The sequence below is a fragment of the Actinomadura formosensis NBRC 14204 genome (assembly GCF_001552155.1).
Taxonomy (GTDB): Bacteria; Actinomycetota; Actinomycetes; order Streptosporangiales; family Streptosporangiaceae; genus Spirillospora; species Spirillospora formosensis.
In genome coordinates this window covers 1-56511 of the sequence record NZ_BCQQ01000029.1, presented here as the reverse complement: position 1 = coordinate 56511, position 56511 = coordinate 1, and the positions used below count along the sequence as shown (strand labels likewise).

The window sequence follows — 56511 nt, the reverse complement described above, 5'->3', positions numbered from 1 at the left end:
CAACAAGCGCGGCACCCCCACGATGGGCGGGACGGTCTTCATCGTCGGCTCGCTCGTCGGCTACGGCGTGGCGCACCTGGTCACCGGGGACGAGCCGACGATCTCCGGCCTGCTGGTGCTGTTCCTGATGACCGGCCTCGGCCTCGTCGGGTTCGTCGACGACTACATCAAGGTGTTCAAGCAGCGCAGCCTCGGCCTGCGCAGCGGCGCGAAGATGATCGGGATCATCCTGGTCGGCGTCGTGTTCGCGGTCGCGTCGCTGAACTTCCCGAACGGCTACGACGTCACCCCCGCCGACCCCCACCTGTCCTTCCTGCGCGACTTCGGCCCCTCGATCGGCCCGTACCTGTTCGTGGTGTGGGCGCTGCTGCTCATCGCGGCCATGTCCAACGGCGTCAACCTCACCGACGGGCTGGACGGTCTCGCCGCGGGCCCGGCCGGCATGGTGCTGGCCGCCTACGTGATCATCGGGAACTGGCAGCTGCGCAACAGCTGCGCCGCCGCCCTCGTCCCCAACTGCTACAGCGTCCGCGACCCCCTCGACCTCGCGGTGGTCGCCGCGGCCGTGCTCGGCGGCGTGTTCGGCTTCCTGTGGTGGAACGCCCCGCCCGCGAAGATCTTCATGGGCGACACCGGCTCGCTGGCCCTCGGCGGCGTGCTGGTCGGCCTGGCGATCCTCACCCGCACCCAGTTCCTGCTCGCCATCCTGTGCGGGCTGATCGTGATGATCACCCTGTCGGTGATGATCCAGGTCGGCGGGTTCAAGCTGACCGGCAAACGCGTGTTCAAGATGGCCCCGCTGCAGCACCACTTCGAGCTGTCCGGCTGGGCCGAGACCACGATCGTCGTGCGCTTCTGGCTGATGTCCGCGCTGTTCACCGCGATCGGCATCGGCCTGTTCTACCTGGAATGGATGCCGAAGAAGTGAGCGAACCCTGGGACGGCCTGGCGGTGTGCGTGGCGGGGCTCGGCGTGTCCGGCCGCGCCGCCGCCCGCGTGCTGGCCGCCCGCGGCGCCCGCGTCACCGTGGTGGACGCCCGCGACGGAGCGGAGCAGCGCGAGCACGCCGCCGAGCTGGAGGCCCGCGGGGTCACGGTCCGGCTCGGGGACGGCGAGAGCCTCCCGGAGGCCACCGGCCTCGTCGTGACGTCGCCCGGCTGGCGGCCGGACGTGCCGCTGCTCGCCGCGGCGGCGGCCGCGGGCATCGAGATCATCGGCGAGGTCGAGCTCGCCTGGCGGCTCCGCGGGCCGGACGCGGCGCCGTGGCTGGCCATCACCGGGACGGACGGCAAGACGACCGTCGTCCGGATGCTGGCGTGCATGCTCACCGCCGCCGGCCACAAGGCCCTCGCGGTCGGGAACGTCGGGACGCCGATCGTCGAGGCCGTCACCGAGCCGTACGACGTGCTGGCGGTGGAACTGTCGAGCTACCAGCTGCACTGGTCCAGCTCGCTCGCCCCGCGGGCGGCGGTCGTGCTGAACGTCGCCCCCGACCATCTCGACTGGCACGGCTCCATGGACGCCTACGTCGGCGCCAAGGGCAAGATCTACGCGCCGGGCACCGTCGCGGTCTACAACGCCGACGACGACACGTCCACGGCGCTCGCCGAACGCGCCGAAGGCGTGGACCGGCGCGTCGGGTTCACCCTGCGGGTGCCGCGGCCGGGCGAGCTCGGCGTCGTCGAGGACCTCCTGGTCGACCGGGCGTTCACCGGCGACCCGGCGCGGCACGCCGCCGAACTGGCCGAGCTCCGCGACGTCCGCCCGTACGCGCCGCACAACGTCGCGAACGCGCTGGCCGCCGCCGCGCTGGCCCGCGCGTTCGGGGTGCCGCCCGAGGCCGTCCGGGAGGGCCTGCGCTCGTTCGTCCCCGACCCGCACCGCATCCAGCACGTCGCGGACATCGCGGGCGTCGCCTACGTCAACGACTCCAAGGCGACCCAGCCGCACGCCGCCGCCGCGTCCCTGGCCGCCTACGAGTCCGTCGTGTGGATCGCCGGCGGCCTTCTCAAGGGCCTGGACGTCGACGACCTGGTGCGCTCGTGCGCCGGACGGCTGCGCGGCGTCGTGCTGATGGGACGCGACCGGCACCGGATCGCGGAGGCACTCGCGCGACACGCCTCGAATGTCCCGGTCGTGGACGTCTCCGACACCGACACTGGGGCGATGGAACGCTGCGTCAACGAAGCCTCCGGCCTCGCCCGTCCGGGAGACACCGTGCTCCTCGCGCCCGTCGGGGCGTCCTTCGACATGTTCGCCGGCTACCCGGCCCGCGGTGACGCCTTCATCGCGGCGGTCGAACGCCTCGCGGGGGCGTCCGGCTCCGGGGACGACCGGTAGCCGTGACCGCCGCGGCGGAGGAGGAGGGCGGCGGACGCCCGGGACCGCGCGAGCAGGTGGTCGCCGCCGTCGGGCTGCTCGACCGGCCTCTGACCTCCTATTACCTGGTGCTGGGCTGCTCGGTGATGCTGCTCGCGCTCGGCCTGACGATGGTGCTGTCGGCGTCCAGCGTCAAGCAGCTCCAGGCGACGGGCTCGGCGTACACGCTGTTCCAGAAGCAGGCCGTGTGGATGGCGATCGGGCTGCCCTGCATGTGGCTGGCGTCCCGGCTGCCGGTGAAGACGTTCCGCGCGCTCGCCTACCCGCTGCTGCTGCTGTCGGTCGTCGCGCTGGCGATGGTGCTGGTCCCCGGGCTCGGGCGCAGCGCGGGCGGCGCCACCCGCTGGGTCGATCTCGGGCCGGTGCAGATCCAGCCGTCCGAGCTCGCCAAGCTCGCGCTCGTGCTGTGGGGCGCCGACCTGCTGGCCCGCAAGGACAGGCTCGGCCAGCTCACCGAGTGGCGGCCGCTGCTCGTCCCGCTGATGCCCGGCGCCGGGATCCTCGTCCTGCTGGTCATGCTGGGCAGCGACCTCGGCACCACGCTGGTCCTGCTCACCGTCTTCCTCGCGCTGCTGTGGGTGGTCGGCGCGCCCGGGCGGCTGTTCGTCGGCATCGCGGGGCTCGTCGGCCTGCTGGTGTCGATCCTCATCCTGGTCGAGCCGTACCGGATGCAGCGCCTCACCGGGTTCCTCGACCCGTCCGGGAACCAGCTCACCACCAACTACCAGGGCACCCAGGGGCTGTTCGCGGTCGCGTCCGGTGGTCTCTTCGGGACGGGCCTCGGCGAGGGATGGGCCAAGTGGGACTACCTGCCGCACGCCGAGACCGACTTCATCTTCGCGATCGTGGGGGAGGAGTTCGGGCTCGCCGGCACCCTCGTCGTCCTCGGCCTGTTCGGGATGCTCTCCTACGCCGGCCTGCGGATCGCCCGCCGGGTGAAGGACCCGTTCACCCGGCTCGCCGCCGCGGGCGCCACCGCCTGGATCATCGTGCAGGCCATCGTGAACATCGGCGCCGTCATCGCCGTCCTGCCCATCACCGGGATCCCCCTTCCGCTGGTGTCGTACGGCGGTTCGGCGCTCGTTCCGACCCTTTTCGCGCTCGGGATGCTGCTCGCCTTCGCCAAACGTGAGCCCGGCGCGCGGCAGGCACTCTCCGCACGTGGCCCCGGACCGGTCGTGAGGGCTCTAAGCTGGCTGGGTCTGGCACGGCGGTGAAATCCCCCTTTCGAACACGCTGAGGAGTTGTCAACGAGCATGAGGGTTGTCCTGGCCGGCGGGGGCACCGCCGGACACATCGAGCCCGCCCTGGCCCTCGCCGACGCGCTGCGCCGCAACGACCCGAACACCGGGATCGTCTGCCTCGGGACGGAGCGAGGGCTGGAGACCCGTCTCGTCCCGCAGCGAGGGTACGAACTCGCGCTGATCCCGCCGGTGCCGCTGCCGCGCACGCTGACCCCGCAGCTGCTGTCGGTGCCCGGCCGGCTGCGCGGCGCGATCAACGCGGCGGCGGCCGTCCTCGACCAGGCCCGGGCCGACATCCTGGTCGGCTTCGGCGGCTACGTCGCCACCCCCGGCTACCTCGCGGCCCGTAAACGCAAGGTGCCGATCATCGTGCACGAGGCCAACCCGAAGCCGGGTCTCGCCAACAAGCTCGGCGCCCGGTTCACCGAGCACGTGGCGGTGTCGCACGCCGACTCGCCGCTGCCGAACGCCACGTTCGTCGGCATCCCGCTGCGCCGCGAGATCGCGACGCTCGACCGGCTCGCGATGGGCGACAAGGCCCGCTCCTACTTCGGGCTGCTGCCCGACCTGCCCACGCTGCTGATCTTCGGCGGCTCGCAGGGCGCCCGCTCGCTGAACCAGGCCGCGGTGGCCGCCGCGCCGTACTTCCGGCAGGCCGGCATCCAGGTGCTGCACATCGTCGGGCCGAAGAACACCGAGGAGCCCGAGCCCTCGTCCGGCGGCCCGCAGTACGTCACGATCCCGTACTGCGACCGGATGGACCTCGCCTACGCCGCCGCCGACATGGCCATGTGCCGCGCGGGCGCGATGACGTGCGCGGAGCTGGCCGCCGTGGCGCTGCCCGCGGTGTACGTCCCGCTCCCGATCGGCAACGGCGAGCAGCGGCTGAACGCCGAGCCGATCGTGGCGGCGGGCGGCGGCATGCTGGTCGACAACGCCGAGCTGTCGCCCGACTGGATCGCCCGGCATCTGCTGCCGGTGCTGGCCGACCCGGGCCGGGTCGCGCACATGTCCGAGGCGGCCGGCCGGATGGGGCGCCGGGACGCCGACGTCGCGCTCGCCCGCATGGTGTACGACGTGGTCCGCTCGGCGGGCGCCGCGCGATGAGCCTGATCGACCCCGGTGAGGTGGTCCCCGCCGGCGAACTCGGCAGGGTCCACTTCATCGCGATCGGGGGCGCCGGGATGTCCGGCATCGCCCGCATCATGCTGCGGCGCGGCATGGCCGTGTCCGGCAGCGACGCCCGCGACTCCGAGCTGCTCGCCCAGCTCGGCGGCCTCGGCGCGAAGGTGTTCGTCGGGCACGACGCCGCCCATGTGGGCGATGCCGACACGGTGGTGGTCTCCACGGCGATCCGGGAGGGCAATCCCGAGCTGGTCGCCGCCCGTGCGCGGGGCCTGCGCGTCCTGCACCGGTCCGCGGCGCTCGCCTCCCTGATGATCGGGCGGCGCGCGGTGGCGGTCGCGGGCACGCACGGCAAGACCACCACGACGTCGATGCTGACGGTCGCACTCCAGCACGCGGGCGCCGACCCGTCCTACTGCATCGGCGGGCAGCTCGTCACCACGGGGCTCGGGGCGGACGAGGGAAGCGGCGACGTCTTCGTCGCGGAGGCCGACGAGAGCGACGGCTCGTTCCTCATGTACACCCCGCACATCGCGGTCATCACGAACGTCGAGGCCGACCACCTCGACAACTACGGCGGCTTCGAGCGGGTGAAGGAGAACTTCGCGCGCTTCGTCGAGCGCGTCGAACCGGGCGGGACGCTCGTCGCCGGCGCCGACGACCCGGTGGCGATGGAGCTCGCGGAGCACGCGCGGGCGCGGGGGCTGACCGTCCGCACCTACGGGGAGGCCGAGCACGCCGACCTGCGGGTGACGGGATTCACTCCGCGCGGTCTCGGCTCCCGGTTCGAGATCGAGGGCGCCGGCGAGGTCCTGCTCGCCGTCCCCGGACGGCACAACGCGCTCAACGCCGCCGCCGTCATCGCGGTCGCGCGGTCGCTCGGGGTGGACGACGCGGCCGTGCGGGCGGGCCTCGCCGCGTTCGGCGGCGCGATGCGGCGGCTGGAGCGCAAGGGCGAGGCGGGCGGCGTCGAGGTGTTCGACAGCTACGCCCACCACCCGACGGAGCTGACCGCCGACCTGGAGGCCACCCGCGACTACCTGGGGGAGAAGGGCGGCGGCCGGATCATCGCGGTCTTCCAGCCGCACCTGTACAGCCGCACCCGGTTCTTCGCCGCCGAGTTCGGCGCGGCGCTCGGGCTCGCCGACGTCGCGGTCGTGCTGGACGTCTACGGCGCCCGCGAGGATCCCGAGCCCGGCGTGACGGGGGCGCTCGTCGCGGACGCGGTCCCGGCCGGCACCGAGACCGTGTACGCGCCCGTCCGGGATGAGGTGCCCGGCATCGCGGCGTCGCTCGCCCGGCCCGGTGATGTCGTCATCACGCTGGGTGCCGGGGATGTGACGCAGCTCGGCCCGCCGGTTCTCGATCGGCTCGCGGGGTGACACGCCGCCGCCCGCCCGGTGGGCGGCGCAGGAGGGGAAGACTGTCAGGCTTGGGTGATGACCGAGGCGCAGACGGACCGGCGCGCGGCCCGGCGGGAGGAGCCCGCGGGCGATGGGCGCGGCCGGCCGAACCGGTGGAAGGCGATCTTCGTCACGCTGCTGGTCGCCGGCGTGCTCGGGCTGGTGGCGTGGGTGCTGCTCGGCTCCCGGCTGCTGGTGGTGCGGCACGTCGAGGTGACCGGCGCCGATCTGGCGCCCCGCGACCGGATCGCCGCGGCCGCCGAGATCCCCGTCGGCACCCCGATGGCGCGGCTGCGCACCGGCGCGATCCGGGAACGCGTCGAGCGGCTCCGCGAGGTGGAGTCGGCGGAGATCGAGCGGCACTGGCCGGGGACGGTCCGTATCGTTGTCCGGGAGCGGGTCCCGGTGGCGGTGTTCGCACGCGGCGGGCGCTACCACCTCCTTGACCGGTACGGGGTCACGGTGGCCGACCGAGGGTCCCGCCCGCCCGGGCTGCCCGTGCTGACGGTCGCCTCGCCGGGGCCGTCCGACACGGCGACTCGCGCGGCGCTCACCGTGCTGTCCGAGCTGCCGGAACGGCTGAGCGGGGGGCTGGCCGAGGTCGAGGCCACCGGCCCCGAGGCGGTCACCTTGTACATGAAGGACGGGCAGACGGTGGTGTGGGGGGCCGCCGAGCGGGCAGGAGAGAAGATCCGGCTGCTGGACGCCGTTCGGCGTACGGTGGCCGGCCGTGCCCTACGCACCGTGGACATCAGTTCACCCGAGGTCCTCAAGACGAAATGAGGGGATATTCGGGTCCGGTGCGACACGCCGGGGGAGTTAGGGGGAGGTTAGTTGACCCTGGCCGTAAGGCCGCCCTACTGTCCGTATCAGTCCTCAGGTTGACATAACTGTAAGCCTCAAGTTGAGGGTGAGGGTTTACCCCACCCCAGCGCACAGGTCGGAAACACCGCGGCGGCACGGTCGGCAGACCGGTCAGGGCGGTCGGAGAGAGCGGAAAGGCCCCTCGTCGTGGCAGCACCGCAGAATTACCTCGCGGTCATCAAGGTCGTCGGTATCGGCGGCGGCGGCGTCAACGCCGTCAACCGGATGATCGAAGAGGGCCTCAAGGGCGTCGAGTTCATCGCGATCAACACGGACGCCCAGGCGCTGCTGATGAGTGACGCCGATGTGAAACTGGACGTGGGCCGTGAGCTCACCCGCGGCCTCGGCGCCGGCGCCAACCCCGATGTCGGGCGCAAGGCCGCCGAGGACCACCGCGAGGAGATCGAGGAGGTCCTCAAGGGCGCCGACATGGTGTTCGTCACCGCCGGGGAGGGCGGCGGCACCGGCACCGGCGGCGCACCCGTGGTCGCCAACATCGCCCGCTCGCTCGGCGCCCTGACGATCGGCGTCGTCACCCGCCCCTTCAGCTTCGAGGGCAAGCGCCGCGCCATGCAGGCCGAGGCCGGCATAGAGACGCTGCGCGACGAGGTCGACACCCTCATCGTCATCCCCAACGACCGGCTGCTGTCGATCTCCGACCGGCAGGTCAGCGTGCTCGACGCCTTCAAGGCCGCCGACCAGGTGCTCCTCTCCGGTGTCCAGGGCATCACCGACCTGATCACCACCCCCGGCCTGATCAACCTGGACTTCGCCGACGTCAAGTCCGTCATGTCCGGCGCCGGCTCGGCGCTGATGGGCATCGGCTCCGCGCGCGGCGACGACCGCAGCGTCGCCGCCGCCGAGATGGCGATCTCCAGCCCGCTGCTGGAGGCCAGCATCGACGGCGCGCACGGCGTGCTGCTGTCCATCTCCGGCGGCTCCGACCTCGGGCTGTTCGAGATCAACGAGGCCGCGCAGCTGGTGTCCAACGCGGCGGCCTCGGACGCCAACATCATCTTCGGCGCGGTCATCGACGATGCGCTCGGCGACGAGGTGCGGGTCACCGTGATCGCCGCGGGGTTCGATGAGGGCAGCCCTAGCAAGCCGGCCCCTGAGCCGGAGGCCAAGAGACTTCCGCCGCCGCCCCGCCCGGTGCCGCCGCCGCCGGTGTCCGCGCCGCCCGCCGCCCCGGCCAACCCGATCCCCAGCCGGATCGGGCGGTCCGAGCCGGCGGGCACGCACCAGGCCCAGCAGGGCTCGCAGTCGTCGGTGGCGCAGGCCGCCGCCGCGCCGCCGGCCCCGGTCCTGCCGCAGCGGGCCGAGAGCGATCGCCCGCAGCCGTCCGCGCAGGGCCACGACGACCGGACGGCGGGACGCGACGAGCCCGCCCGGCCGGGGAGCACCTCCCCGGGGCCCTCGGGCGACCGGGACGCCGGCGAGGCCGCCGGGTCGCGCGCCCCCGCGCCGCGCCAGCCCTCCGAGCAGACCTCCTCTTCCCGCGTGCACGCGGGCGAAAGCGACGGCGGCTCCGCCTCCTCCGGGCAGCGCCGCCGTCCCGTGGTGTTCGACGAGGATGACGACCTCGACGTCCCCGACTTCCTGAAGTGATCACCACCGTCGCCCTGGGCGACGGCGTCGGCGCCGCCTTCACCGGCCGCGCCGGCGGCGTGAGCGGGCCCCCCTACGACTCCCTGAACCTCGGCGGCGCTGTCGGCGACGACTCCGCCGCCGTGCTCGGCAACCGGCGGCGCGCCGCGTCGGCGCTCGGCGTCGACGCGGGCCGCACCGTCTTCATGCGGCAGGTCCACGGCGCGGACGTCGCGTTCGTCACCTCCCCCGAGACCCCCGGCCCCGTCGACGCCGTCGTCACGACCGTCCCGGGCCTCGCCCTCGCCGTCCTCGTCGCCGACTGCGCGCCCGTCCTGCTGGCCGACCCCGCCGCCGGGGTCGTCGGCGCCGCGCACTCCGGCCGTCCGGGGACGGCCGCCGGGGTCGTCCCGGCCCTGGTGAAGGCGATGTGCGAGCGGGGTGCCGACCCCGCCCGGATGACCGCCGCGATCGGGCCGGCCGCGTGCGGCCGCTGCTACGAGGTTCCCGCCGAGATGCGGGACGAGGTCGCCGCCGTCGTGCCCGCCGCGTACTCCACCACGTCCGAGGGCACACCCGGCCTGGACATCCGCGCCGGCATCGCCGAGCAGCTCGCGTCCGCCGGGGTGGCCGGAACGCGCATCGACGCCCGCTGCACGATCGAGGACCCGGGGCTCTTCTCCTACCGCCGCGAGGGGCGAACCGGGCGCTTCGCCGGATATGTCTGGCTCAAGGACGACGCGTGACCCACCAGGAACACCTCACCCCAGAGCAGCGCCGGGCGGAGCTGGCCGAGGGCCTCGCCGCGGTCCGCGCCCGCGTCGCCGCCGCCTGCGCCGCCGCCGGCCGCGACGAGGCCGAGATCACGCTCATCGCGGTGACCAAGACGTTCCCCGCCTCCGATGTGCGGCTGCTCGCCGGGCTCGGCCTCACCGATGTCGGCGAGAACCGCGACCAGGAGGCCCGCCCGAAGGCCGCCGAATGCGCCGACCTCCCGCTGACCTGGCACTTTGTCGGCCGGCTGCAGAGCAACAAGGCTCGCGCGGTCGCCGGCTACGCCGACGTCGTGCACTCGGTCGACCGGTCCCGGCTGGTGTCCGCCCTGTCGGAGGCCGCCGTCCGCGCCGGCCGCACGCTGCGCTGCCTCGTCCAGGTCTCGCTGGACGAGGAGGAGGCCGCGCAAGGCCGGGGCGGAGCGGCCCCGGACGCGGTGCCGGGGCTGGCCGACGAGATCGCCGGGGCCGCCGGACTCGAACTCGGCGGCGTGATGGCCGTCGCGCCGCTCGGGGCCGACCCGCTGCCCGCCTTCACCCGGCTCGCCGGGGTCGCCGGGGAGGTGCGCCGGAACCATCCGGGCGCCCGGATCGTCTCTGCGGGTATGAGCGGCGATCTGGAACAGGCGATCGCGTGCGGCGCGACACACCTGCGGGTCGGTACGGCGTTGCTCGGCGGTCGGCGGGCAATCGTCAGGTAATGTCCCCCCAGTGGCGCCTGCCCGTACGTACGCAGGTCGCCACGGCGGATCAGTCCAACGACGGCACCGGACGCTCCCGGAGCCGCGGCCACAGGACACGGAGGGGCGTATGGCCAGCGCGATGCGCAAGATGGCGGTCTACCTCGGCCTTGTGGAGGACGACCGCTACGACGACAAGTACGGCGACTACGACGAGTACGAGGTCTACGACGACGAGACCGACACCGGGCAGGGCCGCCGTCGCGAGGACGAATCCGGCGGTCAGCTTACCCGAGCGGAGGAGACCGCGGACCGGGATCGTGACCATCACTCTCCGTCGACCATCGAGCGGCGGTCCGTGGCTCTCTACGAGACCGGTACCACCGACCTTGCTCGTATCACTACCCTGCATCCAAGGACCTACAACGAGGCAAGGACCATCGGAGAGCACTTTCGGGAGGGCACGCCGGTGATCATGAATCTGACCGAGATGGTGGACAGCGACGCCAAGCGTCTGGTCGACTTCGCGGCAGGTCTCGTGTTCGGCCTGCACGGGAGCATCGAGCGTGTTACCAACAAGGTGTTCCTCCTGTCGCCCGCCAACGTGGAGGTGACGGCGGAGGACAAGGCCCGGATGGCCGAACGTGGGTTCTTCAACCAGAGCTGAGATTTACATGCGAGAGTGTCCGTGAGCATCGTTGGATCCATAGTGCAGGGCGTCCTGTACCTCTTCCTGCTCTTCCTGATCGGGAGGCTGGTGCTGGAGGTCGTGCAGTCCTTCGCCCGGCAGTGGAAGCCGAGCGGGGTGGTTCTCGTGATCGCCGAGGTGACGTACACGGTGACCGATCCGCCGCTGAAACTGCTCAGGCGTTTCATCCCGCCGGTCCGGCTGGGTAACGTTGCGTTGGACCTCAGCTTCACCGTCCTCATCCTTGTGGTCTGGGTCTTGATCATCTTCGTCCGCTCGATATTCGGCGGAGGGTAGGTCGATCGGATACGGTCCTCCGGGGACAGACTCCAAGCGCGCCAAGGAGACGAGAGCATGCCGCTGACACCCGCTGACGTGCGGAACAAGCAGTTCAGTACCACCAGGCTGAGGCCGGGGTATGACGAGGAGGAGGTGGACGCCTTCCTCGACGAGGTCGAGGCGGAGCTCGACCGCCTCATCCAGGAGAACGAAGAGCTGCGCGCCAAGCTGGCCGAGTGCCTGCGCGGCAAGGTCCCCGCCATGGCCGCCCCCATCGTGGAGCCCAAGCCGGACGTCCAGAAGATCCCCGAGCCTCCCCGTCCCGAGCCGCAGCCGCAGCCCGAGCCGGAGCCCGTCCTCGGCCTCGGCATGTCCCCCGCCCCCACCGGCGAGGACAACATGGACACCGCGGCCCGCGTGCTCGCGCTGGCGCAGCAGACCGCCGACCAGGCGATCGCCGACGCCCGCCGGGAGGCCGACGAGACGCTCGGCCGCGCCCGCCGCGAGGCCGAGGAGATCCTCGGCAAGGCCCGCCGGCAGGCCGACCAGATCGTCAGCGAGGCCCGGTCCCGCGCCGAGGCCCTCGACCGCGACGCCCAGGAGCGGCACCGCCAGGTCATGGGCTCGCTGGTGCAGCAGCGCGAGGAACTGGAGCGCGAGGTCGACAACCTGCGCGCCTTCGAGCGCGAGTACCGCAGCCGCCTGAAGGTCTACCTGGAGGGGCAACTGCGCGACCTGGAGGCGGGCAGCACCGAGACCGGCGCGTTCGCCGCCGTCCCGGGCGCGGTCCCGGCCCCGTCCCCGCAGGCCCCGCCCCAGACCGGTCCGCAGACGGGCCCGCAGAGCACCCTGTCGCACGGCGAGAACCGCAACGGCGTCCCCGGCGCACCGTCTCCCGCGCCGGGCACGTTCCCGCCGCCCGCCGAGCACGCCCAGCAGGTCCAGCACTCGGCGACCGGCGCGTTCCACGCGGGCGGTGACAACCCGCCGCACGACAGGCGCTGACGCGGCCGCCGCAGGCGATAGGGTCGTCCCCATCTCCGGGCCGGGCGTGGCGATGGCGCCATCCCGGCGGTGCCGGACGGTCGTGCGGGACGGCCACCGGTTCCGTCCGCGGTCCGGAGCCGAGCGGCCCGAACGAGTGGGAGAGACCCTGTGATCATCCTGAGTGGCGTTCTCGTGGTGGTGGCGATCGCCCTGCTGGTAGCGGGAATCGTCGCCGGCAACGGAGACAGCGCCCAGGTCTTCGGCCTGGATGCGCTGGTGGTGATCTACATCTCGATCGCCGTCAGCATCGTCTCCGCGCTGTGCCTGGCCATCGGGGTGTTCCTGCGCCGCAAGGAGCTCTGGGGTCCCGGGGCCACGACGGCGCCGGCCCGTCCGGCCGCCAAGAAGGCCAAGAAGGACAAGCGCGGGAAGGCCGCGCCGCCGGTACCGGCCAAGGGCGCCACGAGCCTCCCGGCGGCCGCGATCCCGGCCGCCGACCCGGCCGACGACGCGTTGGAGATCCCGGCCCCGTCCGTCGACGTCCCCGACGACGCCATCGTGTACGTCGTCCGCGGGCGCAAGCGCTACCACCTCGACACGTGCCGGCAGCTCGCCGGGCGTGACGCCGAGGAACTCACCTACGCCGAGGCCATGGAGGAGGGGTTCAGCCCCTGCACCGCCTGTATGCCCGACACCGCACTGGCGGCGCGCGCCGCGGCGTCGGCCCCCGCGTCCCCGGACGCGGGTAAGGCGGCAGAGGCCGGCTCCCCGGGCCGTGAGCCCGGTGCGGAGCGCTCCAGGGGCGGCCTGGCGGGGCTCGCCGGGCCGGCGTCCTCACCTCACGCCGCGCCGGCGTCGTTCACCAGGCCCGGTTCGTTCGAGGAACCCGCGTCCTCCGGCAGGCCGGGCGCGTTCGACAGGACGGCCGAGATCCCGCGGGCGGACGAGCCCGCCGCGCCGGAGCGTCCGGCCGCGAGTCCGACCGGCCCGACGCTGACCGACGTGCCCGTCGCGGGGCTGTTCACGTCCGGTGCGGCGGCCGGAGAGCCCGCCACGGCGCCGGAGACATCCGAGGAGCCCGAACCGGCGGCGAAGGCCCCGGAGGGCCGCTCCGGCGGCGACGAGGCCGCCGAGACCGAATCCGCGTCGCCTGACGCCACCGCCGATGTCACCGCCGACCTGAGCGCCGCGGCCCCCGGGCCGCGCCATGCCGCCGACACGGCCGATGACGAGTCCGCCGAGTCCGCCGAGACCGGGGTCGCGGACGGCGATGAGGACGCTCTCGCCCCGGAACCGGCCGCCGAGCCCGAGCCGGAACCGTCCGGCGCGGCCGCGGCGGACCAGGAGCCGGCGGACGAGCCGGCGGACGACGGACCGGAGGTCCGCATCCTCAGCGGCACCAAGCGCTACCACCGCGTCGACTGCGCCCTCATCGAGGACATCGGAGACGAGGCCGAGGACCTGGAGTCGCTGTCGCGCGCGGAGGCCAAGTCGCGGGGCTGCACGCCCTGCCTGGTCTGCCAGCCCGACCGCGAGCACGCCCGCGACTGAACCCGCCGGCCGCCGCTCAGCGGCGGCCGCGCCGCTCGTCGCGCAGTTCCCGCAGCCGGTCCCGGCGCTCGTCACGCACCCGCCGCCGTTCCTCGTGCCGCTCCCGCTGCAGCTCGCGGACCTCCTCGCGGTGCAGCCGGTGGACGTCGCGGTGCCGGTCGCCGCGCCCCTTCTCGCCGACCGCGCGGCGGCTGACGGAGATGCCGCCGAACAGCAGCATCCCGGTGATCCGGATGACGGGCGCGTCCGGGTCCACGGTGTCGTCCTCCGGCAGATCGTTCCCGCCGAAGATCGCGACATTGGACCCGACGACCCGGACGCCCGGCGGGACGACCATGTTCACGCCGCCGAAGACGCACGTGACGTTGACGGTCACCTCGCCCTGGCTGAGGACCGCCTGCCGGAAGTCCAGCTCGGCGCCGCCGAACACGCAGGAGACGTTCGTGGTGGGCTCGACGAGCCAGCGGCCCTTCCGCTCCACCCCGGAGAAGATCGCCACGAGGTTGGCCGACTGCGGCGCAGGCGGTGCGAGCGCGGGTTCCTTGCGCAGGTCCACCCGCGGCCGCGGGGCCTGCTCCGCGGCCGGCAGGTCGCTGAGAACGGGCTCCAGGTCGGCGTACGTCTTGGCCCTGTAGACGGCATCGATGCGCTCGGCGTGCTCCTCCGCCGTGATGCGCCCCTCCGCCAGTGCCTCGCGCAGGCGGTCGGCCACCTCGTCGCGGTCGGCGTCGGATGCGCGCATGCTCGCGGGCGACGGTCGTGCCGGAAGCCCGGAGTCGGCGGGCTGCTCGGGAAGATTCACAACCCAATCATTGCAAACGCGATGTGTCGCGAAGAACCCCCGGCGAAAAGTTCTCCGCCGCGTCCGGACGCGTCCGGACGCGGCGGAGAGGGTCACGCCTTGCGGAGGTAGTAGGTGAGGCCCAGGTCCTCGTCCCTGGTGGCGGGGACGCCCTCGGGCCGGCCCTCGGTCACCGTGGTCGCGAGGACCTCGCCGGCCACCTCCGCGGTGTGGGCGCGCAGCGCCTCCGCGAGGTCCGTGCCGGTCGCCTCCCACCACAGCTCGATGCGGTCGGTGACCTCCAGCCCGGCGGCCTTGCGGCCCTCCTGGACCAGCCGGACGGCCTCCCGCACCAGGCCCGCGCGCCGCAGTTCGGGGGTGACGGTGAGGTCGAGCGCGACGGTCTCGCCGGCGGCGCTCTCCACCGCCCATCCGCTGCGCGGACGCTCGGTGACGATCACGTCGTCCACCGCCAGGGGCACCGTGCCGAGGTCCCCCGCCTCGACCTGCGCCTCGCCCGCGCGCAGCGCCCGCACGAGGGTCGCCGCGTCCGCCGAGGTGATCGCCTTGGCGACCTTCGGGGTGTCCTTGGCGTAGCGCCTGCCGAGCTCCCGGAAGTTCGGCTTGACCTCGTATTCGACGAGGTCACCGCCGATCGAGGACAGCTCCTCGAAGCCGAGGACGTTCAGCTCCTCGGAGATCTGCGCCCGGAGCTGCTCGGGCAGCGCCGGCCAGCCGGCCGCGCCGACGAGCGCGCGGCCGAGCGGCTGGCGGGTCCGTACGCCGCTCGCGGCCCGCGCGGAGCGGCCCAGCTCCACCAGCCGGCGGACGAGGGCCATCTGGGCGGTCAGGGTCTCGTCCAGCAGGTTCTCCTGGACCGTGGGCCAGTCGGCCAGGTGCACCGACTCGGGGCCGTCCTCCGGCCGGATGACGTCCCACACGTGGTCGGTGACGAACGGGACGATCGGCGCCATCAGCCGGGTGAGGGTCTCCAGGCACTCGTAGAGGGTGGCGAACGCGGCCGAGCCCTCGGGGGTTCCGGGGCCTTCCCAGAAGCGCCGCCGGGAGCGCCGCACGTACCAGTTGGACAGGTCGTCGATGAACTGCGAGAGGCGCCGTCCCGCGCGGGCGGTGTCGAACTCCTCCAGCGCCGCGTCGACCTCGCGGACCGTGCGGTGCAGTTCGGCGAGCGCCCAGCGGTCCAGCAGCGGGCGGTCGGCCGGGGCGGGCGCCTCCGCCGCCCGGTCCGGCGTCCACGCACGGCCCTGCGCCTCGGCGGCGTTCGCGTAGAGGACGAAGAACGACGCGGTGTTCCAGTAGGTGAGGAGGACCTTGCGGACGATCTCCTCCAGGACGCCGTGCCCGACGCGGCGGGACGCCCACGGCAGCCCGCTCGCGGCCATGAACCAGCGCACCGCGTCGGCGCCGTGCTGGTCCATCAGCGGGATGGGCCGCAGGACGTTGCCGAGGTGCTTGCTCATCTTCCGGCCGTCCTCGGCGAGGATCAGCCCCAGGCATACGACGTTCTCGTAGGACGACCGGTCGAACACGAGCGTCCCGACCGCCATGAGGGAGTAGAACCAGCCGCGGGTCTGGTCCTGCGCCTCGCAGATGTACTGGGCCGGGTAGGCCTCCTCGAAGACATCGTTGTTGCGGTAGGGGGCGCCCCACTGCGCGAACGGCATCGACCCGGAGTCGTACCAGGCGTCGATGACGTCCGGCACGCGGCGCGCCTCCGTCCCGCACCGCGGGCAGGGGAACGTGACGTCGTCGACGTGCGGGCGGTGCGGATCGAGCGCCGACAGGTCCTGCTCCGCAAGCGCGCCGAGTTCCTTGAGCGACCCGACGCAGGTGACGTGGTCCTCGTCGTCACCGCAGACCCACAGCGGCAGGGGAGTGCCCCAGTAGCGGCTGCGGGACAGGGACCAGTCGACGTTGTTGCGCAGCCACTCCCCGTACCGGCCGTGCTTGACCGTCTCGGGGTACCAGTTGGTCTTCTCGTTCTCCTCCAGCAGCCGGTCCTTGATCTGCGTGGTGCGGATGTACCAGGCGGGGAGCGCGTAGTAGAGCAGCGGCGTGTGGCAGCGCCAGCAGTGCGGGTAGCTGTGCTCGAAGTGCCCGCCGCGGAACAGCAGCCCGCGCGCGCGCAGGTCCTCGGTGAGGGGCTCGTCGGCGTCCTTGAAGAACTTGCCGCCGACCTGGGGGACCTCGCGCAGGAAACGCCCGTCCGGCCCGACCGGGTTGACGATCGGCATCCCGTAGGCCTTGCAGACGGTCATGTCGTCGCCGCCGAACGCGGGCGCCTGGTGGACGAGCCCGGTGCCGTCCTCGACGGTGACGTAGCCGCCCAGGACGACGTAGTGCGCGTCCGGGATGTCGACCAGGTCGAACGGCCGCCGGTACGCGGTGTGCTCCAGCTCGGTGCCCTGGAACGTCGCCAGCCGCTCGGCACCCTCACCGAGGACCCGGTCGAGGAGGGGCTCGGCCACGACGAGCACCTCGTCCGATCCCTGCGGCCGGGCGGCGACGTACGTGACGTCCGGGTGGACGGCGACGGCGGTGTTCGACACCAGCGTCCACGGGGTCGTCGTCCAGATGAGCAGCGCGGCGCCCATCTCGGCGAGCGGACCGGACGTGACGGGCATCCGCACGTACACCGACGGGCTGGACACCGTCTCGTAGCCGCCCGGCTGGCCCAGCTCGTGGTCGGACAGGCCCGTCCCGCAGCGCGGGCAGTACGGCGTGATGCGGAAGTCGCGGAACAGCAGGCCCTTGTCGAACACCTGCTTCAGGGACCACCACACGGACTCGACGTATTCGGCGTCCATCGTCCGGTACGCCTCGTCGAGGTTGACCCAGTAGCCCATGCGCTCGGTCATTTCCTCGAACGCGTCCACGTGGCGCAGGACCGACTCGCGGCAGCGGGCGTTGAACTCCGCGACGCCGTACTCCTCGATGTCCTTCTTGCCGGTGAGGCCGAGCTCCTTCTCCACGGCCACCTCGACGGGCAGCCCGTGGCAGTCCCAGCCCGCCTTGCGCGGGACGTGGTGGCCCTTCATGGTCTTGAAACGCGGGAAGACGTCCTTGAACACGCGGGCCTCGACGTGGTGGACGCCCGGCATGCCGTTGGCGGTGGGCGGACCCTCGTAGAACACCCACGGGGTACCGGACGCGGTGCGCTCCAGCGACCGCTCGAAAACCTTGTTCTCCTGCCAGCGGCGCAGCATGTCCCGCTCCAGGGCGGGCAGATCGACCTGCGCGGGCAGCGGCCGAAACGCTCGGCTCACGATGGCGGACCTCCGGATCGACGCGAACACGTTGACCGGAGGGACGAGGCGCGAGGCCCCGCGGTACCACCCTCCTTGACCGCGCCCGGACGGCACGGCCCGCTTCGTTCGAGTCCCGGCTGCCGGTTCTACTGCGCCCGCGGGCGGTTCCTCCGGCGGCTCCGGGGTGATCAGACCGCCGTGCTCGCCCCCGGGCTCACACCGTCCCCGGGTCGCTCATGGCCGCGTGCGGCGGCAGGTGTCCCCATCAGCGCCTGCCGTACAGACTGCTCGTCTGAACTTTAACGCACCCGGCCTGCCCACTCTTCCCGGTTTCCCGGCCGGCCCGCGGTTTCCCGGCCGGCCCGCGGTGGTGTCCCCGTGGGCCGACCACACCCACCCTTTGCGATCTCGTGCGTTGCGCTGGGGTTTCCGGGCGTTCGGCGGGCGGGCATAAGCGGTCGGTAACACGGCCCAGGTTGTTTACCGCTCCCGAGAAAAGGGGACTTATGCTGCCCGTCGAGGCGATCAGCGCGAGGGAGGCCGACATGGCCGGCGCGACGAGGGACGCGAAGCCCGCCGAGGAGACGCCCACCGCGGCGAAGACCCGGGACAAGACGTCCGGTGCGAAGAACTCCGCCGGAAAGCGGGGCAGACCGGCGGCCGGGCGCGGTCCCGCGAAGACGGGGAAGGCGGCGCGGGACGGCCGGGCCCCGGCCAAGGCGGCGGCCGCGGAGCTGCCGGTCCGCGAGGGGGAGCACCGCTGGACGCCCGGCGAGCTCGCCGAGGTGCGGGCCGGGCTGCAAGAGCAGATCGAGACCCTGCGCGCCGAGATCGCCGCGTCCGCGAGCCAGATCGCCGAGGGCGACGCCAGCGACGGCGCCGGCGACGACCAGGCCGACGCGGGCGCCAAGACCTACGAGCGTGAGCACGAGCTCGCGCTGGCCTACAATTCACAGGACCTGCTCGCCCAGATCGAGCGGGCCGTCCAGCTGATGGACGCCGGCACGTACGGGATCTGCGAGTCCTGCGCCAAGCCGATCGGCAAGGCGCGTCTCCAGGTCTTTCCGCGTGCGACCCTGTGTGTGACATGCAAACAACGCGAGGAACGTCGCTGAGCGACTCAACGAACCCAGAGCGCGGGGCCGGGGAATCCACGGGATCTCCTCGGCCGCGCCGCGTCGGCGTGCTGGTCGCCGTGGCCCTGGCCGCGCTCGCCGCCGACATCGTGTCCAAGATCATCGTGGTGGCGACGCTGCAGGACCGGGAGCCGGTCCGGCTGCTCGGCGGGGCGGTGACGCTGCTGGAGACCCGCAACAGCGGTGCCGCGTTCTCGATCGGCACCGGCTACACGGTCGTGTTCACCCTGATCGCCTGCGGCGTGGTGGTCGCGATCCTGCGGACCGCCCGGAATCTGCGCAGCACCCCGTGGGCGGTGTGCCTCGGCCTGCTGCTCGGCGGCGCGCTCGGCAACCTGATCGACCGGCTGGTGCGGGCCCCGGCGCCGCTGAAGGGCCATGTCGTCGACTGGATCCAGTTGCCGCACTGGCCGGTGTTCAACCTGGCCGACTCGGCGATCGTCTGCGGCGGCGCCCTCGCCGTCCTGCTGGCGGCCCGCGGCCTGCAGGTCGACGGGACCCGCATCTCCGGCAAGGGCGACGACCCTGAGGCCGACGACCCTGAGACGGAGCGGCCCGAGGCGGAGCGGCCTGAGACCGGGAAGCCGGACACCGCCGGGGACGGCGGGCCCGGAACCGGCGCCGAGGTCGCGACCCCGGAGGAGAAGGCCTGATGGGCGGCGAGGTGCGTAGCCTTCCCGTGCCGGACGGGCTGGAGGGCGAGCGGGTCGACGCCGCGCTGGCACGGCTGTTCGGGCTGTCGCGCAGCAGCGCCGCCGAGATCGTCGCCGCCGGCGACGTGCTGCTGGACGGCACCGCGGTGGTCACCAAGTCCGAGCGGCTGCACGCCGGCGCCTGGCTGGAGGTGACGCTCCCGCCGCCGCCCGCGCCGCCCGCGCCGGTCGCCGAGCCCGTCCCCGGAATGAGCGTCCTGTACGAGGACGACGACATCGTGGTGGTGAACAAGCCGGTCGGTGTCGCGGCGCACCCCACCACCGGCTGGACGGGCCCGACCGTCCTCGGCGGGCTGCTCGGCGCCGGGCACACGATCGCGACCAGCGGTGCGTCCGAGCGGCAGGGGATCGTCCACCGGCTGGACGCCAACACCACGGGCGCGATGGTCGTGGCGAAGAGCGAGGTCGCGTACTCGCGGCTCAAGCGGGCGTTCAAGGAGCGCCGCATCGACAAGCGCTACCGGGCGCTCGTACAGGGCCATCCGGACCCGTTCCGCGGGACGGTGGACGCGCCGATCGACCGGCATCCGTCCGGCGACGGCCGGTTCGCGGTGGTGGCGGGCGGCAAGCCGTCGGTCACGCACTACGACACGGTGGAGGCGTTCCGGGCGGCGACGCTGCTCGACATCGACCTGGAGACGGGCCGCACGCACCAGATCCGGGTGCACATGGCCGCGATCCGGCACCCGTGCGCGGGCGACCTGGCGTACGGCGCCGATCCGACGCTGGCGGCTCGGCTCGGCTTGAAGCGGCAGTGGCTGCACGCCGTCCGGCTCGGGTTCGAGCACCCCACGAAGGGCGAGTGGGTGGAGTTCGAGAGCCCGTACCCGGACGACCTGGCCCGCGCCCTGGAGATCGTCGAAGCGGAGTCGTGACCGCTACAGGCCGAGGAGGCGCAGCCCGGCGGTGACGGCGGCGGCGGCGATCAGGACCACCAGGAACGGCGCCCGCAGCGCGAGCGCGGCGACGGCCGCGCCGAGGCCCGCCAGGCGGGCGGCGTCGAACTCCAGGGACCTGCCGTCGGCCAGCGCCTGGACGGCCGTCAGCGCGGTCAGCAGCGCCACCGGCACCAGCCCGGTGAACCGGCGCACGCGCGGGTCGTCCAGGACCCGCTGCGGGATGACGAGCCCGGAGAGCTTCAGCGCGTAGCAGCCGAGCCCGGTGGCCAGCACCGCGATCCACACGCTCACGACGCGGCCCTCCCGCGGAGCAGGGCGGGCAGCGCGGCGACGGCGGCCAGCATGACCGGCACGCCGGGCGGCAGCAGCGGCGTCGCGGCCACCGCGATCACGGCCGCCGCCAGGGCGGTCCGCACCGCGTCCCCGCCCCCGGTCAGCCGGGGCCACAGCAGCGCCAGGAAGGCGGCGGGGCCGAGGACGTCCAGGCCGATGGCGTCGGGGTCGCCCAGCCGGGCGGTGCCGGCCGCGCCGAGCAGCGTGGTGGCGTTCCACGCCAGGTAGAGGCTGATCGCGGTGGTGTAGAACCCGGCGCGGGCCGCCGCCCGGCCGTGCTGCGCGGTCGCGACGGCGGCGGTCTCGTCGATGACGGCCTGCGCGGTGAGCAGCCGGCGCCAGCCGCGCACGCCGAGCGTCCCGGCGAGCCGCAGCCCGTACAGGGCGTTGCGCCCGCCGAGCAGCACCGCGCCGAGCGTCCCGGCGACCAGCCCGCCGCCCCCGCCGATCACCCCGGCCAGCGCGAACTGGGACGCGCCGGTGAACGTCAGCAGGCTCAGCACGCACGCCTGCGCGACCGTGAGGCCGGCGGTGACCGCCGCCGCGCCGAACGCGAGCCCGGACACGCCCACGGCGATGCCCACGCTCAGCCCGTCCCGGACGGCGGCCGCCCGCGCGCGCTCGTCCCGCGCGGCCGCGGGGTCGATCACCTGGTCGTGCATGACGGATTCCCTCTCGTGCTGCGGCGGGCCGCGCAGGGAGGCCGATGCCCGGGGCCGCGCCTGGCCGGCGGAGAAGCGGAGCCCGGGAGGGGCTCCGCCTCGGCCGGCTCCGGGGTCGTCGCTCAGGTCGCGATGGCGACCGGCTCGCCCGGAGCCGGCGGCGTGAACCCGCAATGGCGACGTTTCATGCCCGGGAGCGTATGCGCCGCCGGGTCCGCGTGTCGAACTGCGGACACGTCGTCCCGCCTGCTGAGACACCTGGACGGCGGCGCCGGGATCGGGCGCGTCGGGGCGCGTGGGACCCGCGATGAGGGTTAGGCTCTCAGCATCGCGTCATCCCGACGCTCCCGTCCGGGTTGACGGTCTTCCCCCGGGACCGATAACGCCACCACGTGCCGGCCAAGCACGTGGGCGGTCGCATGCGACGAGCAGGAGGCGCAACAGGCATGGCCGACTCTTTCGTTCATCTGCACGTCCATACGGAGTACTCCATGCTGGACGGCGCCGCCCGGCTGAAGCAGATGTTCGAAGAGGTGGACCGGCAGAAGATGCCGGCGATCGCCATGACCGACCACGGCAACATGCACGGCGCCTACGAATTCCACAAGCACGCGACCGCGGCCGGGGTCACCCCCCTCATCGGGATCGAGGCGTACATGGCGCCCGAGTCCCGGTTCCACAAGAAGAAGGTCCAGTGGGGGGAGCCGAGCCAGAAGCGCGACGACGTCTCCGGCGGCGGCCTGATCAACCACATGACCCTGTGGGCGCGGAACAGGACCGGCCTGCACAACATGTTCAAGCTGTCGAGCCGCGCCTACACCGAGGGCTTCGTCTTCAAGTACGCCCGCATGGACGAGGAACTCCTCGCCGAGCACGCCGAGGGCGTGATGGGCACCACCGGCTGCCCGTCCGGCAAGATCCAGACCCGGCTGCGGCTCGGCCAGTTCGACGAGGCGCTGAAGGCCGCCGCCACCTTCCAGGACATCCTCGGCAAGGAGAACTACTTCCTGGAGCTGATGGACCACGGGCTGGAGATCGAGCGCAGGGTCCGCGACGGCCTCATCGAGATCGGCAGGAAGCTGAACATCCCGCCGGTGGTCACGAACGACTCGCACTACACCCACGAGTCGGAGGCCACCGCGCACGACGCGCTGCTGTGCGTCCAGGTGGGCAAGCAGCTCGCCGACCCCGACCGGTTCCGGTTCGACGGCAGCGGCTACTACCTCAAGACGGCGGACGAGATGCGCGGCATCGACTCGTCCGACATCTGGGCCGAGGGCTGCAGGAACACGCTGCTGGTCGCCGAGCGCGTCGACCCGGCGGGCATGTTCGAGTACCGCGACCTCAGCCCCCGCTTCCCCGTCCCCGAGGGCGAGACCGAGGAGAGCTGGTTCCGCAAGGAGGTCTGGAAGGGGCTGGAGCGCCGCTTCCCGGACGGCCTCCCCGACGGCTACAAGGAGCAGGCCGAGTACGAGATGGGCGTCATCCTCGGCAAGGGGTACCCGTCCTACTTCCTCGTCGTCGCCGACTTCATCATGTGGGCCAAGCAGAACGGCATCCTGGTCGGGCCGGGGCGAGGGTCCGCCGCGGGCTCGCTGATCGCCTACGCGATGGGCATCACCGACCTCGACCCGATCCCGCACGGGCTGATCTTCGAGCGGTTCCTGAACCCCGAGCGCGCGTCCATGCCCGACATCGACATCGACTTCCCTGAAGACCGGCGCGCCGAGGTCATCAGGTACACGACGGAGAAGTGGGGCGCCGACAAGGTCTCGTTCATCGCCACGTTCGGCACCATCAAGGCGAAGGCCGCCATCAAGGACGCGGGCCGGGTCCTCGGTTTCCCGTACGCGCTCGGCGACCGGATCTCCAAGGCGTTCCCGCCCGCCGTGATGGGCAAGGACATCCCGCTGTCGGGCATCTTCGACGACAAGCACCCCCGCTACGGTGAGGCGGGCGAACTGCGCAAGCTGTACGAGGAAGAGACCGACGTCAAGCAGATCATGGATCTGGCGCAGGGCCTGGAGGGGCTGATCCGCCAGACCGGCGTGCACGCCGCCGGGATCATCATGTCCGGCGAGACGATCACCGACCACATCCCGATCATGCGCAGGGACGCCGACGGGGCGATCATCACGCAGTTCGACTATCCGACCTGCGAGACGCTCGGCCTGCTGAAGATGGACTTCCTCGGCCTGCGGAACCTGACGATCATCGACGACGCGCTCAAGGGCATCAAGAAGAACAAGGGCGTCGACGTCGACCTGCTCGCGCTCCCGCTCGACGACAAGAAGACCTACGACCTGCTCGCACGCGGCGACACGCTGGGCGTCTTCCAGTTCGACGGCGGCCCGATGCGCTCGCTGCTGCGGCTGATGAAGCCGGACAACTTCGAGGACATCTCCGCCGTCGGCGCCCTGTACCGTCCCGGTCCGATGGGCGCGAACTCCCATACCAACTACGCGCTCCGCAAGAACGGCCAGCAGGAGATCACCCCGATCCACCCGGAGCTGGAGGAACCGCTCAGGGAGATCCTCGACACGACCTACGGCCTGATCGTCTATCAGGAGCAGGTCATGGCGATCGCGCAGAAGGTGGCGGGCTACACGCTCGGCAAGGCGGACCTGCTGCGCCGCGTCATGGGCAAGAAGAAGAAGGCCGAGCTGGACGCGCAGTTCGTCGGGTTCGAGAAGGGCATGATCGACAACGGCTTCTCCAAGGAGGCCGTCAAGACGCTGTGGGACATCCTCGTCCCGTTCTCCGACTACGCGTTCAACAAGGCGCACTCCGCCGCGTACGGGCTGGTCTCCTACTGGACGGCCTACCTGAAGGCGAACTACCCGGCCGAGTACATGGCGGGCCTGCTCACCTCCGTCGGCGACGACAAGGACAAGAGCGCCCTCTACCTGTCGGAGTGCCGCCGGATGGGGCTGAAGGTCCTGCCGCCGGACGTCAACACCTCCGAGGCCGACTTCACCCCGCTGGGCGACACCGAGATCCGGTTCGGGCTGTCGGCGGTCCGCAACGTCGGCCACAACGTGGTGGACGGGATCGTCGCGGCCCGCAAGGAGAAGGGCGCCTACACCGACTTCAACGACTTCCTCGGCAAGGTCCCCCCGCAGGTGTGCAACAAGCGGGTCGTGGAGTCGCTGATCAAGGCCGGCGCGTTCGACGAGCTGGGCCACCGGCGCAAGTCGCTGCTGATGGTGCACGAGCAGGCCATCGACTCGGTCATCGACATCAAGCGCAAGGAGGCCGTCGGCCAGGACTCCCTGTTCGGCGCGCTGGAGGACGACGGCGGCGAGGACGCGTTCGCCGTGGCGATCCCCGAGGGCGAGGAGTGGGACAAGACGACCCTGCTCGCGTTCGAGCGGGAGATGCTCGGCCTGTACGTCTCCGACCACCCGCTCCTCGGCGTCGAGCACATCCTGGAGCGCGAGGCCGACTGCACGATCGCCGTCCTGAACGGGGGGGAGCGGCCGGACGGCCAGGTCGTCGTCGTCGCCGGCCTGCTGTCGGGCCTGCAGCGCAAGGTCACCAAGCAGGGCAACTCGTGGGCGATGTTCCAGCTGGAGGACCTGGGCGGTTCCATCGAGGTGATGTGCTTCCCGTCGTCCTACCAGCTGTGCTCGACGCTGCTGGCGGAGGACGCGATCCTCGTCGTCAAGGGCCGCCTCGACCGCCGCGAGGACGTCGCGAAGATCATCGCGATGGAGGTCACCCAGCCCGACCTCACGATCACCGACGCCACCGGCCCGTTCTCGGTCACGATGCCGCTCGGCCGCTGCACGCCGCCGACGGTCTCGCGGCTGAAGGAGGTGCTGATCACCCATCCGGGCACGGCGGAGGTGCACCTGCACATCCAGAACGGGCCGCGCACCACGGTCGTCCGGCTGGACGACAGGCTCCGCGTGGCGCCGTCCCCGGCCCTCATGGGCGACCTGAAACAGCTTCTCGGCCCCTCCTGCCTGGGCTGACGCTGTTCATTGCACTGCCCTCGGCGTCAGGCGCCGGAGTGCCTTCCTGCAACGGGCACCGCGGCGATCGCTGCATCGCTCCGGCTCGCCCGGCGGCTCGCCGCGCGATCGCAACGCCTGAGGTGGACGCGTGGCTCAGGCGGCGGTCGACGTGGTCGGGTTCGATGGCACTGTGCTCAGCCATGAGCGGTGCCGGACGTCAGGTGGCGACGGCGGCGGGGGTCAGTTCAGCTTTCCAGTCGACGAAGCGGCCGAGGCCGTCGAAGGTGGCGTGGGCGGTGCCGCCGCCGGGGAGCATGACCTCGGTCCGCATGTCGGTCTGCCGGTAGGCGATGCGGTGGTGCGACAGGAACCCGGCGAGCGTCAGCCGGGGCTCCCGCGGGAACAGGCCGGCCGCGTTCGCCAGCAGCCGGGGCAGCGGGACCGGGTCCCACTGGGCGGCCGGCACCCGCGGGTCGTCGACGTGCAGGTAGGCGGAGCCGCCGTCGTAGCCGACGCCGATGTAGCCGGCGCCGCCGAGGACGCCGCCCGCGGCCATCGCCATGAGTTCGCCGCCGTGCCCGGCCGGGCCCTCGTACCCGGACAGGTCGACCTCGGGGGTGGTGAACTCGGTGATGCCGAGCCGCTCGCCGAGCGTCCGGAGCAGCAGCGTCGGGACGACCGCGGGATGCGCGGCGCCGAACGGGGGGTTGGCCCACCCCCACAGCCAGGTGCGCTCGCGTACCGCGTAGCTGCCGAGCAGCGAGATCCGGACGGTGACGCCGCCGCTGGTGTAGGTGCGGGCGGTCAGGTCGGCGCTCCAGTCCTCGCGCGGCAGGAACTCGGCGAGCGTCTCCTGCTGCTGCAGGACGACGGCCGCCAGCGCGGCGCCGAGGCGTTCGAACGCGGGGCTGAATCCGGCCATGTCGGGCACATTATCCCAGTAATCGAGGCGGTCGTGGGCGGGAATCGGACACCCTTCGAGAGTCGATCGGCCGAACCGGGCAGGCTAGGCTTTCGCTGTCAGAGGACTTACCCCTAGGAGGGTACGAGGTGCGGCGACCTGCCGGGAGGCTCTTCGCGACGAGGCTCTTGGCGACATGGGCCGTCGCCACCGCCGTCGTGGCGCTGCTCGGGCCGCCGGCGGGCCTGCTGTGGGCCAAGACCGTCCCCGCGGTGACCTATGTGGTCGTGCAGGGTGAGCCGCTGATCGCCGATCCGGAAGGGCAGGGCCCGATCGGGGTGGACGCGCGGTTCGCGCTGATCGCCCTGGTCGCCGGGATCGCGTGCGGTGTCGCCGGCTATCTGGCGGGCGGCCGCGGCAACGATGTCGCGCTGCTGCTCGGGCTGGCCGCCGGGGGCTGCGCCGCGGCCGTCCTCGCCTGGAAGACCGGCCACATGATCGGCCTCGGCGGCTTCCAGGACGCGGTCCGGCACGCGCGCGACGGCACCGCCGTCACCGGCGTCGCCGACCTGCGCGCCAAGGGCGTGCTGATGTTCTGGCCGCTGCCGGCCGTGGCGGTGTACGGGCTGCTGGAGCTGGTCGTCGGGCGGCTACCCGCGGGCGATGGCGGCGACGCGGGCGCCGGTGAGGCGGACGAGGTCGGCGGGGGCGAGTTCGATCTGGAGTCCGCGCCGGCCGGCGGAGACGTAGACGGTCCCGAGCGCTGACACCGACGTGTCGATCACGGCGGGCAGCCGGCGGCGCTGCCCGAGCGGGCTGATCCCGCCGACGACGTAGCCGGTGGCGCGCTCTGCGTCCTTCGGATCGGCCATCCGCGCCTTCTTGCCGCCGGCGGCCGCCGCGAGCGCCTTCAGGTCCAGGCTGGACGACACCGGGACGATCCCGACCGTGAGCCGCCCGTCGACCTCGGCCAGCAGGGTCTTGAAGATCTGCCCGTGGGGGATGCCGAGGGCGTCGGCGGCGGCCTCCCCGTAGGACCCGGCGTTCGGGTCCACCTCGTAGGCGTGCAGGGTGTACTCGATCCCGGCGCCGTCCGCGGCGGCGGTCGCCGGCGTCCCCCGGCCGCCTTTGCCCGCCCTGTCCCGCTTGGCCTTGGCAGTGCTCATGAGGGCAGTCTGCCGTGCTCGTTCAGTTGGGGGCGAACGACCCGTCCAGGAACTGCCCGGCGGGGATCATCGGGAGCACGTCCAGGATGCGGTTCTCCCGGTCCAGCAGGTCCCGTTCGGCGGCCAGCCGCAGTGCCGCGTCCTCGCACTCCAGCAGGCGCTGCTTGTCGTGCCCGTCCAGCACGAGCGACGCCGCGATCACATACGACAGGGCGACCGGGTCGTCCGGTGGCTCGATCTCCTCGAACGGCCCTGCGCCCGCGGCGCCGAGCCGGCGCCGGTACAGCCGGAACAGCCGGCGGACCTGCGCCGCGATCGGCCCCGGATCGCTTCCGGCCTCCTCGGGGAGGAACTCGACCTCGCCCTGCAGGTAGGGGCGGGACTCGTCCAGCTCCTTCACCCGGAACCGGCGGGCCCCGACCGTCACGATGTCGTACCGCCCGTCCGGGTGCGGGGTCACCTCGTGCAGCTCGGCGACGCAGCCGACCTCGGCGAGCCGGTGCGCGGCGCCCTCGCCGACCTCGTGGCCGAGCTGGATGCCGATGACGCCGAACCCGCGGGGTTCGGGCCGCTGGAGCAGGTCGCCGATCAGCCGGCGGTACCGGTCCTCGAACAGGTGCAGGGGGAGCACCAGCCCGGGGAACAGCACGGTTCCCAGGGGGAACAAGGCGAGCCGCTCGGTCACATTCCCACTCCCGCGCTCCTGGACGCCGCCGGGAAGACGCCCTCGGGTCAGGGTACGTCCATATTGATGATCTTGGTAAGAGAGGTTTTTCAGAGTGTGAAGCCAGTGTCGCATCCGGGGGCCGGCAGGTCGATCGCGTTCATCGGCCATGCCGCCGGGCGCGGGACGGCCGGTAGCGTCGGCGTCATGAGGATTCTCGCCGTCGACGCGTTCACCGACCGCCCGTTCGCCGGAAACCCCGCCGGGGTGTGCCTGCTGGAGGACGCCGCCGATCCCGGATGGATGCAGAGCGTGGCCGCCGAGATGAGGCACTCGGAGACGGCGTTCGTGCGGCCCGTCGACGGACCCGGCGCCGACTTCGAGCTCCGGTGGTTCACGCCGGTCACGGAGGTCGCCCTCTGCGGGCACGCGACGATGGGCTCCGCGCACGCCCTCTATGAGACCGGGACGGTCGCGCCGGACCGTCCGATCCGGTTCCGGACGCTCAGGAGCGGGGTGCTCACCGTCACCCGGGAGGAGGACGGGAGCCTGGCGATGGACTTCCCGGCCGCGCCCGCCGCGCCCGCCGGCGTCCCCGGGGGGCTCGCCGAGGCGCTCGGCCTGCCGGTGCTCGGCGCCGGCCGCAACGCCCAGAACGACCTGCTGGTGGAGGCCGCGGACGAGACGGCCGTGCGCAGGGCCGCCCCGGACGTCCGCGCGCTCGCCGCGATCGACGCCCGCGGTGTCATCGTCACGGCGGCGGCCGACCCCGGGCGGGAGCACGACTTCGTGTCCCGGTTCTTCGCGCCGCGCGTGCTGCCCGGGGACGCCGAGGACCCGGTGACCGGCTCCGCCCACTGCGCCCTCGCCCCCTTCTGGGCCGAGCGGCTCGGCCGCGACACGCTGACCGGCTACCAGGCGTCGGCGCGCGGCGGGTACGTCCGCGTCGCGCTGCGCGGCGACCGGGTGACGCTGGCGGGCCGGGCCGTCACCGTGCTGGACGGTGCCCTCCTGGCCTGACGGCGCGTCTCGGCACCTGAGACGATGCGCGAGGGGCGGAGGGCACTCCGTAGACTGGGCGGGTGATTTCCCGTATCGACCTGCGCGGCTCGCTTCCCCGCGACCTGCGCTCCGTGCTGCCCCGCGCCGAACTCGACGTCGAGGCCGCCCTGGACAAGGTGCGGCCCATCTGCGCGGACGTGCGCCATCGCGGCTCAGCGGCGGTCCGGGAGCACACGAAGGCGTTCGACGGGGTGGAACTGGAGAGCACGCGGGTCCCGGTGGCGGCCGTCCACCAGGCCCTCGCCGACCTCGATCCGGCCGTCCGGGACGCCCTTGAGGAGAGCATCCGCCGCGCCCGCATCGTGCACCGCGCGCAGCGCCGCACCGACGTGACCACGCGGGTCGTGCCGGGCGGCACCGTCACCGAGCGGTGGATCCCGGTCGAGCGCGTCGGCCTGTACGTGCCGGGCGGGCGGGCGGTGTACCCGTCCAGCGTGGTCATGAACGTCGTCCCCGCGCAGGAGGCGGGTGTCGGCTCCCTCGCCGTGACCTCGCCCGCGCAGCGGGAGTTCGGCGGCCTGCCGCACCCCACGATCCTGGCCGCGTGCGCGCTCCTCGGGGTGGAGGAGGTGCACGCCGCCGGCGGCGCGCAGGCGATCGCGATGTTCGCCTACGGCACCGACGAGTGCGCCCGCGCCGACCTGGTGACCGGGCCCGGCAACGTCTATGTCGCCGCCGCGAAGCGGCTGCTCAAGGGCGTGATCGGCATCGACGCCGAGGCGGGCCCGACCGAGATCGCGATCCTCGCCGACGACACCGCGAGCCCGGTGGACGTCGCCGCCGACCTGATCAGCCAGGCCGAGCACGACACGCTCGCCGCCGCCGTCCTGGTGACCGGCTCGGTGCGGCTCGCCGACGAGGTCGAGGCCGAGTTGAAGGCGCAGGTCGCGCGCACCAGGCACACCGAGCGGATCACCGAGGCGCTCGCCGGGCGGCAGTCCGGCATCGTGCTGGTGGACGGCATCGAGGACGGCCTGAAGGTCGTCGACGCCTACGCCGCCGAGCACCTGGAGATCCAGACCGCGGACGCCGCCGAGGTCGCCGCCCGGGTCCGCAACGCCGGGGCGATCTTCGTGGGCCGGTACGCGCCGGTGTCGCTCGGCGACTACCTCGCCGGGTCCAACCACGTCCTGCCGACCGGCGGGTGCGCCTGCCACTCCTCCGGGCTGTCGGTCCAGTCGTTCCTGCGCGGCGTGCACGTCGTCGAGTACGACCGGGACGCCCTCGCCGCGGCGACCGGCCGGGTCGTCGCGCTCGCCGAGGCCGAGGACCTGCCCGCGCACGGCGCGGCGCTCAAGGCCCGCTTCGACTGGGAGATTCCTTCGTGACCTCGCTGAACGACCTGCCGCTGCGGGACGACCTGCGCGGCAGGGAACCCTATGGCGCGCCCCAGCTGGACGTCCCGTACGCGCTGAACACCAACGAGAACCCCTACCCGCCGTCCGAGCGGCTCGTGAAGGCGCTCGGCGAAGCCGTCATGGACGTCGCCGGGTCCCTCAACCGCTACCCCGACCGGGACGCCGTCGCGCTCCGCGAGGACCTCGCGGCGTTCCTCAACACCGACACGCCCGGCGCGGGCCTCACCGCGGACCGGGTGTGGGCGGCGAACGGCTCCAACGAGATCATCCAGCAGATCCTGCAGGCGTTCGGCGGGACGGGCCGCACCGCGCTCGGCTTCGAGCCGTCCTACTCGATGCACCCGATCATCACCGCCGTGTCCGGGACCCGCTGGGTGAACGCCTCCCGCGACGAGGACTTCGGCCTCGAACCCGGGCGCGCCCTCGCGGCCGTCGAGGAGCACCGTCCCGACATCGTGTTCCTCACCTCACCGAACAACCCGACCGGCACCGCCCTGCCGCTGGAGGCGATCAGGGCGGTGCTGGAGGCCGCGCCCGGCATGGTCGTCGTGGACGAGGCGTACGCCGAGTTCCGCCGCGCGGGCACCCCCTCCGCGCTGACGCTGCTGGACGGTCACCCCCGCCTGATCGTCACCCGGACGATGTCGAAGGCGTTCGCGATGGCCGGGACCCGGCTCGGCTACCTGGCCGCCGACCCCGCCGTGATCGACGCGCTGCTGCTCGTCCGGCTGCCGTACCACCTGTCGGCCGTCACCCAGGCCGTCGCCCGCACCGCCCTCGCGCACGGCGGGGAACTGCTCGGCGGCGTCGAGGCGCTGCGCCGCGAGCGTGACGGGATCGTCGCGTGGCTGCGCGCCGAAGGGTTCCGGGTCGCCGACTCCGACGCCAACTTCGTCCTGTTCGGGACGTTCCCCGACCGCCGCGGGGTCTGGGAGGACCTGCTCGAACGCGGTGTGCTGATCCGGGAGGTGGGACCGCCCGAGTGGCTGCGGGTGAGCGTCGGCACCCCCGCGGAGATGGCCGCGTTCCGCACCGCACTCAAGCAATCGCGAGGGGGGACGGCCCCCCGCACCCCCCGGGCCGGTTCCGTGGGGAACAGTGAGGAGAGCCTGTGACGCGCAAGGGACGAGTCGAGCGCGGGACCAAGGAGACCCAGGTTCTCGTCGAGATCGACCTCGACGGGACCGGGCAGGTCGACGTCGCGACCGGCGTCGGATTCTTCGACCACATGCTGGCCCAGCTCGGCAAGCACGGGTCGTTCGACCTGACCGTCAAGACCACCGGTGACCTGCACATCGACAGCCACCACACGATCGAGGACACCGCCATCGCGCTCGGCCGGGCGTTCCGCGCGGCGCTCGGCGACAAGGCCGGCATCCGCCGCTTCGCCGACGCCTCGATCCCGCTGGACGAGGCGCTCGCGCAGGTCACCGTGGACGTGTCCGGCCGCCCCTACCTGGTGCACGTCGAGCCGGACGGCATGGCCCCGATGATCGGCCCCGAGTACGACACCACGATGACCCGGCACATCTTCGAGTCGTTCGTGTCGAACGCCCGGGTGGCGCTGCACGTCCACGTCCCGTACGGGCGCAACGCCCACCACATCGTGGAGGCGCAGTTCAAGGCCCTCGCCCGCGCGCTGCGCGACGCGGTGGCCCTCGACCCGAAGGTGCACGGCATCCCGTCGACCAAGGGGGCACTGTAGCCGTGGAGATCGGCGACCTGCACTTCACCTACGGCAATGTGGCGGTCTTCGCGATCGCGGCGTTCCTGCTGGCCGGCGTCTACAGCTTCATCAAGCAGGGCATCAAGATCGGCGCGCTGATCCTCCTCGTCCTCGCCGGGCTGGCGTTCGCCGGGGGAGTGGTGTGGCTGTGACGAAGATCGTCATCCTCGACTACGGTTCCGGCAACCTGCGCTCCGCCGAACGCGCCGTGGCCCGCGCCGGCGCCGAGGTGACCGTCACCGCCGACTGGGACGCCGCGCTGAACGCCGACGGCCTGGTCGTCCCCGGCGTCGGCGCGTTCGCCGCCTGCATGGCGGGTCTGCGCGCGGTGCGCGGCGACCAGATCATCGGGCGCCGCCTCGCGGGCGGGCGCCCCGTCCTCGGCATCTGCGTCGGCATGCAGATCCTGTTCACCAAGGGCATCGAGCACGGCGTCACCACCGAGGGCTGCGGCGAATGGCCGGGCACGGTCGACCGGCTGCACGCGCCGGTCGTCCCGCACATGGGCTGGAACACGGTCGAGGTGCCCGAGGGCTCCACCCTCTTCGCCGGCCTGGCGGACGCGCGGTTCTACTTCGTCCACTCCTACGCCGCCCGCACCTGGGACCTGGAGCCCGACCCGACCGGCCTCATCGAGCCGCCGCTGGTCACCTGGGCCGAGCACGGCGACCGCTTCGTCGCCGCGGTCGAGAACGGCCCCCTGTGCGCCACCCAGTTCCACCCGGAGAAGTCCGGTGACGCCGGCGCGCACCTCCTGCGCAACTGGCTCACCACGATCGCCTGATCAGCCCGCCCCTCTGCCTCGATAGGGTTTCCGCATGACTTTGACGCTCCTTCCCGCGGTCGACGTCGCCGACGGCCAGGCGGTCCGCCTGGTCCAGGGCGAGGCCGGGACCGAGACCTCCTACGGCGCCCCGCTGGAGGCGGCGCTGGCCTGGCAGCGGGCGGGGGCGGAGTGGATCCATCTCGTGGACCTGGACGCCGCCTTCGGGCGCGGCTCCAACCGGGAGCTGCTCGCCGAGGTGACCGGGAAGCTGGATGTGAAGGTCGAGCTGTCCGGCGGCATCCGGGACGACGCGTCGCTGGAGGCGGCCCTGTCCACCGGGTGCGCCCGCGTCAACATCGGCACCGCCGCGCTGGAGAACCCCGGCTGGTGCCGCAAGATCATCGCCTCGCACGGCGACAGGATCGCGGTGGGGCTGGACGTGCGCGGGACGACGCTCGCCGCGCGGGGCTGGACGCGGGAGGGCGGCGACCTGTGGGAGGTCCTCGCCCGGCTGGAGGACGACGGCTGCCCGCGTTACGTCGTCACCGACGTCACCAAGGACGGGACGTTGCGCGGCCCCAACACCGAACTGCTCCGCGAGGTCTGCTCCCGGACGGACAAGCCCGTCGTCGCGTCCGGCGGCGTGTCCTCGCTGGACGACCTGCGCGCCCTCGCCGCCCTCACCGGTGACGGCGTCGAGGGCGCGATCGTCGGCAAGGCCCTGTACGCGCGGGCGTTCACGCTGGAAGAGGCCCTGGAGGCCGTGAGATGACGGTGGCCGTGCGGGTGATCCCGTGCCTGGACGTCGACGCCGGGCGCGTGGTCAAGGGCGTCAACTTCCAGAACCTGCGGGACGCCGGCGACCCGGTGGAGCTGGCGCGCCGCTACGACGCCGAGGGCGCCGACGAGCTGACGTTCCTGGACATCACCGCGTCCAGCGCGGACCGGTCCACGACGTACGACGTGGTGCGGCGCACCGCCGAGCAGGTGTTCATCCCGCTCACCGTCGGCGGCGGCGTCCGCACCGTCGAGGACATCGACCGGCTGCTGCGCGCGGGCGCCGACAAGGTCTCCGTCAACACGGCCGCGATCGCGCGGCCGGAGTTCCTGCGGGAGGCCGCGCACCGCTTCGGGTCGCAGTGCGTCGTCCTGTCGGTGGACGCCCGCCGCGCCGCGGGCACCGAGTCGGGTTTCGAGGTCACCACGCACGGCGGCCGCAAGGGGACGGGCATCGACGCGATCGAGTGGGCCCGCCGCGGCGCGGAGCTCGGCGTCGGGGAGATCCTGCTGAACTCCATGGACGCCGACGGCACCAAGGCCGGTTTCGACCTGGAGATGCTCTGCCGCGTCCGCGCGGCGGTGCCGGTGCCGGTGATCGCCAGCGGCGGGGCCGGCGCCGTCCGGCATTTCGCGCCCGCCGTGGCCGCGGGCGCGGACGCCGTCCTCGCCGCCAGCGTCTTCCACTTCGGGGAGCTGACGATCGCCGAGGTCAAGGACGCCCTGCGCGAGGCCGGCCACCCCGTTCGCTGAAGAGGACCCCCGCATGACCATCGCGTTCGCGACCTGTTCCCTGCTGCCGGGCGGCAGCGACGATGTCCAGGACCTGATCGGCGCCCTCGCCCGCCTGGACATCGGCGCCGAGCCCGTCATCTGGGACGCCGACGTCGACTGGTCCCGGTACGACCTGGTGGTCATCCGCTCCACCTGGGACTACACGTCCCGCCGCGAGGAGTTCGTGGCGTGGGCGCAGGGCCTGCCGCGCGTCCTGAACCCGGCCGGGATCGTCCGGTGGAACACCGACAAGCGCTACCTCCGCGACCTCGCCGACGCGGGCCTGCCCGTCGTGCCGACCCTGTGGGACCCCGGCGACATCCCGTCCGGATGGCCGGAGTACGTCATCAAGCCGGCCGTCTCCATCGGCTCGGGCGACACGGCCCGATGGGGCCCGGGCGAGGAGGACCGGGCCCGCGCCCACCTGCGTTCCCTGCGGGACGCGGGACGCACGGCGATGGTCCAGCCGTACCTGCCCGCGGTCGACACCGCCGGCGAGACGGCCCTCGTCTTCTGCGACGGCGAGTACAGCCACGCCGGGCGCAAGGCCCAGATCCTCACCGCCGGAGCCGGAATCCAGGGTCCCGTCCGCGACGACACCGCACGCGGCCAGGTCACCGCCGCGACGGCCACCGACGCCGAACTGGACGTCGCCGTCCGCGCCCTGGCGGCCGTCCCGGTCGGCGAGGACCCCCTCTACGCCCGCGTCGACCTCGTCCCGGGCCCGGACGGCGCCCCGCTCATCATCGAACTCGAACTGACCGAACCCAGCCTCTACCTCCACCACGGCCCCGGCAGCGCGGAGCGGTTCGCCAAGGCGATCGCCGCCCGCCTCTAGGCGGCTACAGGGGGTCCTCTTCGGGGGCCGGGGTCGCCGACTCGGGCGAGTGCTCGGCGATCGGGAGGATGATCGCCGACGGGCGGCCGGGGTCGTGGAAGACCTCCTGGTTCGCCTTGAGCATGCGGGTAGCGGGGGTGGCGAGGGGTTCGCCGGTGCCGGGGTTGGCGGCGACCTTGGGGTGGGCGCCGCTGGTGACGTGGACACGGACGCGGTGGCCGCGGGCGAAGCGGTGGCCGGCGGGCCACAGGTCGACCGCGATGCGGCGGACGCCGTCCGTCCCGACGGGCTTGTCGGCGACGGCGGGCAGGCGCAGGCCGCCCTCGCAGACGTTGCGGGACGTCCCGTCCGGGGCGACGTCGCAGAGCCGGACGACGAAGTCGGTGTGCTCGCGGTCGGAGCGGACGAACAGGTCGGCGCCGACCGGGCCGATCACGTCCAGGTCGCCGGTGAGGACGGGGGAGGTGAACACCAGGACGTCGGGGCGGCGCTCCAGCGGCCGGTGATCGACCGGTCGGGAGCTGCCGAGCAGGGTGGGGCCGCCGAGCGCGGGCGTCGGGCGGGCCGGGTCGAAGGTGTAGGTGCTCGGCGGGTGGTCCTGCGGGCCGTCCTCGCCGAGGCCGCGGCCGGCGTGCAGGTGCCAGCGCACCTGCCGCATGCCGGGCGGGGGCCAGTCCCGGTAGCCGCGCCACTCGCGGGCGCCCGTGATGTAGAGGCGGACGGGGTCGGGCCGCAGCCCGGACGGGTCGCCCTGCAGGTGGGCGCGGAACCAGGCGAGCGACTCGCGGATGCCGGGCAGGCCGTGCCGGGCGTCGGTGTGCCACCAGGGGCCGATGGTCAGGTACGGGGCGTGCCCGGCGGAGCGCAGCGCGAGGTAGTCCTTGATCTCCCAGGGCAGGAACACGTCGTACCAGCCGCCGAGGAGGGTGACGGGCGCGCTGACCTGGCCGACGGTCCCGCTGAAGTCGCGCCGGTCCCAGTAGCCGCCGGGGGTCGCGTGGTTGGCGAGGAGGTCCTGGTAGAAGCGCATCGACTGCCCGCCGGCGAGCATGTCCAGTTCGGAGAGGGGGCGGCCGGACCGGGCGGCCCGCACGGCCCGGCGCCGGGAGACCAGCGGCGCGGTGATCATGCCGAGCGGGCGCTGCTGCCGGTGCGTGAGGTCGGTCCAGGTGAGCGTGGACTCCAGCGCGAACGACCCGCCCACGTACGCGGCGTCCCGGAAGGAGGACGCGGTGATCTGCAGCGCCATCGCCTTCAGCTCCGGACCGGCCTCGGCGGCGAGCGCCCACGCCGAGTAGCCGAGATAGCTGGGGCCGAACGTCGCGAACGAGCCGTGGAACCAGGGCTGCCGCTTCAGCCACTCGACGGTGACGAGCCCGTCGTCGCGTTCGTGGCCGAGCGGGTCGAACTCGCCGCCGGAACCGGACGTTCCGCGCGTGCTCTGCACGACCAGCTGGAAGCCGAACGGGACGAACAGCAGCCCGTTGGCGAGGGCGGCGGGTCCGCGCCGCCCGTAGGGGGTCCGCACCAGGATCGTGGGCGGACGCTCCACACCGGCGGGGGTGTACCGGTCGGCGAGCAGCGTGACACCGTCCGGCATGGTCACCGGCAGGTCGCGCTGGACGGTGTAGCGGGTCAGCCCGTGCGGGCGGGGCAGCCTGATCGATGGAGCTGGCAGTCGGTTCCAGAGAGCCATGCCGCCTCCATCCGCGATTTCCCTACTACTCGGTAGGATATCCGCCCGCGGAGGTGGGCGGGCATCACGTTCCGGTGTCGCCCCCGGTCAGGACGTGAGCTCGCGTTCCAGCGGGGTGCGGAAGCGGGGGATCGCGCGGACGTCGCCGTACCAGGCCGACATGCGCGCCGCCTCCCGCTCGATCGCCGCCCCGGCCTCGGCGCCGACGTCCTCCAGGACGCGGACGGCGATCTCGCCGTCCTTGCGCTGCGCCCAGCCGCCGACGATACGGCCGTCCCACCACACCGACGGGCCGATGTTGCCGTTCCGGTCGAACAGCGCCGGGCCGTGGCCGCCGAGGAACCAGCCGCGCTCCCGCCAGCCCATCGGCGTCGGGTCGAGCGCGGGCAGCAGCGCCGCCCACGGCTCCGGTTCGGGCGCCGGCTCCAGGTCGTCGGACAGGACGAGCCCGGTGCCGCCGCCGAGATCGACCTCGGTGACATCGAGCGGCGCGAGGGCCTTCTTGACGTCACCGGCGGTCCAGCCCGTCCACCACTTCAGGTCCGCGACCGGGGCGGGGCCGAACGCGCGCAGCCAGCGGCGGACGAGCTCCGTGCGCGCCTCGCCGGCCGGGACGTCCTCGATGCCGCCGGGCAGCCACGCCTCGACGGGCGACCACCTGTACTGGCTGCTGGTCCACGATCCGTTGGGCCGCCCCCGCACGATGCGGCCCTCGCAGCCGAGCGTGACGAGGACCCAGGTGGTGACGCTCGTGGGACGGGAGTAGGACTTGCCCGGGGCCGGGTCGACCTGCGTCCGCAGCACCGGCACGTCGGCGCTGAGCTGGGCGCCCGTCGCCTCGCCGCGCGCCAGCAGCGCCTTGTGCGCGGCCTCCTCGGCCTCGGCGAACCAGGACGGGACGCCGGAGATGTCGCTGCCGCGCTCGATCAGCCGCGCATAGGTGGCGCGCTGCTTGGCGGCCAGCCCGTTCGCCGTGGACGCCTGCAGCACCGGAACGAGATCGACGGGCGCGACGAACATCGTCCGGCGCATCGCGAGCATCCGCAGCAGCGTCCGGTCGTCGTACAGGGCCCGCTCCACCGCGCCGGGGCCGGCCTCGACGCTGCGGGCCGCGACCGACAGGAACACCGTCGCCGGGTCGGTGGCGTGCAGGACCACCATGGACCGGGCGATGCCGAGGACGTCGTCGGTCCGGGCCGGCGGGGCGAGCCGGTGGCGGAGCGCGAGCCGGGCCCGCCGCTCCGCCGGTTTCATCGAACGCATGTGCGAATCTTAACGGGTTCAGCCGTTGTTGGAGATCTTCACGACGACGTTGTCCTTGGTGACCGACTGGACCGAGACGGTGAACCCCTCCGCCTGCTCGCCGTCGCCCACCGGCACGGTCACGGTCTGGCCCGCGATCTTGAGGGTGACCGTCTCGCCCTGCACGCTCACGAGCTCCGCTTTCACCCCGAGGACGGACGCGCTCGCGTCGACGCCCCGGTCGAAGGTCACCGTGCAGGAGTTGACGTCGCAGGAGGTCTTGCTGTTCTCGCCGCCGCACGCGGCCACGGCGCCGAGCGACAGCGCGAGAAACGGGAGGACGGCCAGCTTCCGCCGGAGGGGCAAGGAGGTCATGCCGGGAGTCTAGGGGCATGCCGGGCCGCCGCCACCCTCCCCGGGGCCGATCTCACCGGGACGAATGCGGTACCGCGCGGTGACGCGGCTGGATCTTCCGGTGACCTCGTGTTTCGCTGGACGGGTGACCGCGGATCGTGAGGACGGGGATGCGCCGATGCTCGGCCCGGTGGTGTGCGCCGCGCTGCGCGTCGAGGCCCGCGCGGTCCGCCGCGGGCTCATCCGGACGCCGGTCGTGGTCGTCGGCTACCGCGCCCGGCGCGCGGACCGGCTGCCGGACGCCTGCGCCGCCCTCGTCACCGTCGGCTTCGGCGGCGCGCTCGACGGGCGGCTGCGGCCGGGCGACGTCCTGGTCGCGGACGAGATCCGCGGCCCCGAAGGCACGGTGGTGCCGTGCAGCGCCCCGCGCCTGCTCGCCGGGGAGCTGATCCGCGACGGCCTGAACGTGCAGGTCGGCCCCCTCGTGACCACCGATCATGTCGTCCACGGCAAGGAACGCGCGGTCTGGGCGGCGCAGGGCGCGCGAGCCGCCGACATGGAGTCGGCCGTGATCGCCGCACGTGCCGCCACGCTGCCGGTCGCCGCCGTCCGGGTCGTCGTGGACGGCCCCGGGCATCCGCTGTGGCATCCGGGCACGATCGGCCGCGGGCTGGCCGCGCGGCGCGTCCTGGCGCGCACCGGCCCCGCCCTGGAACGCTGGAGCGTCCTGCTGGTCCGCGGCGGAGAGGGCACCGCGGCCCGGTGAGCCGCGGGCCGTGCCCCGGCCCGCGCCGTGCCCCGGCGCGGCTCGACGCGGCTCGACGCGGCTCGGCGGGTGCTCAGGTCATCAGGCGGGCGGCCGCCGCGGCGCGCACGTCCGGCTCCTCGGCGCCGTCGTGATGCAGCCGCTGCAGCCGCAGCCCCGTCTCGCGGGTCAGCGGCGCGTACCGGGCGGCCTCGGCGCGGACGCCCTCTTCGCAGTCCCACAGCCCCTCGACGGTGTAGGACTCGGCCGTGTGCGGGGCCGTTCTCGTCAACGCGGTCAGGATGCGGGGTCTCAGATAGGCATAGGTGGACTCGGCCCAAGCGGTCTTCAACAGCGGGACGGCCTCGCCCGCGCGCAGCCGCCCCAGCCCCTCGATCGGGCTCGCGGCACCGGCCCATTCGCGCCGGGCGACGGCCCCGCGAAGCTCGTCCATCAGCAGCGGGATGTCCTGCCGGGTGCCGTACCGGGCGAGGATCCGCAGCCCCATGTCGGCGCAGCCGCCCCGCGCGGCCGCCCACGCCCGCGCCCGCGGCAGCGTCTCCGGCCCGTACTCGCCGAGCGCCCGGCACACCGCCCCGCCGAATCTGCTCGGCCGCTGCGGCAGCAGCTCCTCCGCCAGATCCAGCAGCGCCGGCGTCCGCCGCCGGCCCAGCTCGAAGATCGCCGCGATCGCGCCCTCCCCGCGCCGCCGCGCCAGATCCAGCAGCTCCGCGTCGCTCTGAGTGTCGCGGGCCGGGGCCGCCACCATCGCCCGCCGCGCCGCCCGGCCCGCCTCCCGCTGCCGCGCCAGCGCCTCGGCCACCCGCGGCTGCCGCGCCGCCCACGCCTCGATCACCGGGTTGCGCCGGCCCGGGATCAGCAGCGTCAGGTCCGCGTCGTCGCACCGCGCCGCCACCAGCTCGTCCAGACCGGCCGCCAGCGACGGATCCGCGAGGTCGATCAGCTCGGCCACCGCGTCGAACCACTGCGCGCCCTCCTCGGCGTACCGCCGCAGCGGCACCGCCGCCTCCCGCCGGCTCAGCCGCACCAGGTCCGCGAGCACGCCCAACGCCAGATCGACCCGCCACTCGTCCGGATCGGTGTGGTCGGCCGCATCGAAGAGATGCTCCGCCAGCGGCCCCGACGACAACTCCAGGTCCACCATCAACCGGGCGTAGTACAACCGCCGTGACTCGCACTGCCGATCCCACCGCGGATCCCGCCGGATGCAGGCGTACACGTACTCGCCCGCCCCCGGCCTGTCCGCCGCGCGGCGCGCGGCCCTCCCCAGACCTCGCTGCAGCTGACCGTGCAGCGTGCCCGCCGATTCCACCACGACCTCATTGCTCACCCCAGCAGAATGCGCACGAGACCAGATAACGGGCAAGTAGTTTGTGCTCGCCCGTCACAGGGTGCGCTGGGCGATCCAGGAGGCGTGCAGGTCCGCGTAGACGCCGGGGCGGCTCACCAGCTCGGTGTGGGACCCCCGCTGGACGATGCGGCCCGCTTCGAAGACGATCACCTCGTCGGCGGCCTCGGCGGTGGAGAGGCGGTGGGCGATGGCGATCGCCGTGCGGCCCCGCGTCACGCCGTCCAGGGCGCGCTGGATGCGGACCTCGGTGGCGGGGTCCACGGCCGAGGTCGCCTCGTCCAGGACGAGGAGGTCCGGGTCGGCGATGTAGGCGCGGGCCAGGGCGACCAACTGCCGCTCACCCGCCGAGAGGGACTCGCCGCGCTGGCCCACGGGGGTGCCGAGGCCCTGCGGGAGACCCTCCAGCCAGTCGGCCAGGCCCAGTTCGGTGAGCGCGAGGACGAGGTCCTCATCGGACGCGCCGGGCCTGCCGTAGCGGATGTTGTCGCCGAGGGACGCGTCGAACAGGAAGCCGTCCTGCGGCACCATGACGATCCGCTCGCGCAGCGAGGAGAAGCGGACGCGGTCGAGGGGCACCCCGTCCACCAGGATGCGGCCCGAGGCGGGGTCCATGAGCCGGGTGAGGAGCTTGGCGAACGTCGTCTTGCCGGAGCCGGTCTGGCCGACGATCGCGACGCGGCTGCGGGGCGCGATGTCCGCGTTCACGTCGTGCAGGACGGGCGGGCCGCCCGGGTAGGCGAAGCCGACCGACTCGAACCGCACCTCGATCGGGCCGCGCGGCAGCGTTTCGCCCGCCTCGCCCGGGTCGGCGACGTCCGGGACGGCGTCCAGCACGCCGAGCACGCGGCGCCAGCCCGCGACCGCGTTCTGCGCCTCGTTCAGGACCTCGGTGGCCGTCTGCATCGGGCTGACGAACAGCGTGACCAGGAACAGGAACGCGATGAGCTTCCCGGCCGACACCTCCCCGGCGATGCCGAGCAGGGTGCCGGCGACGACGACACCGGCGGTGGCGACGGCGGCGACCAGTTCGGTGACCGGGAACGTCAACGCGACCATCGCCTGCGCGCGGGTCTGCGCCGAGCGGTACGCCTCGACGGTCTCGTCCACCCGCCGGCCGGTGCGCTCCTCCGCGGCGTACGCGCGGATGACCGGGGCGCCCACGACGGACTCGCCGACCGCGGCCAGCAGGTCGCCCATCCGCTCCCGAACTCCGAAGTACGCCGCCGACAGGATCCGCTGGAAGCGGCGCAGCGCGAACGCCAGCGGCAGGAACGCCGCCCACACCAGCAGCGCCAACGGCCACGAGTAGACGGCCATCAGCACGCTCGCCACGAGCAACTGCCCGATCGAGACGATGAACATCAGCCCGCCGGACTGCATGAACTGGCTGATCTGGTCGACGTCGCTCGTCACCCGCGACACCAGCGCGCCCCGCCGCTCCCCGCTCTGGGTGAGCATCGACAGGTCGTGGACGTGCCGGAACGCCCGCACCCGCAGCCCCGCGAGACCGCCCTCGGAGGACCTGTAGAGCCGCACGTTCATCAGGTACGCGCACACGGCCGTCACCAGCACGGCCGCCGCGCACAGCAGCACCGCCGTCCGGATGAAGGCGATGTCGGGGCCGTCCGGGCGGCCGAGGCCCTTGTCGATCGTCTGCTGGACGGCGATGGGCACCACCACGCGTCCCGCCGTCGACGCCAGCGCGAGCGCCAGCGTCCCGGCCAGGCCCGCGCGGAACTCCGGGCTCAGCCGCAGCCCGCGTCTCAGGGTGCTGATCGCGCCCTCGGCCGCCGCCGTGCCGTTCAGGACCGTCATGCCAGTGCCTCCTCGCCGCCTTCGACCGCCTCTTGCTCCGCCTCGGCCCGCTCGTAGGCGTTGACGAGGTTGCGGTAACCCTCCGGGCCCTCCAGCAGCCCGGCGTGGGTGCCGCGCGCCACGACGCGGCCGTGCTCCATGTAGACGACCTCGTCGGCCAGCGCGATCGTGGCCTTGCGGTAGGCGACCACCACGACGGTCGCGCGGCCCGCCTCGTCCGACCGCGCCTCCCGCAGGCTCTGCAGGATGCGCGCCTCCACCTGCGGGTCGACGCTGGACGTCGCGTCGTCCAGGACGAGCAGCCGGGGCCGCCGCACCAGCGCGCGGGCCAGCGCGAGCCGCTGCCGCTGACCTCCCGACAGGGTCGCCCCGCGCTCGCCCACCTTCGTGTCGAGCCCGTCCGGGAGCGCCGCGACGAACCCCTCGGCCTGGGCGAGCCGCAGCGACTCCCAGACCCGCTCGTCCGGGACGTCCAGGCCGAGCGTGACGTTGCCGCGCACGGTGTCGTCGAACAGGAACGTCTGCTGCGGGACGAGCGCCGCCGTCGCCGCGACCCCGCCGCGCCGGACGTCGCGCAGGTCGACGCCGTCCAGCAGCACGGCCCCGTCCGCCGGGTCGACGAGCCGGACCAGCAGCGAGGTGAGCGTCGACTTGCCGGACCCCGTCGGGCCCACCACCGCGACCGTCCGGCCCGGAGTCGCCGCGAACGACACGTCGTGCAGGACGCGGCGCTCACCGTCCCCGTTCTCCTCGGCCGTCTCGTAGGCGAACCGGATCTCGCGGACCTCCAGCTCGGTCGCCGCGCCGGAGCCGCCCAGCACCCCGTCCCCGTACGGGAGGGAGCCGCTCGCGTCCAGCACGCCGCGGACCCGCTTCCAGCCGACGACGCTGCGCGGCACCTCGCCCAGCACCCAGCCGAGCGCCCGGATCGGCCACGACAGCAGCGTGAACAGGTAGGCGACGTTCACCAGGTCGCCCGGCGACATCGCGCCGGACTCCAGCCGCACCGACCCGATCAGCAGGACGGCGAGCACACCGAGGTTCGGCAGCGCCTCCAGCACCGGGTCGAACAGCCCGCGGATCCGGCCGACCGCGATGTTGGCGTCGCGCAGCGCCTCGGCCCGCTCGGCGAAGCGCCGGGTCTCCGCCGCCTCCCGGCCGAGGGTCTTGACCACCAGGCCGCCCTCGAAGCTCTCGTGCGCCACCTCGCTGACCTCCGCGCGCAACTGCTGCGCCCGGGTCGCCACCGGTGACAGCCGGCGCTGGTAGACGATGTTGATCAGCGCGACGGCGGGAAAGACCAGGAAGCCGACCGCGGCCACCACCGGGTCCGTCACCAGGATCGACACCGCCGCGATCAGCAGCATGAACACCACCCCGACCGCCATCGGCAGCGGCGCGATCGGCGCCCACACCGCCTCCACGTCGGCGTTGGCGTTCGACAGCAGTTGCCCGGTCGGGTGCCGGTGGTGCCACGCCAGTGGCAGCCGCAGGTACTGCCGGGTCACCGAACGGCGGTAGGACGCCTGCAGCCGGTACTGCATGAGGCCCGCGTAGAACCGGCGCCCCGCGACGCCGAGCGCCTTCAGCGCCGCCACCGCCATGATCACGGCGGCGGCCCCGGCCAGTGCCCCGGCCGTCGTGTGCCCGGCCGCGAACGCCGGCAGCACGACCTTCTCCGCCGCCCAGCCCAGCACCCGCGCGGTCGCCACGGTCATCGCCGCGTACAGGGCGCTGGCGAGCACCGACACCGTGAACACCCGGGGCTCGGCCTTCACCGCCACCCACAGCACGCCCATCCCCTCCCTGAGCACGTGTGGGCTGACGCGTCTGGACGCAGGTGGCACGGCGACTCCTCGATCACGACGGTGCCCGGGACAGGTCCCCGAGCGACCGCGCCAGGGGGTGTACCGGGCCTGCCCATTGCCTACCATCCGGCCGCGGCGCTTATTCCCGGCGGTCCCCGGACGGCTTACGATCACCAGATGAGCACCTCCGAGGACGGCCCCGCCGAGCCGGGGCCCGTCCGCCGCGAACGGCTGCTGCTGGCCGCCGCGCTGGCGCAGGCGGGACCGGACGCGGCCACGAAATGCGCCGGCTGGACCGCCCGCGACCTGGCGGCCCATCTCGTCGTCAGGGAGAACCGCCCGGACACCGCCCCCGGAATACTGCTGCCCCCGCTGTCCTTCTACACCGAGCGTGTTCGGCGCCGTACGGCGCGGTCCGTCCCGTTCGACCGGCTGGTGGAACGCTTTCGGGACGGACCGGCGAAGTTCTCGCCCTACGCGCTTCCTGGAGTCGACAAAATCGCGAACGGTGTCGAGTTCTTTGTTCACCATGAGGACGTCCTGCGCGCACGTCCCGACTGGGAGCCGCGGGAGATCTCCCCGGAACTCCGGGAAGTGCTCTGGCGACGGATAAAAATTGCCCGCTTTGTCCTAAGAAAGGTTCAGGTCGAGGTAACGCTGGTGCAACCGGACGGCCGGAGCCTGCGGGTGCCGGCGCACGGCCGGCACCCGCGCGGAGCCGTGCGCGTGCACGGCCCGGTCGGCGAACTCGTCCTGTGGGCGCTGGGCCGCCGGGACGTCGCGAACGTCCGTATCACCGGGGACACGGGCGCTGTCAAGGGCCTGACCGAGGTCGGTTGGAGTCTTTAACGGGCAGGTAACGGCAGGGTTCGCCAAGAGAAGAATCACGTGCCTTGCGGCTCCTCCGCTTTACGGCGGAGCGGTGATACTGTGGGGCGGTCGGTTGCAGTCGTGGTTCTCGATCGTGCAGACGCCCGCGGACTGATGGCAGCGGGCGTTTTGGCTTTTCCGGGACCGTACCGGGGGCGAGAGCGTTCCGCAGCGACCGCACGGGCCCGCGAGGTGTGGGCCCAGGTTTTGCCGCAAGGAGAAAGACATGCCCCAGCAGGGCACCGTGAAGTGGTTCAACGCCGAGAAGGGCTTCGGATTCATCGCCGTGGACGGCGGCGGTCCGGACGTCTTCGTGCACTACTCGGCCATTCAGAGCTCCGGCTACCGCACGCTGGACGAGAATCAGCGCGTCCAGTTCGAGGTGACGCAGGGCAACCGAGGCCCGCAGGCCGACCAGGTCGTCCCCCTGTAACACCCGATAGCCGTACGTCCGGGCCCGCCCCCTCCGCCGGGGGAGCGGGCCCTTCGTGCCGGTGGGGGCCGTCGCCCGCCGAGGTCGGAGGCGGACGCGGCTGCAATAAACTCTCGGTCATGTCCGTACGACCGTCCAGCAATCTGGACCCGAAGATCGCAGCTCGACTGAAGCGCGACCCGAACGGGCTCGTGCCCGCCATCGCCCAGCAGTACGACACCGGCGAGGTGCTCATGCTCGGCTGGATGGACGACGAGGCCCTGCACCGCACCCTCACCACCGGCCGCTGCACCTACTGGTCGCGCAGCCGGCAGGAGTACTGGGTGAAGGGTGAGAGCTCCGGCCACCAGCAGTGGGTCAAGTCGGTCGCGCTGGACTGCGACGCCGACGCCGTGCTGGTGAAGGTCGACCAGGTCGGGGGCGCCTGCCACACCGGCGACCGCACCTGCTGGGACGCCGACGTCCTTCCCGCCGTGGTCGGGGAACGCCCTGACCCGACCTCATGACACCCGGGCGTGAACGCGGACTGACGGCGCTGCTGTGCGCCACCGGCGCGGGCCTGGTGCTGCTCGCCGCCGGGCGCGGCTGGGCCACCGTCAAGGCCGAGGACGCCATCACCCCGTTCACCCAGACCCTCACCGGCGGCGACCTCGGCGGCGCGGCGGGCGCCCTCGGCTGGGCCGGCCTCGCCGGGCTCGCCGCCCTGTTCGCCACCCGCGGCCGGGTGCGCGCGGCCGTCGGCGTCCTCATCGCGCTGTTCGGCGTCGGGATCGCCTGCGCGTCGGCCGCCGCCGTCCGGCGTCCGAACGTGCTGTCCGCGGCCGGCGACAAGAGCGCCCTGCTGAAGCTCGGCGCCGACCCGGCCCTGCACGTGAACCTGTGGTGGACGGTCTCGGTCGCCGGCGGGATCCTGCTGGTCGCCGCCGGTCTCCTCACCGCCGCCCGCGGGACGCGCTGGCCCGGCATGTCGGCCCGCTACGAACGCGCAGCCCCGCGCGGGCCCGCCGCGAAGGAAGCCGCCGTGCCGGACGACCCGTCCGCGATGTGGCGCTCCCTGGACCGCGGTGAGGACCCGACCGCCCGGCGGAACGGGCGGTCATGAGCACCGACGGTGGCGGTGGCCTCGTCCTCGTGATCGAGCACGATCCCGCCGTCGCCGAGTTGCAGCGCCGCTACCTCTCCCGGGAGGGCTTCGACGTCGAGATCGAGGCCGACCCCGGCCGGGCGCCCGCCGCCGCCGAACACAGCCGCCCCGACGTCGTCGTCCTCGACCTGTCCACCGCCGCGCTGCCGGCCGACCTCTACCGGCGCGTCGCCGACGCCGCCCGTCCCGCACCGGTCGTCGCCGTGACCGGCCCCCTCGACCCCGCCGCCGCCCGCGTGCTCGGCGACCACCACATCGCCCGCCCGTTCGGCCCGCGCGCCCTCGTCGGCGCCGTCGCCGAGGCCCTCCGCCGCGGTACCCCCGCCGCCGCGCCCGCCCCCCTGCGGGCAGGCTCCATCGCCCTCGACCCGCATGACCGGATCGCCGTCGTCGGCGACCGCCGCGTCACCCTCACCGTCACCGAGTTCGACCTCCTCGAATACCTCATGGCCAACCCCGGCCGCGTCTTCACCCGCGAGCAGCTCCTCGACGCCGCGTGGGGGCCGGGCGCCGGCGCCGGAAGCCGCACGGTCGACGTCCACATCGCGCAGCTCCGCGCCAAACTCGGTGAAGGGAGCCCCATCCGGACCGTCCGCGGCGTCGGTTACGTCCTGGACGGGTGAGGGCGCTCGGGGGGTGTCGCCTATCGTGGACCCCGTGACTGGCGTATCCGTCCCACCGCAGGAGCACGCGCACGGACCCGCGCGGCACGGACCGGCACGGCACGGACCGGCACGGGCGCTCCTGCCCCAGGCGGCGGTGCTCGGCGGCGTCGTCGCCGGAACCCTGATCGTGGCGTTCCGGGGCGACCCCAACGAGGCGGGCCACTACCCGAGCTGCCCGTTCCTGATGATGACCGGGTACTACTGCCCCGGCTGCGGGATGACGCGGCTCGTCTACGCGCTGGCCCACGGCGACGTGGGCACCGCGTTCGGGTTCAACCCGCTGCTGTTCCTCATGCTGCCGGTCTTCGCCTACCTGTACGTGAGGTGGACGGTGATGACGGCGCAGGGGCTGCCCATGCGGACCGTCCTGTTCAAGCCGGCGGTGGTGTACTCGTTCGTCGGCCTTCTGATCGTCTACTGGGTCGTCCGCAACCTGCCGTTCGCGCATGTACTCGCGCCCTGAGCGCCACAAGCCCGCCGGACGGCCCTCCCGGGTGGGGAAGGCGTCCGAGGGGGCGGCTACGATCGGTGCACGGAACGACCTGAAATAGGGGGCCTGCGACCTTGAGTGTTTTGGACGAGATCATCGAAGGCGTCCGGGCCGATCTCGCCGACAGGCAGCGCGAGGTCCCGCTCGACGCCCTCAAGGAGAAGGCCGCGAAGGCCCCGGCCCCGCGGGACGCGCTCGGGGCGCTGCGCGGTCCGGGCGTGACGGTCATCGCCGAGGTCAAGCGAAGCAGCCCGTCCAAGGGCGCGCTGGCCGCGATCGCCGATCCCGCCGCGCTCGCCCGCGACTACGAGGCCGGCGGCGCCAAGGTGATCAGCGTGCTGACCGAGCGGCGCCGGTTCGGCGGCAGCCTGGACGACCTCGCCGCCGTCCGCGCGAACGTCGACGTCGCCGTCCTGCGCAAGGACTTCATCGTCACCTCCTACCAGCTGTGGGAGGCGCGGGCGGCGGGCGCCGACCTCGCGCTGCTGATCGTCGCCGCCCTGGAGCAGGACGCCCTCGTGTCGCTGGTCGAGCGGGCCGAGTCCATCGGGCTGCTGCCGCTCGTCGAGGCCCACACCGAGGAGGAGGCGGCCCGCGCCGTCGACGCCGGCGCCAAGGTCATCGGCGTGAACGCCCGCGACCTGCGCACCCTGCAGGTCGACCGGGGGGTGTTCGCCCGGGTCGCGCCGACCCTCCCCAAGGAGGTCGTCAAGGTCGCCGAGTCGGGGGTGCGGGGCCCGCACGACCTGCTCGCCTACGCCTCCAGCGGCGCGGACGCCGTGCTGGTGGGGGAGAGCCTGGTCATCGGCCGGGACCCGCGGGCCGCGGTCGCCGACCTCGTCGCCGCCGGCGCCCATCCGGCGCTGCGGCAGGGCGGCTGACCCGCGTTGCCGGGACGCGGGGGCGTTCCCGCCGGCGATGGCCGGGCCGGGCCCGCGGACTTGATGGACGGACTCGATAGGGTCTCGATAGCCGGACTCGATAGGGTGAGGGGCATGCAGGTCGAACCGCTCCGGGAGCGATGGCGGGGCTAGTCGAGGACCCCACCGATCCGACGGCCACTTCTCCCACGACAGGACGCGTTTACCCATGACCATGGACACCGCCGCGCGCGGTGCTGAAGCCGTACCCGACGCCACCGGCCATTTCGGACGCTTCGGCGGCCGGTTCGCGCCCGAGGCGCTGATGGCGGCGCTGGACGAGTTGACCCACGAGTTCGAGGCGGCCAAGCAGGACCCCGCCTTCACCGCCGAACTGGAGGACCTGCTCGCGAACTACGCGGGCCGTCCCAGCCTGCTGACCGAGGCCGAGCGCTTCTCCGCGCACGCGGGCGCCCGCGTGCTGCTCAAGCGCGAGGACCTCAACCACACCGGCTCCCACAAGATCAACAACGTGCTGGGCCAGGCGCTGCTCACCCGCCGGATGGGCAAGTCCCGGTTGGTCGCCGAGACCGGCGCCGGCCAGCACGGCGTCGCCACCGCCACCGCCGCCGCGCTCCTCGGCCTGAGCTGCACCGTCTACATGGGCGAGGTCGACACCGAGCGGCAGGCGCTCAACGTCGCCCGGATGCGGATGCTCGGCGCCGAGGTCATCCCGGTGAAGACCGGCAGCCGCACCCTCAAGGACGCCTGCAACGAGGCGTTCCGCGACTGGGTCGCCACCGTCGACCACACCCACTACTGCATCGGCTCGGTGATGGGCCCGCACCCGTTCCCGGTGATGGTCCGCGACTTCCAGCGCGTCATCGGCGTCGAGGCGCGGCAGCAGTGCATCGACATGACCGGCGCCCTGCCGGACGCGGTCGTCGCCTGCGTCGGCGGCGGCTCCAACGCGATCGGCACCTTCCACGCCTTCATCCCGGACGAGTCCGTCCGGCTGTACGGGTTCGAGGCGGGCGGCGACGGCGTCGCCACCGGCAAGCACGCCGCGACGCTCGTCGGCGGCTCCCTCGGCGTCATCCACGGCATGCGGACCTACCTGCTGCAGGACGACAACGGCCAGACCCTCGACACCCACTCGATCTCCGCCGGCCTCGACTACCCCGGCGTCGGCCCCGAGCACGCGTGGCTGCACGACACCGGCCGCGCCGAGTACCGCGAGATCACCGACGCGGAGGCGATGGAGGCGTTCGCGCTGCTGTGCCGCACCGAGGGGATCATCCCGGCGATCGAGTCCGCGCACGCGCTCGCCGGCGCGCTCAAGGTCGGCGGGGAACTGGGCCCGGACGCCACGATCATCGTGTGCCTGTCCGGACGCGGCGACAAGGACATGCACACGGCCGCCACCTTCTTCGGCCTGATGCCCGAGGAGGAGGGCCGGTGACCGTCCAGACCACCTACGACAAGGCCAAGGCCGAAGGGCGTGCCGCGCTCGTCGGCTACCTGCCCGCCGGGTTCCCCACCTGCGACGGCGCCGTCGCGGCCGCCAAGACCATGGTCGACGCGGGCTGCGACGCCATCGAGATCGGCCTGCCCTACACCGACCCGATGATGGACGGCCCCACCATCCAGGACGCCGTCCACCGGGCCCTCGTCGGCGGCACCCGCGTCGCCGACGTGTTCCGCACGGTCGAGGCCGTCGCCGCCACCGGCGTCCCGACCCTCGTCATGACGTACTGGAACCCCGTCGACCGCTACGGCGTCGACCGGTTCGCCCGCGACCTGGCGTCCGCCGGCGGCTCCGGGCTGATCACTCCCGACCTCACGCCCGAGGAGGGCGGCGAGTGGCTGGAGGCGTCCGACGCCCACGGCCTGGACCGCGTGTTCCTCGTCGCGCTCAGTTCCACCGACGAGCGCATCGAGACGATCACCGGGGCGTGCCGCGGCTTCGTGTACGCGGCCTCGCTGATGGGCGTCACCGGTGCCCGCTCCGCCGTCGACACCGGCGCCCCGCGCCTGGTGGAGCGGACCCGCGCGATCATCGACAAGGCCGGTACCGGGCTGCCCGTCGGGCTCGGGCTCGGCGTCGGCAACGGCGCCCAGGCCGCCGAGGTCGCCGGCTTCGCCGACGGTGTGATCGTCGGGTCGGCGTTCATCCGCCGCCTGCTGGACGCCCCCGACCTCGCCTCCGGGCTGGCCGGTGTCCGCTCGCTCACCGAGGAACTGGCGGCGGGCGTCCGCGCCGGCCGCTGATTTCGTACGGTCCCGTGACGGCGTTCCGGACCGCCGGAGCGCCGTCACGGGAACTCGGGACGACCGCCGCCGAGTTCATGCTTGTGGCGCCGGCGCCCTCCACTAGGGTGTGTCCGCCGGCGAAGGCGGTTCCGGAAGGATCACGATGACGCAAGAGATGGCGGCCAAGAGCCGGGCCAAGGCGGCGGCGTCGCCGCTGCCTCCCGCGTGGTTCCAGGTCGCGGCCTGGGTGCTGACGCTCACCGGGCTGGGGATCTCCGTCTATCTGACGATCACGCACTACGACGAGAAGGCGCTGGTGTGCTCGGCGTCCTCGACGATCGACTGCCACGCGGTCACGACGAGCGAGTACTCCACCCTGCTCGGCATCCCGATGCCGCTGCTCGGCCTGGCGTTCTTCGTCGCGTTCGGCGCGCTGCTGACGCCGTGGGCGCTGCGCTCGACCTGGCCGCCGCTGCGCTGGGGCCGGGTGGCGAGCGTCGCGGTGGGCATGCTGTTCGTCGTCTACCTCGTGACCGTCGAGCTGGCGATCCTGCACAAGATCTGCCTGTGGTGCACCGGGGTCCACGCCGTCACCGTGCTGCTGTTCCTCCTCGTCCTGGCCGACGAATTCCGACGGATCGGCCAGGTCGACTAATCTCGCCGTTACCGCGCCGCAGGGTGGCGGCGCCGGGTCCGCATACATAGGAGAACCAATGAGCAAGGCCGCACGAGAGCGGTCCGCGAGAGAGCGCCTGGCCGCTGAGCGCAAGCGGCAGGCGGCGCGGGAGAAGCAGCGGCGGCTGCTCACCATCGTCCTCGGATCGGTGGTGGCCGTGGCGGTGATCGTGGTCGCGACCGTCCTGATCGTCGACCAGCAGCGCAAGAACGGCCGGGCCGAGGCGCACAAGGGTCCGCTCGCCCCGCTCAGCCGGCAGGCCGACGGCTCCATCGTGATGGCGAAGGCCGGGGTGACCAAGCCCGAACTGGAGATCTTCGAGGACTTCCAGTGCCCGGTCTGCAAGCAGTTCGAGGACGCCACCAGCAAGACCGTCCAGGAACTGGCGCTGCAGGGCAAGGTCAAGGTCGTCTACCGGCCGTTCCACCTGTTCGGCGGGCAGCCGGACCCGGTCCGGAGCAACTCGCTGCGCTCGGCGGAGGCGGCGCTGTGCGTCCCGGCCGACAAGTGGATCTCCTACCATGACGCGCTCTTCAAGTTCCAGCCCGCCGAGGGCCAGAAGGGCTTCTCGCCCGACGACCTCGTCAAGTGGGGCAAGGACGTCGGCGTCACCGACCCGAACTTCGAGAAGTGCGTCCGGGACGGGCAGAAGAAGTCCACGGTCGACGCGATGACCAAGTACGCGTTCCAGGACCGCGGCGTCCAGGGCACGCCGACGGTGTTCCTGGACGGCAAGAAGCTCGACCAGGAGCAGTTCATGAACCCCGCGGGGCTGCGCGTGTCCATCGACGCCGCCCGCGCGGCCGGGAAGAAGTGACCCCGCCGGGCGAGTGACCCCGGCCCGGCGCTTCCGGGCGCCCCGGCCCGCCGCCCCCGCTACGCTCGTAGGTGCATGGAAGTACGCAGAGTAGTGGCCGATCGGGGGATCGATGAGCGAGCAGGGCAGGGAGCCGACCGCACGGCGGCGGCTCGCGGAGGAACGGGCACGGGCGGCGGCCCGGGGACGGCGGCGGCGCGCGCTGCTGGTCGTCCTCGGCGCCGTCGCCGCCGCGGCGGTCGTGGTCGTGGTGGTCGTGGTCGCGCTGTCCGGCCGGGGCGGCTCGCCCGCCCCCCGCGGCTACCAGGGCGCGCTCGCGCCCGCGACCCGGCAGCCGGACGGCTCGGTCGCGATGGCGCAGCCGGGGGTGAACGCCCCCGTCCTCGACGTCTGGGAGGACTTCCAGTGCCCGGCGTGCAAGGCGATGGAGGCCCGGCTCGGCGGGACGATGAAGCAGCTCGCCGCGGACGGCCGGCTCAAGGTCGTCTACCGCCCCTTCCAGCTGTTCCAGCAGGAACCGCTGATGTCGAACTCGCGGCGGGCCGCGAACGCCGCCGCCTGCATGCCCGCCGGTCATTGGGTCAAGTACCACGACCGGCTCTACGCCGAGCAGCCCGTGGAGGGGGACAAGGGCTTCGAGCCGCAGGAACTGATCAGGTGGGCGGCCGACCTGGGCGTCACCGACCCGTCCTTCGCCTCCTGCGTCAACGGTGAACAGCAGATGAAGACCGTGAACCAGGCGAGTGCCCAGGCCGGGAGGGCCGGGGTCGACTCCACCCCGTACCTGGCGCTGAACGGGAAGAAGGTCGGCAACGATGTTCTCGGCTCGCCCGACGCACTGAAGAAGGCCGTCGCGAAGGCCGGCGGCAACGCGCCCACGTCCGGCGGCCCGCGGTCCAGCGGCGCGGCGACCGGCGGGCGGGACGGCACGTCGCAGGCCGCGGCCTCGTTGCGGTGGTAGAGAGGGCGCGCGCCGCGCCCGGGAGGCGGTAACGTCAACGGTCATGCACCAGCTCGCCTACATTCCGAGTCCCTCGCAGGGCGTCTGGCACCTCGGGCCCGTCCCGATCCGCGCCTACGCCATCATGATCATCCTTGGCATCGTCGCCGCGGTCTGGCTGGGCGAGCGGCGCTGGGCCGCCAAGGGCGGCGCCCCGGGCGTGATCGTCGACGTGGCCGTGTGGGCGGTGCCGTTCGGCCTGGTCGGCGGGCGGCTCTACCACGTGGTCACCGACTACCAGCGGTACTTCGGGGAGGGCGGCGACCCCGTCCGGGCGCTGGAGATCTGGAAGGGCGGCCTCGGCATCTGGGGCGCGGTCGCGCTCGGCGCGGTCGGCGGGGTCATCGGCTGCCGGCGGCGCGGCATCTCGCCCCTTGCGCTCGCCGACGCGGTGGCGCCCGGCATCGCGCTGGCGCAGGCGATCGGCCGCTGGGGCAACTACTGGAACCAGGAGCTGTACGGCCGCCCGCTGGACACCTTCTGGGCGCTGGAGATCGACCAGAACCACCGCCCGATGCTGGACGGCGGGCCCGCCCTCGACCCGAAGTACGCCGACGTCGCGACCTACCATCCGACGTTCTTGTACGAGTCGCTGTGGTGCGTCGGTGTCGCCGTCCTCGTCATCTGGGCCGACCGCCGCTACAAGCTCACCCACGGGCGCGCGTTCGCCCTCTACGTCGCCGCCTACACGGTGGGACGCGGCTGGATCGAGGCGCTGCGCATCGACGAGGCCCACCACATCCTCGGCCTGCGGCTGAACGACTGGACGTCGATCATCCTGTTCCTCGGCGCGGTCGCCTACCTGTACCTGGCCCGTGACCGCACCGGCCCGGAGAACGTGGGCCGCCCGGTGGCCGAGACGGCCTCCGGAGCCCCCGCCGCCGTCCCCGCGACGGCGGACACCGGGGCTGCGGACACCGAGGCTGCCGAGACCGGGACGAAGGCCGGCGCGGCGGACGAGGCGGATCCCGCGGACGAGGCGGATCCGGCGGCCGAGGCCACCGGCGACGCCGGGGAGCCCGCGGACGGGGCGGACGGCGAGGAGGATGCGTCCGGCCCCGAGGACGAGACGGGCGCGGACGAGCCGGAGGAGGGCTCCGGCACGGACGAGCCGGCGGACGAGGTCCCGGACGAGGCCCCGGAGGCCGAACCGGTTCCCGAGACCGGCGACAATGAGGACGACGGTGCCACCGAACCCGGCCGGGTGCAAAAGGGGGAGCCCGTCACGGACGGGAAGTAGGAAACGGCGACGGTGTCGGACGCAGGCGAGATGTCCGGTGAGAAGTCCGGTGTGCGACCGGAGCACCACCACCAGCACCGCGACGTCACGGGGGGCTGGCTGCGACCCGCGGTGTTCGGCGCGATGGACGGGCTGGTCTCCAACTTCGCGCTGATCGCGGGTGTCGCGGGCGGCCAGGCGAGCCAGAAGGTCGTCCTGCTGGCCGGTCTCGCGGGCCTGGCGGCGGGCGCGTTCTCGATGGCGGCGGGGGAGTACATCTCGGTCGCCTCCCAGTCGGAGCTGGCGGAGGCGGAGATCGAGGTGGAGCGGCTGGAGCTCGCCCGCCATCCGGCCGCCGAGGAACGCGAGCTGGCCGAGGTCTTCGAGGCGCGCGGCGTGGACCCGGAGACCGCCGCGGAGGTCGCCCGGCAGCTGTCCCGCGACCCCGACGAGGCGCTGGAGGTGCACACCCGGGAGGAACTCGGGGTGGCGCCCGGCGACCTGCCGTCGCCGGTGCTGGCGGCGGGCTCGTCGTTCCTGTCGTTCGCGATCGGCGCGGTCCTGCCGGTGCTGCCGTACCTGCTGGGCGCCACCTCGCTGTGGCCCGCGGCGATCATCTCGGCGCTCGGCCTGTTCGGTGCCGGTGCGCTGGTGTCGCAGATCACCGCCCGGCCCTGGTGGTTCGGCGGGACGCGGCAGCTGCTGTTCGGCGCCGCCGCCGCGGGCATCACCTACGCCGTCGGCGCGCTGATCGGCACTAACGGGTTGTAGCTCATACGAATACGGATGAAGCGCCCTTTCGGTCACGCGAAGGCATCCGGACCGCTAAGCTCCGGGGCGTGATCGAGGCTCGTGACACAGATTCCGCCGAGGCCGCGCAGAAGGGCCGCGGGCGGGACTTCTGGCCGGATGACAAGCCCGGCCGCAAGCTCCCCAGTCCAAAACTGCTGTTCGGCGGGGCCGCCGCGGCGGTCGTGCTGATCGCCGCCGCCGTGGCCGTCGTCCTGCTGACCGGCGGGGGCGGGGAGCCGGCGCCGAAGACGGCGGTGCCGACCGCGTACACCCCGGACTACCTGGGGGAGGGCTTCGGCCAGATCGCGTCCCGGTCCGCCGACGGCCGCGCGATCACCGAGGGCGAGGCGTTCTCCGCCAAGAACGTGAAGTCGGGCCAGTACGCGTTCACGCTGGCCGCGTCCAAGCTGGCGGCCGACTGCAAATCCGGCACGTGGGGCGCGCGGCTGCAGGGCGACCTCGCCAAGTACGGCTGCAGCCAGCTCGTCCGCGCCGCGTACGTGAGCGCCGACAAGAAGCACGTCGGCCAGTTCATCGTGATCAACCTGGCGAGCGAGGACGGCGTCAAGCAGATCCTGCGCGACCTGGACCCGGCGACCGGCGCCGGCTGGGTCGTGCCGCTGAAGGCGCCGGGTGTGCCCGCGTTCGGGCCCGGGTTCAGCGCCGCCTACGCCAAGACCTACGGCCACTACGCCGTGATCACGTGGGTGGAGCGGGCCGGCGGGCGGCAGCCCGCCTCGCTCAACGAGATGATCGATGTGAGCCTCGCCATCGAGAACGCCGCCGACTTCCTGTACGGGCGGCTCGAACTGGCGTCCGGAAAGCCGGGGCAGTGAGCGGCCCGCACGCGGGCGCGGCACCGGCCGGCGGGCGGTAGTCTGCGCGCCCGTGGACTCCGATGAACCCCGCCGCCGCG

56 protein-coding genes (1 of these 56 only partly in view) are annotated in these 56511 nt (G+C 73.1%); 43 read left to right on the top strand and 13 right to left on the bottom strand.

Annotation, left to right across the window (positions count from 1 at the left end; translation table 11 throughout):
• The 13 genes from mraY to AF1_RS10410 all read left to right on the top strand — a co-directional run.
• Positions 1-928 carry the 3' portion of a phospho-N-acetylmuramoyl-pentapeptide-transferase gene (mraY, locus tag AF1_RS10470; protein WP_067795808.1) on the top strand. 131 nt of this gene lie to the left of the window's left edge, so the window shows 928 of its 1059 coding nt (coding positions 132-1059); the start codon falls outside the window, past its left edge; it ends in the stop codon at positions 926-928.
• Positions 910-2340: a UDP-N-acetylmuramoyl-L-alanine--D-glutamate ligase gene (murD, locus tag AF1_RS10465; RefSeq protein WP_067795805.1), complete on the top strand. Its 1431-nt coding sequence runs from the start codon at positions 910-912 to the stop codon at positions 2338-2340. Before mraY ends, murD begins: the two co-directional genes overlap by 19 nt.
• Positions 2341-2342: 2 nt before the next feature.
• The gene (ftsW, locus tag AF1_RS10460; protein ID WP_067795802.1) at positions 2343-3596 is read left to right on the top strand and encodes a putative lipid II flippase FtsW; all 1254 of its coding nucleotides are present in this window, start codon (positions 2343-2345) and stop codon (positions 3594-3596) included.
• Positions 3597-3635: 39 nt separating this feature from the next.
• Positions 3636-4730, top strand: coding sequence for an undecaprenyldiphospho-muramoylpentapeptide beta-N-acetylglucosaminyltransferase (gene murG / locus AF1_RS10455; protein ID WP_067795799.1), 1095 nt, complete (start codon positions 3636-3638; stop codon positions 4728-4730).
• Entirely contained in the window at positions 4727-6130 is a 1404-nt protein-coding gene (gene murC, locus AF1_RS10450) for a UDP-N-acetylmuramate--L-alanine ligase (RefSeq protein ID WP_067795795.1), read from the top strand. Before murG ends, murC begins: the two co-directional genes overlap by 4 nt.
• Positions 6131-6187: 57 nt before the next feature.
• The gene (locus AF1_RS10445) at positions 6188-6934 is read left to right on the top strand and encodes a cell division protein FtsQ/DivIB (protein ID WP_067795792.1); all 747 of its coding nucleotides are present in this window, start codon (positions 6188-6190) and stop codon (positions 6932-6934) included.
• A gap of 228 nt (positions 6935-7162) precedes the next feature.
• Positions 7163-8623 (top strand): cell division protein FtsZ, encoded by a 1461-nt coding sequence (ftsZ, locus tag AF1_RS10440; RefSeq protein ID WP_067795787.1) that lies wholly within the window; start codon positions 7163-7165, stop codon positions 8621-8623.
• Complete coding sequence (gene pgeF, locus AF1_RS10435; protein ID WP_067795783.1) at positions 8620-9348, top strand: peptidoglycan editing factor PgeF; 729 nt, start codon at positions 8620-8622, stop codon at positions 9346-9348. Before ftsZ ends, pgeF begins: the two co-directional genes overlap by 4 nt.
• Complete coding sequence (locus AF1_RS10430; RefSeq protein ID WP_067795780.1) at positions 9345-10076, top strand: YggS family pyridoxal phosphate-dependent enzyme; 732 nt, start codon at positions 9345-9347, stop codon at positions 10074-10076. Before pgeF ends, AF1_RS10430 begins: the two co-directional genes overlap by 4 nt.
• 109 nt (positions 10077-10185) lie before the next feature.
• A complete protein-coding gene (locus AF1_RS10425; RefSeq protein WP_067795777.1) occupies positions 10186-10722 on the top strand; it encodes a cell division protein SepF in 537 nt (178 codons plus the stop codon).
• 21 nt (positions 10723-10743) lie between these two features.
• Entirely contained in the window at positions 10744-11040 is a 297-nt protein-coding gene (locus AF1_RS10420) for a YggT family protein (protein WP_067795834.1), read from the top strand.
• A 57-nt stretch (positions 11041-11097) separates the two neighbouring features.
• Complete coding sequence (locus AF1_RS10415) at positions 11098-12027, top strand: DivIVA domain-containing protein (RefSeq protein WP_067795774.1); 930 nt, start codon at positions 11098-11100, stop codon at positions 12025-12027.
• Between the two features lie 150 nt (positions 12028-12177).
• Positions 12178-13560 (top strand): hypothetical protein, encoded by a 1383-nt coding sequence (locus AF1_RS10410; RefSeq protein ID WP_067795773.1) that lies wholly within the window; start codon positions 12178-12180, stop codon positions 13558-13560.
• A gap of 16 nt (positions 13561-13576) precedes the next feature.
• Here AF1_RS10410 and AF1_RS10405 read toward each other — a convergent pair whose 3' ends face one another.
• Complete coding sequence (locus AF1_RS10405; RefSeq protein WP_067795831.1) at positions 13577-14302, bottom strand: DUF1707 SHOCT-like domain-containing protein; 726 nt, start codon at positions 14300-14302, stop codon at positions 13577-13579.
• A 152-nt stretch (positions 14303-14454) separates the two neighbouring features.
• A complete protein-coding gene (gene ileS / locus AF1_RS10400; RefSeq protein WP_067795829.1) occupies positions 14455-17628 on the bottom strand; it encodes an isoleucine--tRNA ligase in 3174 nt (1057 codons plus the stop codon).
• Positions 17629-18344: 716 nt separating this feature from the next.
• On the opposite strand from ileS, the gene AF1_RS10395 reads away from it, so the two are divergent.
• The 3 genes from AF1_RS10395 to AF1_RS10385 all read left to right on the top strand — a co-directional run bounded on the left by AF1_RS10395 (position 18345) and on the right by AF1_RS10385 (position 20334).
• Positions 18345-18725 (top strand): TraR/DksA family transcriptional regulator, encoded by a 381-nt coding sequence (locus AF1_RS10395; RefSeq protein WP_067795826.1) that lies wholly within the window; start codon positions 18345-18347, stop codon positions 18723-18725.
• A 68-nt stretch (positions 18726-18793) separates the two neighbouring features.
• Positions 18794-19399 (top strand): signal peptidase II, encoded by a 606-nt coding sequence (gene lspA, locus AF1_RS10390; RefSeq protein WP_217999812.1) that lies wholly within the window; start codon positions 18794-18796, stop codon positions 19397-19399.
• Complete coding sequence (locus AF1_RS10385; RefSeq protein ID WP_067795771.1) at positions 19399-20334, top strand: RluA family pseudouridine synthase; 936 nt, start codon at positions 19399-19401, stop codon at positions 20332-20334. Before lspA ends, AF1_RS10385 begins: the two co-directional genes overlap by 1 nt.
• 3 nt (positions 20335-20337) lie before the next feature.
• Here the strand turns inward: AF1_RS10385 and AF1_RS10380 are convergent, their stop codons facing one another.
• Together AF1_RS10380 and AF1_RS10375 are read right to left on the bottom strand one after the other, a co-directional pair.
• Positions 20338-20649 (bottom strand): AzlD domain-containing protein, encoded by a 312-nt coding sequence (locus tag AF1_RS10380; protein ID WP_067795769.1) that lies wholly within the window; start codon positions 20647-20649, stop codon positions 20338-20340.
• Entirely contained in the window at positions 20646-21353 is a 708-nt protein-coding gene (locus AF1_RS10375; RefSeq protein ID WP_067795765.1) for an AzlC family ABC transporter permease, read from the bottom strand. The genes AF1_RS10380 and AF1_RS10375 overlap by 4 nt, the downstream gene beginning before the upstream one ends.
• A gap of 446 nt (positions 21354-21799) precedes the next feature.
• On the opposite strand from AF1_RS10375, the gene dnaE reads away from it, so the two are divergent.
• Complete coding sequence (dnaE, locus tag AF1_RS10370) at positions 21800-25330, top strand: DNA polymerase III subunit alpha (RefSeq protein ID WP_067795762.1); 3531 nt, start codon at positions 21800-21802, stop codon at positions 25328-25330.
• 199 nt (positions 25331-25529) lie between these two features.
• Here the strand turns inward: dnaE and AF1_RS10365 are convergent, their stop codons facing one another.
• The gene (locus AF1_RS10365; protein WP_067795759.1) at positions 25530-26234 is read right to left on the bottom strand and encodes a DUF6882 domain-containing protein; all 705 of its coding nucleotides are present in this window, start codon (positions 26232-26234) and stop codon (positions 25530-25532) included.
• 128 nt (positions 26235-26362) lie between these two features.
• On the opposite strand from AF1_RS10365, the gene AF1_RS34230 reads away from it, so the two are divergent.
• Positions 26363-26980 carry a hypothetical protein gene (locus tag AF1_RS34230; protein WP_242608916.1) on the top strand — a complete coding sequence of 206 codons (618 nt, stop codon included), beginning with the start codon at positions 26363-26365 and terminating at the stop codon, positions 26978-26980.
• On the opposite strand, the gene ybaK is transcribed toward AF1_RS34230, so the two are convergent.
• Together ybaK and AF1_RS10355 are read right to left on the bottom strand one after the other, a co-directional pair.
• A complete protein-coding gene (gene ybaK, locus AF1_RS10360; protein WP_067795756.1) occupies positions 26864-27379 on the bottom strand; it encodes a Cys-tRNA(Pro) deacylase in 516 nt (171 codons plus the stop codon). The two genes, AF1_RS34230 and ybaK, sit on opposite strands and share 117 nt — an antisense overlap.
• 22 nt (positions 27380-27401) lie before the next feature.
• Complete coding sequence (locus tag AF1_RS10355; protein ID WP_067795753.1) at positions 27402-28064, bottom strand: LON peptidase substrate-binding domain-containing protein; 663 nt, start codon at positions 28062-28064, stop codon at positions 27402-27404.
• A gap of 186 nt (positions 28065-28250) precedes the next feature.
• Here AF1_RS10355 and AF1_RS10350 point away from each other — a divergent pair, with 186 nt between their 5' ends.
• From AF1_RS10350 to AF1_RS10315, 9 genes are all read left to right on the top strand, one after another.
• Positions 28251-29063, top strand: a complete 813-nt coding sequence (locus AF1_RS10350; protein WP_067795825.1) for a PhzF family phenazine biosynthesis protein — start codon at positions 28251-28253, stop codon at positions 29061-29063.
• Between the two features lie 62 nt (positions 29064-29125).
• Entirely contained in the window at positions 29126-30433 is a 1308-nt protein-coding gene (gene hisD, locus AF1_RS10345; RefSeq protein ID WP_067795750.1) for a histidinol dehydrogenase, read from the top strand.
• Positions 30430-31578: a histidinol-phosphate transaminase gene (locus AF1_RS10340; protein WP_084262747.1), complete on the top strand. Its 1149-nt coding sequence runs from the start codon at positions 30430-30432 to the stop codon at positions 31576-31578. The genes hisD and AF1_RS10340 overlap by 4 nt, the downstream gene beginning before the upstream one ends.
• Positions 31575-32168: an imidazoleglycerol-phosphate dehydratase HisB gene (gene hisB / locus AF1_RS10335; RefSeq protein WP_067795747.1), complete on the top strand. Its 594-nt coding sequence runs from the start codon at positions 31575-31577 to the stop codon at positions 32166-32168. The genes AF1_RS10340 and hisB overlap by 4 nt, the downstream gene beginning before the upstream one ends.
• Positions 32169-32170: 2 nt before the next feature.
• On the top strand, positions 32171-32341 hold the full coding sequence (locus AF1_RS35115; RefSeq protein WP_165488417.1) for a hypothetical protein: 171 nt from the start codon (positions 32171-32173) through the stop codon (positions 32339-32341).
• Positions 32338-32973, top strand: coding sequence for an imidazole glycerol phosphate synthase subunit HisH (gene hisH, locus AF1_RS10330; protein ID WP_067795745.1), 636 nt, complete (start codon positions 32338-32340; stop codon positions 32971-32973). The genes AF1_RS35115 and hisH overlap by 4 nt, the downstream gene beginning before the upstream one ends.
• Positions 32974-33007: 34 nt before the next feature.
• A complete protein-coding gene (gene priA, locus AF1_RS10325; RefSeq protein ID WP_067795742.1) occupies positions 33008-33727 on the top strand; it encodes a bifunctional 1-(5-phosphoribosyl)-5-((5-phosphoribosylamino)methylideneamino)imidazole-4-carboxamide isomerase/phosphoribosylanthranilate isomerase PriA in 720 nt (239 codons plus the stop codon).
• The gene (gene hisF / locus AF1_RS10320) at positions 33724-34485 is read left to right on the top strand and encodes an imidazole glycerol phosphate synthase subunit HisF (RefSeq protein WP_067795738.1); all 762 of its coding nucleotides are present in this window, start codon (positions 33724-33726) and stop codon (positions 34483-34485) included. Before priA ends, hisF begins: the two co-directional genes overlap by 4 nt.
• A 13-nt stretch (positions 34486-34498) precedes the next feature.
• Positions 34499-35344 carry an ATP-grasp domain-containing protein gene (locus tag AF1_RS10315; RefSeq protein WP_067795735.1) on the top strand — a complete coding sequence of 282 codons (846 nt, stop codon included), beginning with the start codon at positions 34499-34501 and terminating at the stop codon, positions 35342-35344.
• A 4-nt stretch (positions 35345-35348) separates the two neighbouring features.
• Here the strand turns inward: AF1_RS10315 and AF1_RS10310 are convergent, their stop codons facing one another.
• The 3 genes from AF1_RS10310 to AF1_RS10300 all read right to left on the bottom strand — a co-directional run bounded on the left by AF1_RS10310 (position 35349) and on the right by AF1_RS10300 (position 38657).
• Entirely contained in the window at positions 35349-37040 is a 1692-nt protein-coding gene (locus AF1_RS10310) for a CocE/NonD family hydrolase (RefSeq protein WP_067795732.1), read from the bottom strand.
• A gap of 87 nt (positions 37041-37127) precedes the next feature.
• Positions 37128-38303 (bottom strand): winged helix DNA-binding domain-containing protein, encoded by a 1176-nt coding sequence (locus tag AF1_RS10305; protein WP_067795729.1) that lies wholly within the window; start codon positions 38301-38303, stop codon positions 37128-37130.
• Between the two features lie 18 nt (positions 38304-38321).
• On the bottom strand, positions 38322-38657 hold the full coding sequence (locus tag AF1_RS10300; RefSeq protein ID WP_067795727.1) for a hypothetical protein: 336 nt from the start codon (positions 38655-38657) through the stop codon (positions 38322-38324).
• Between the two features lie 124 nt (positions 38658-38781).
• Here AF1_RS10300 and AF1_RS10295 point away from each other — a divergent pair, with 124 nt between their 5' ends.
• Complete coding sequence (locus AF1_RS10295) at positions 38782-39402, top strand: phosphorylase family protein (RefSeq protein ID WP_165488416.1); 621 nt, start codon at positions 38782-38784, stop codon at positions 39400-39402.
• 73 nt (positions 39403-39475) lie between these two features.
• On the opposite strand, the gene AF1_RS10290 is transcribed toward AF1_RS10295, so the two are convergent.
• From AF1_RS10290 to AF1_RS10280, 3 genes are read right to left on the bottom strand one after another with little or no spacing between them, the layout of a single operon-like run.
• On the bottom strand, positions 39476-40732 hold the full coding sequence (locus tag AF1_RS10290) for a hypothetical protein (RefSeq protein ID WP_242608915.1): 1257 nt from the start codon (positions 40730-40732) through the stop codon (positions 39476-39478).
• Positions 40733-40786: 54 nt separating this feature from the next.
• A complete protein-coding gene (locus AF1_RS10285; RefSeq protein WP_067795718.1) occupies positions 40787-42568 on the bottom strand; it encodes an ABC transporter ATP-binding protein in 1782 nt (593 codons plus the stop codon).
• On the bottom strand, positions 42565-44367 hold the full coding sequence (locus AF1_RS10280) for an ABC transporter ATP-binding protein (protein WP_067795715.1): 1803 nt from the start codon (positions 44365-44367) through the stop codon (positions 42565-42567). Before AF1_RS10280 ends, AF1_RS10285 begins: the two co-directional genes overlap by 4 nt.
• Before the next feature lie 186 nt (positions 44368-44553).
• On the opposite strand from AF1_RS10280, the gene AF1_RS10275 reads away from it, so the two are divergent.
• The 15 genes from AF1_RS10275 to AF1_RS10205 all read left to right on the top strand — a co-directional run bounded on the left by AF1_RS10275 (position 44554) and on the right by AF1_RS10205 (position 56431).
• Positions 44554-45225 carry a TIGR03085 family metal-binding protein gene (locus tag AF1_RS10275; RefSeq protein WP_067795712.1) on the top strand — a complete coding sequence of 224 codons (672 nt, stop codon included), beginning with the start codon at positions 44554-44556 and terminating at the stop codon, positions 45223-45225.
• 247 nt (positions 45226-45472) lie between these two features.
• Complete coding sequence (locus AF1_RS10270; RefSeq protein WP_018657218.1) at positions 45473-45679, top strand: cold-shock protein; 207 nt, start codon at positions 45473-45475, stop codon at positions 45677-45679.
• 119 nt (positions 45680-45798) lie between these two features.
• Complete coding sequence (hisI, locus tag AF1_RS10265; protein WP_067795709.1) at positions 45799-46185, top strand: phosphoribosyl-AMP cyclohydrolase; 387 nt, start codon at positions 45799-45801, stop codon at positions 46183-46185.
• Positions 46182-46781: a Trp biosynthesis-associated membrane protein gene (locus tag AF1_RS10260; protein ID WP_067795706.1), complete on the top strand. Its 600-nt coding sequence runs from the start codon at positions 46182-46184 to the stop codon at positions 46779-46781. The genes hisI and AF1_RS10260 overlap by 4 nt, the downstream gene beginning before the upstream one ends.
• Positions 46778-47446, top strand: a complete 669-nt coding sequence (locus AF1_RS10255; protein ID WP_067795704.1) for a response regulator transcription factor — start codon at positions 46778-46780, stop codon at positions 47444-47446. The genes AF1_RS10260 and AF1_RS10255 overlap by 4 nt, the downstream gene beginning before the upstream one ends.
• A 34-nt stretch (positions 47447-47480) precedes the next feature.
• Positions 47481-47951, top strand: a complete 471-nt coding sequence (locus AF1_RS36255) for a DUF2752 domain-containing protein (protein WP_084262749.1) — start codon at positions 47481-47483, stop codon at positions 47949-47951.
• Positions 47952-48052: 101 nt separating this feature from the next.
• Entirely contained in the window at positions 48053-48859 is an 807-nt protein-coding gene (trpC, locus tag AF1_RS10245; protein WP_067795701.1) for an indole-3-glycerol phosphate synthase TrpC, read from the top strand.
• Positions 48860-49067: 208 nt separating this feature from the next.
• Positions 49068-50300, top strand: a complete 1233-nt coding sequence (gene trpB / locus AF1_RS10240) for a tryptophan synthase subunit beta (RefSeq protein ID WP_067795699.1) — start codon at positions 49068-49070, stop codon at positions 50298-50300.
• Positions 50297-51109: a tryptophan synthase subunit alpha gene (gene trpA, locus AF1_RS10235; protein ID WP_067795696.1), complete on the top strand. Its 813-nt coding sequence runs from the start codon at positions 50297-50299 to the stop codon at positions 51107-51109. Before trpB ends, trpA begins: the two co-directional genes overlap by 4 nt.
• Before the next feature lie 145 nt (positions 51110-51254).
• Positions 51255-51746, top strand: a complete 492-nt coding sequence (locus tag AF1_RS10230; protein WP_067795695.1) for a vitamin K epoxide reductase family protein — start codon at positions 51255-51257, stop codon at positions 51744-51746.
• Positions 51747-51804: 58 nt separating this feature from the next.
• On the top strand, positions 51805-52584 hold the full coding sequence (locus AF1_RS10225; protein WP_067795693.1) for a DsbA family protein: 780 nt from the start codon (positions 51805-51807) through the stop codon (positions 52582-52584).
• 112 nt (positions 52585-52696) lie between these two features.
• Positions 52697-53545, top strand: coding sequence for a DsbA family protein (locus AF1_RS10220; protein WP_084262742.1), 849 nt, complete (start codon positions 52697-52699; stop codon positions 53543-53545).
• A 43-nt stretch (positions 53546-53588) separates the two neighbouring features.
• Entirely contained in the window at positions 53589-54824 is a 1236-nt protein-coding gene (gene lgt / locus AF1_RS10215) for a prolipoprotein diacylglyceryl transferase (RefSeq protein WP_084262741.1), read from the top strand.
• Positions 54825-54836: 12 nt separating this feature from the next.
• Positions 54837-55574, top strand: coding sequence for a VIT1/CCC1 transporter family protein (locus AF1_RS10210; RefSeq protein WP_242608914.1), 738 nt, complete (start codon positions 54837-54839; stop codon positions 55572-55574).
• Between the two features lie 68 nt (positions 55575-55642).
• Entirely contained in the window at positions 55643-56431 is a 789-nt protein-coding gene (locus AF1_RS10205) for a hypothetical protein (protein WP_067795690.1), read from the top strand.
• The last annotated feature ends 80 nt before the right edge of the window (positions 56432-56511 follow it).

What these genes read in the sequence shown, in the direction of transcription:
- murD (WP_067795805.1), top strand. Translation starts at nt 910, where the DNA reads ATGGATGCCGAAGAAGTGAGCGAACCCTGGGACGGCCTGGCGGTGTGC.
- murG (WP_067795799.1), top strand. Translation starts at nt 3,636, where the DNA reads ATGAGGGTTGTCCTGGCCGGCGGGGGCACCGCCGGACACATCGAGCCC.
- murC (WP_067795795.1), top strand. Translation starts at nt 4,727, where the DNA reads ATGAGCCTGATCGACCCCGGTGAGGTGGTCCCCGCCGGCGAACTCGGC.
- AF1_RS10445 (WP_067795792.1), top strand. Translation starts at nt 6,188, where the DNA reads ATGACCGAGGCGCAGACGGACCGGCGCGCGGCCCGGCGGGAGGAGCCC.
- AF1_RS10425 (WP_067795777.1), top strand. Translation starts at nt 10,186, where the DNA reads ATGGCCAGCGCGATGCGCAAGATGGCGGTCTACCTCGGCCTTGTGGAG.
- AF1_RS10415 (WP_067795774.1), top strand. Translation starts at nt 11,098, where the DNA reads ATGCCGCTGACACCCGCTGACGTGCGGAACAAGCAGTTCAGTACCACC.
- AF1_RS10405 (WP_067795831.1), bottom strand. Translation starts at nt 14,302, where the DNA reads ATGCGCGCATCCGACGCCGACCGCGACGAGGTGGCCGACCGCCTGCGC.
- AF1_RS10385 (WP_067795771.1), top strand. Translation starts at nt 19,399, where the DNA reads ATGGGCGGCGAGGTGCGTAGCCTTCCCGTGCCGGACGGGCTGGAGGGC.
- AF1_RS10375 (WP_067795765.1), bottom strand. Translation starts at nt 21,353, where the DNA reads ATGCACGACCAGGTGATCGACCCCGCGGCCGCGCGGGACGAGCGCGCG.
- dnaE (WP_067795762.1), top strand. Translation starts at nt 21,800, where the DNA reads ATGGCCGACTCTTTCGTTCATCTGCACGTCCATACGGAGTACTCCATG.
- AF1_RS10365 (WP_067795759.1), bottom strand. Translation starts at nt 26,234, where the DNA reads ATGGCCGGATTCAGCCCCGCGTTCGAACGCCTCGGCGCCGCGCTGGCG.
- ybaK (WP_067795756.1), bottom strand. Translation starts at nt 27,379, where the DNA reads ATGAGCACTGCCAAGGCCAAGCGGGACAGGGCGGGCAAAGGCGGCCGG.
- AF1_RS10350 (WP_067795825.1), top strand. Translation starts at nt 28,251, where the DNA reads ATGAGGATTCTCGCCGTCGACGCGTTCACCGACCGCCCGTTCGCCGGA.
- priA (WP_067795742.1), top strand. Translation starts at nt 33,008, where the DNA reads ATGACTTTGACGCTCCTTCCCGCGGTCGACGTCGCCGACGGCCAGGCG.
- hisF (WP_067795738.1), top strand. Translation starts at nt 33,724, where the DNA reads ATGACGGTGGCCGTGCGGGTGATCCCGTGCCTGGACGTCGACGCCGGG.
- AF1_RS10315 (WP_067795735.1), top strand. Translation starts at nt 34,499, where the DNA reads ATGACCATCGCGTTCGCGACCTGTTCCCTGCTGCCGGGCGGCAGCGAC.
- AF1_RS10310 (WP_067795732.1), bottom strand. Translation starts at nt 37,040, where the DNA reads ATGGCTCTCTGGAACCGACTGCCAGCTCCATCGATCAGGCTGCCCCGC.
- AF1_RS10305 (WP_067795729.1), bottom strand. Translation starts at nt 38,303, where the DNA reads ATGCGTTCGATGAAACCGGCGGAGCGGCGGGCCCGGCTCGCGCTCCGC.
- AF1_RS10300 (WP_067795727.1), bottom strand. Translation starts at nt 38,657, where the DNA reads ATGACCTCCTTGCCCCTCCGGCGGAAGCTGGCCGTCCTCCCGTTTCTC.
- AF1_RS10285 (WP_067795718.1), bottom strand. Translation starts at nt 42,568, where the DNA reads ATGACGGTCCTGAACGGCACGGCGGCGGCCGAGGGCGCGATCAGCACC.
- AF1_RS10280 (WP_067795715.1), bottom strand. Translation starts at nt 44,367, where the DNA reads ATGGGCGTGCTGTGGGTGGCGGTGAAGGCCGAGCCCCGGGTGTTCACG.
- AF1_RS10275 (WP_067795712.1), top strand. Translation starts at nt 44,554, where the DNA reads ATGAGCACCTCCGAGGACGGCCCCGCCGAGCCGGGGCCCGTCCGCCGC.
- AF1_RS10270 (WP_018657218.1), top strand. Translation starts at nt 45,473, where the DNA reads ATGCCCCAGCAGGGCACCGTGAAGTGGTTCAACGCCGAGAAGGGCTTC.
- hisI (WP_067795709.1), top strand. Translation starts at nt 45,799, where the DNA reads ATGTCCGTACGACCGTCCAGCAATCTGGACCCGAAGATCGCAGCTCGA.
- AF1_RS10260 (WP_067795706.1), top strand. Translation starts at nt 46,182, where the DNA reads ATGACACCCGGGCGTGAACGCGGACTGACGGCGCTGCTGTGCGCCACC.
- AF1_RS10255 (WP_067795704.1), top strand. Translation starts at nt 46,778, where the DNA reads ATGAGCACCGACGGTGGCGGTGGCCTCGTCCTCGTGATCGAGCACGAT.
- trpB (WP_067795699.1), top strand. Translation starts at nt 49,068, where the DNA reads ATGACCATGGACACCGCCGCGCGCGGTGCTGAAGCCGTACCCGACGCC.
- AF1_RS10230 (WP_067795695.1), top strand. Translation starts at nt 51,255, where the DNA reads ATGACGCAAGAGATGGCGGCCAAGAGCCGGGCCAAGGCGGCGGCGTCG.
- AF1_RS10225 (WP_067795693.1), top strand. Translation starts at nt 51,805, where the DNA reads ATGAGCAAGGCCGCACGAGAGCGGTCCGCGAGAGAGCGCCTGGCCGCT.
- AF1_RS10220 (WP_084262742.1), top strand. Translation starts at nt 52,697, where the DNA reads ATGAGCGAGCAGGGCAGGGAGCCGACCGCACGGCGGCGGCTCGCGGAG.
- lgt (WP_084262741.1), top strand. Translation starts at nt 53,589, where the DNA reads ATGCACCAGCTCGCCTACATTCCGAGTCCCTCGCAGGGCGTCTGGCAC.